Annotated in this window: 54 protein-coding genes and 2 riboswitches (1 of these 56 cut by a window edge); of the genes, 31 read left to right on the forward strand and 23 right to left on the reverse strand. The window is 67.5% G+C overall.

The features are described 5' to 3' along the window. Positions 1–120: 120 nt before the first annotated feature. The 3 genes from BLQ76_RS13495 to BLQ76_RS13505 all read right to left on the reverse strand — a co-directional run bounded on the left by BLQ76_RS13495 (position 121) and on the right by BLQ76_RS13505 (position 2,979). Positions 121–657, reverse strand: coding sequence for an ABC transporter permease (locus BLQ76_RS13495; RefSeq protein ID WP_244519621.1), 537 nt, complete (start codon positions 655–657; stop codon positions 121–123). 220 nt (positions 658–877) lie between these two features. Then, positions 878–1,816 (reverse strand): ABC transporter ATP-binding protein, encoded by a 939-nt coding sequence (locus BLQ76_RS13500; RefSeq protein WP_090674160.1) that lies wholly within the window; start codon positions 1,814–1,816, stop codon positions 878–880. Continuing rightward, positions 1,813–2,979, reverse strand: a complete 1,167-nt coding sequence (locus BLQ76_RS13505) for an ABC transporter permease (protein ID WP_090674794.1) — start codon at positions 2,977–2,979, stop codon at positions 1,813–1,815. The genes BLQ76_RS13500 and BLQ76_RS13505 overlap by 4 nt, the downstream gene beginning before the upstream one ends. A 306-nt stretch (positions 2,980–3,285) precedes the next feature. Here BLQ76_RS13505 and BLQ76_RS13510 point away from each other — a divergent pair, with 306 nt between their 5' ends. From BLQ76_RS13510 to BLQ76_RS13560, 11 genes are all read left to right on the forward strand, one after another. Beyond that, positions 3,286–4,419: an efflux RND transporter periplasmic adaptor subunit gene (locus BLQ76_RS13510; protein WP_170842591.1), complete on the forward strand. Its 1,134-nt coding sequence runs from the start codon at positions 3,286–3,288 to the stop codon at positions 4,417–4,419. 6 nt (positions 4,420–4,425) lie between these two features. Beyond that, on the forward strand, positions 4,426–7,575 hold the full coding sequence (locus BLQ76_RS13515) for an efflux RND transporter permease subunit (protein ID WP_090674164.1): 3,150 nt from the start codon (positions 4,426–4,428) through the stop codon (positions 7,573–7,575). 114 nt (positions 7,576–7,689) lie between these two features. Continuing rightward, complete coding sequence (gene choX / locus BLQ76_RS13520; RefSeq protein ID WP_090674166.1) at positions 7,690–8,628, forward strand: choline ABC transporter substrate-binding protein; 939 nt, start codon at positions 7,690–7,692, stop codon at positions 8,626–8,628. 78 nt (positions 8,629–8,706) lie between these two features. Continuing rightward, a complete protein-coding gene (betC, locus tag BLQ76_RS13525) occupies positions 8,707–10,227 on the forward strand; it encodes a choline-sulfatase (RefSeq protein WP_090674169.1) in 1,521 nt (506 codons plus the stop codon). A gap of 92 nt (positions 10,228–10,319) precedes the next feature. Continuing rightward, positions 10,320–10,409: riboswitch (glycine riboswitch) on the forward strand. Beyond that, positions 10,410–10,517, forward strand: a riboswitch (glycine riboswitch). A gap of 34 nt (positions 10,518–10,551) precedes the next feature. Then, complete coding sequence (locus tag BLQ76_RS13530; RefSeq protein ID WP_090674796.1) at positions 10,552–11,865, forward strand: D-amino acid dehydrogenase; 1,314 nt, start codon at positions 10,552–10,554, stop codon at positions 11,863–11,865. Positions 11,866–11,974: 109 nt separating this feature from the next. Then, positions 11,975–12,613: an N-acetylmuramidase domain-containing protein gene (locus BLQ76_RS13535; RefSeq protein WP_090674171.1), complete on the forward strand. Its 639-nt coding sequence runs from the start codon at positions 11,975–11,977 to the stop codon at positions 12,611–12,613. 26 nt (positions 12,614–12,639) lie between these two features. Next, positions 12,640–13,386 (forward strand): trehalose-phosphatase, encoded by a 747-nt coding sequence (gene otsB / locus BLQ76_RS13540; protein WP_244519627.1) that lies wholly within the window; start codon positions 12,640–12,642, stop codon positions 13,384–13,386. Beyond that, positions 13,386–14,825, forward strand: a complete 1,440-nt coding sequence (locus tag BLQ76_RS13545; RefSeq protein WP_090674175.1) for an alpha,alpha-trehalose-phosphate synthase (UDP-forming) — start codon at positions 13,386–13,388, stop codon at positions 14,823–14,825. Before otsB ends, BLQ76_RS13545 begins: the two co-directional genes overlap by 1 nt. Positions 14,826–14,910: 85 nt before the next feature. Next, the gene (locus BLQ76_RS13550) at positions 14,911–15,552 is read left to right on the forward strand and encodes a 2-dehydro-3-deoxy-phosphogluconate aldolase (RefSeq protein WP_090674177.1); all 642 of its coding nucleotides are present in this window, start codon (positions 14,911–14,913) and stop codon (positions 15,550–15,552) included. Positions 15,553–15,625: 73 nt separating this feature from the next. After that, a complete protein-coding gene (locus tag BLQ76_RS13555) occupies positions 15,626–16,513 on the forward strand; it encodes an alpha/beta hydrolase (protein ID WP_090674180.1) in 888 nt (295 codons plus the stop codon). After that, positions 16,510–17,172, forward strand: a complete 663-nt coding sequence (locus tag BLQ76_RS13560) for a GNAT family N-acetyltransferase (protein WP_090674182.1) — start codon at positions 16,510–16,512, stop codon at positions 17,170–17,172. The genes BLQ76_RS13555 and BLQ76_RS13560 overlap by 4 nt, the downstream gene beginning before the upstream one ends. Positions 17,173–17,176: 4 nt before the next feature. On the opposite strand, the gene BLQ76_RS13565 is transcribed toward BLQ76_RS13560, so the two are convergent. The 4 genes from BLQ76_RS13565 to BLQ76_RS13580 form a co-directional block, all read right to left on the reverse strand. Then, positions 17,177–17,617: a hypothetical protein gene (locus tag BLQ76_RS13565; RefSeq protein WP_090674184.1), complete on the reverse strand. Its 441-nt coding sequence runs from the start codon at positions 17,615–17,617 to the stop codon at positions 17,177–17,179. A gap of 56 nt (positions 17,618–17,673) precedes the next feature. Further along, on the reverse strand, positions 17,674–18,666 hold the full coding sequence (locus tag BLQ76_RS13570) for a 2-hydroxyacid dehydrogenase (RefSeq protein ID WP_090674186.1): 993 nt from the start codon (positions 18,664–18,666) through the stop codon (positions 17,674–17,676). Positions 18,667–18,690: 24 nt separating this feature from the next. Continuing rightward, on the reverse strand, positions 18,691–19,707 hold the full coding sequence (locus BLQ76_RS13575; RefSeq protein ID WP_090674188.1) for a LacI family DNA-binding transcriptional regulator: 1,017 nt from the start codon (positions 19,705–19,707) through the stop codon (positions 18,691–18,693). Between the two features lie 88 nt (positions 19,708–19,795). After that, positions 19,796–20,257 (reverse strand): MarR family winged helix-turn-helix transcriptional regulator, encoded by a 462-nt coding sequence (locus tag BLQ76_RS13580; RefSeq protein ID WP_090674191.1) that lies wholly within the window; start codon positions 20,255–20,257, stop codon positions 19,796–19,798. Between the two features lie 138 nt (positions 20,258–20,395). Here BLQ76_RS13580 and BLQ76_RS13585 point away from each other — a divergent pair, with 138 nt between their 5' ends. The 3 genes from BLQ76_RS13585 to BLQ76_RS13595 are packed head-to-tail and all read left to right on the forward strand — an operon-like array spanning position 20,396 to position 23,368. Next, entirely contained in the window at positions 20,396–21,229 is an 834-nt protein-coding gene (locus BLQ76_RS13585) for a creatininase family protein (RefSeq protein WP_090674194.1), read from the forward strand. Positions 21,230–21,242: 13 nt separating this feature from the next. Further along, positions 21,243–22,391, forward strand: coding sequence for a CobW family GTP-binding protein (locus tag BLQ76_RS13590; protein WP_090674196.1), 1,149 nt, complete (start codon positions 21,243–21,245; stop codon positions 22,389–22,391). Next, on the forward strand, positions 22,391–23,368 hold the full coding sequence (locus BLQ76_RS13595) for a WD40 repeat domain-containing protein (protein ID WP_090674799.1): 978 nt from the start codon (positions 22,391–22,393) through the stop codon (positions 23,366–23,368). Before BLQ76_RS13590 ends, BLQ76_RS13595 begins: the two co-directional genes overlap by 1 nt. Positions 23,369–23,375: 7 nt before the next feature. Here BLQ76_RS13595 and BLQ76_RS13600 read toward each other — a convergent pair whose 3' ends face one another. The 3 genes from BLQ76_RS13600 to odc2 form a co-directional block, all read right to left on the reverse strand. Next, positions 23,376–25,361 (reverse strand): PAS domain-containing protein, encoded by a 1,986-nt coding sequence (locus BLQ76_RS13600; protein WP_170842592.1) that lies wholly within the window; start codon positions 25,359–25,361, stop codon positions 23,376–23,378. Positions 25,362–25,494: 133 nt separating this feature from the next. Further along, positions 25,495–26,061 carry a GNAT family N-acetyltransferase gene (locus BLQ76_RS13605; protein WP_090674200.1) on the reverse strand — a complete coding sequence of 189 codons (567 nt, stop codon included), beginning with the start codon at positions 26,059–26,061 and terminating at the stop codon, positions 25,495–25,497. Between the two features lie 157 nt (positions 26,062–26,218). Beyond that, entirely contained in the window at positions 26,219–27,352 is a 1,134-nt protein-coding gene (odc2, locus tag BLQ76_RS13610; RefSeq protein WP_090674202.1) for an ornithine/lysine decarboxylase, read from the reverse strand. Positions 27,353–27,890: 538 nt separating this feature from the next. Between odc2 and BLQ76_RS13615 the strand changes: the two genes are divergently transcribed. The 4 genes from BLQ76_RS13615 (at position 27,891) to BLQ76_RS13630 (ending at position 31,119) form a co-directional block, all read left to right on the forward strand. Beyond that, positions 27,891–28,811: a LysR family transcriptional regulator gene (locus tag BLQ76_RS13615; RefSeq protein ID WP_170842593.1), complete on the forward strand. Its 921-nt coding sequence runs from the start codon at positions 27,891–27,893 to the stop codon at positions 28,809–28,811. Between the two features lie 41 nt (positions 28,812–28,852). Then, on the forward strand, positions 28,853–29,365 hold the full coding sequence (locus tag BLQ76_RS13620) for a L,D-transpeptidase (protein WP_090674204.1): 513 nt from the start codon (positions 28,853–28,855) through the stop codon (positions 29,363–29,365). A 75-nt stretch (positions 29,366–29,440) separates the two neighbouring features. Continuing rightward, positions 29,441–30,109: a DUF1007 family protein gene (locus tag BLQ76_RS13625; protein WP_090674206.1), complete on the forward strand. Its 669-nt coding sequence runs from the start codon at positions 29,441–29,443 to the stop codon at positions 30,107–30,109. Beyond that, positions 30,097–31,119: a nickel/cobalt transporter gene (locus tag BLQ76_RS13630; RefSeq protein WP_090674208.1), complete on the forward strand. Its 1,023-nt coding sequence runs from the start codon at positions 30,097–30,099 to the stop codon at positions 31,117–31,119. Before BLQ76_RS13625 ends, BLQ76_RS13630 begins: the two co-directional genes overlap by 13 nt. On the opposite strand, the gene BLQ76_RS13635 is transcribed toward BLQ76_RS13630, so the two are convergent. Beyond that, entirely contained in the window at positions 31,109–31,861 is a 753-nt protein-coding gene (locus BLQ76_RS13635) for a gamma-glutamyl-gamma-aminobutyrate hydrolase family protein (protein WP_090674210.1), read from the reverse strand. The genes BLQ76_RS13630 and BLQ76_RS13635 overlap by 11 nt on opposite strands. 265 nt (positions 31,862–32,126) lie before the next feature. Between BLQ76_RS13635 and BLQ76_RS13640 the strand changes: the two genes are divergently transcribed. The 7 genes from BLQ76_RS13640 to BLQ76_RS13670 all read left to right on the forward strand — a co-directional run bounded on the left by BLQ76_RS13640 (position 32,127) and on the right by BLQ76_RS13670 (position 37,639). Continuing rightward, positions 32,127–32,828: a chromosome partitioning protein ParA gene (locus BLQ76_RS13640; RefSeq protein WP_090674212.1), complete on the forward strand. Its 702-nt coding sequence runs from the start codon at positions 32,127–32,129 to the stop codon at positions 32,826–32,828. A 43-nt stretch (positions 32,829–32,871) separates the two neighbouring features. After that, on the forward strand, positions 32,872–33,429 hold the full coding sequence (locus BLQ76_RS13645) for a regulatory protein RecX (protein ID WP_090674803.1): 558 nt from the start codon (positions 32,872–32,874) through the stop codon (positions 33,427–33,429). Positions 33,430–33,531: 102 nt separating this feature from the next. Then, the gene (locus BLQ76_RS13650; protein WP_090674215.1) at positions 33,532–34,095 is read left to right on the forward strand and encodes a type 1 glutamine amidotransferase domain-containing protein; all 564 of its coding nucleotides are present in this window, start codon (positions 33,532–33,534) and stop codon (positions 34,093–34,095) included. 148 nt (positions 34,096–34,243) lie between these two features. Further along, entirely contained in the window at positions 34,244–34,495 is a 252-nt protein-coding gene (locus BLQ76_RS13655; protein ID WP_090674805.1) for an aa3-type cytochrome c oxidase subunit IV, read from the forward strand. An 82-nt stretch (positions 34,496–34,577) separates the two neighbouring features. Next, positions 34,578–35,813 (forward strand): Re/Si-specific NAD(P)(+) transhydrogenase subunit alpha, encoded by a 1,236-nt coding sequence (locus tag BLQ76_RS13660; RefSeq protein WP_090674217.1) that lies wholly within the window; start codon positions 34,578–34,580, stop codon positions 35,811–35,813. Further along, entirely contained in the window at positions 35,813–36,232 is a 420-nt protein-coding gene (locus tag BLQ76_RS13665) for an NAD(P) transhydrogenase subunit alpha part 2 (protein ID WP_170842594.1), read from the forward strand. Before BLQ76_RS13660 ends, BLQ76_RS13665 begins: the two co-directional genes overlap by 1 nt. A gap of 6 nt (positions 36,233–36,238) precedes the next feature. Then, entirely contained in the window at positions 36,239–37,639 is a 1,401-nt protein-coding gene (locus BLQ76_RS13670; RefSeq protein ID WP_090674219.1) for an NAD(P)(+) transhydrogenase (Re/Si-specific) subunit beta, read from the forward strand. A 74-nt stretch (positions 37,640–37,713) separates the two neighbouring features. Here BLQ76_RS13670 and BLQ76_RS13675 read toward each other — a convergent pair whose 3' ends face one another. The 4 genes from BLQ76_RS13675 to BLQ76_RS13690 all read right to left on the reverse strand — a co-directional run bounded on the left by BLQ76_RS13675 (position 37,714) and on the right by BLQ76_RS13690 (position 41,682). After that, positions 37,714–38,220, reverse strand: coding sequence for a DUF992 domain-containing protein (locus BLQ76_RS13675; protein WP_090674222.1), 507 nt, complete (start codon positions 38,218–38,220; stop codon positions 37,714–37,716). Between the two features lie 122 nt (positions 38,221–38,342). Next, positions 38,343–39,188, reverse strand: coding sequence for a tetratricopeptide repeat protein (locus tag BLQ76_RS13680; RefSeq protein ID WP_244519629.1), 846 nt, complete (start codon positions 39,186–39,188; stop codon positions 38,343–38,345). A gap of 168 nt (positions 39,189–39,356) precedes the next feature. Beyond that, positions 39,357–39,593 (reverse strand): 30S ribosomal protein S21, encoded by a 237-nt coding sequence (gene rpsU, locus BLQ76_RS13685; protein WP_090674227.1) that lies wholly within the window; start codon positions 39,591–39,593, stop codon positions 39,357–39,359. 40 nt (positions 39,594–39,633) lie between these two features. Next, positions 39,634–41,682 (reverse strand): FUSC family protein, encoded by a 2,049-nt coding sequence (locus tag BLQ76_RS13690; RefSeq protein WP_170842595.1) that lies wholly within the window; start codon positions 41,680–41,682, stop codon positions 39,634–39,636. Positions 41,683–41,894: 212 nt separating this feature from the next. Between BLQ76_RS13690 and BLQ76_RS13695 the strand changes: the two genes are divergently transcribed. The 4 genes from BLQ76_RS13695 to BLQ76_RS13710 all read left to right on the forward strand — a co-directional run bounded on the left by BLQ76_RS13695 (position 41,895) and on the right by BLQ76_RS13710 (position 45,768). Continuing rightward, a complete protein-coding gene (locus tag BLQ76_RS13695; protein WP_090674231.1) occupies positions 41,895–42,806 on the forward strand; it encodes a hypothetical protein in 912 nt (303 codons plus the stop codon). A gap of 238 nt (positions 42,807–43,044) precedes the next feature. Further along, positions 43,045–43,956, forward strand: coding sequence for a class I fructose-bisphosphate aldolase (locus BLQ76_RS13700; RefSeq protein ID WP_090674233.1), 912 nt, complete (start codon positions 43,045–43,047; stop codon positions 43,954–43,956). 123 nt (positions 43,957–44,079) lie between these two features. Then, on the forward strand, positions 44,080–44,529 hold the full coding sequence (locus BLQ76_RS13705; protein ID WP_090674236.1) for a Fur family transcriptional regulator: 450 nt from the start codon (positions 44,080–44,082) through the stop codon (positions 44,527–44,529). Between the two features lie 450 nt (positions 44,530–44,979). Continuing rightward, positions 44,980–45,768 carry an outer membrane protein gene (locus BLQ76_RS13710; RefSeq protein WP_090674239.1) on the forward strand — a complete coding sequence of 263 codons (789 nt, stop codon included), beginning with the start codon at positions 44,980–44,982 and terminating at the stop codon, positions 45,766–45,768. A gap of 148 nt (positions 45,769–45,916) precedes the next feature. Here BLQ76_RS13710 and BLQ76_RS13715 read toward each other — a convergent pair whose 3' ends face one another. The 3 genes from BLQ76_RS13715 to BLQ76_RS13725 form a co-directional block, all read right to left on the reverse strand. Beyond that, entirely contained in the window at positions 45,917–46,876 is a 960-nt protein-coding gene (locus BLQ76_RS13715) for a carbohydrate kinase family protein (RefSeq protein WP_090674241.1), read from the reverse strand. Between the two features lie 232 nt (positions 46,877–47,108). Then, the gene (locus tag BLQ76_RS13720; RefSeq protein ID WP_090674243.1) at positions 47,109–47,978 is read right to left on the reverse strand and encodes a DUF6492 family protein; all 870 of its coding nucleotides are present in this window, start codon (positions 47,976–47,978) and stop codon (positions 47,109–47,111) included. A 189-nt stretch (positions 47,979–48,167) separates the two neighbouring features. Then, positions 48,168–48,905, reverse strand: coding sequence for a DUF3750 domain-containing protein (locus tag BLQ76_RS13725; protein ID WP_090674809.1), 738 nt, complete (start codon positions 48,903–48,905; stop codon positions 48,168–48,170). A 91-nt stretch (positions 48,906–48,996) separates the two neighbouring features. Between BLQ76_RS13725 and BLQ76_RS13730 the strand changes: the two genes are divergently transcribed. Beyond that, positions 48,997–50,004, forward strand: coding sequence for an asparaginase (locus tag BLQ76_RS13730; protein ID WP_090674246.1), 1,008 nt, complete (start codon positions 48,997–48,999; stop codon positions 50,002–50,004). A gap of 17 nt (positions 50,005–50,021) precedes the next feature. On the opposite strand, the gene BLQ76_RS13735 is transcribed toward BLQ76_RS13730, so the two are convergent. The 5 genes from BLQ76_RS13735 to BLQ76_RS13755 form a co-directional block, all read right to left on the reverse strand. Next, positions 50,022–50,798 (reverse strand): NYN domain-containing protein, encoded by a 777-nt coding sequence (locus BLQ76_RS13735; protein ID WP_090674811.1) that lies wholly within the window; start codon positions 50,796–50,798, stop codon positions 50,022–50,024. Between the two features lie 206 nt (positions 50,799–51,004). Beyond that, the gene (locus BLQ76_RS13740; RefSeq protein ID WP_090674248.1) at positions 51,005–52,069 is read right to left on the reverse strand and encodes a magnesium transporter CorA family protein; all 1,065 of its coding nucleotides are present in this window, start codon (positions 52,067–52,069) and stop codon (positions 51,005–51,007) included. A gap of 124 nt (positions 52,070–52,193) precedes the next feature. Further along, a complete protein-coding gene (locus tag BLQ76_RS13745; RefSeq protein WP_090674250.1) occupies positions 52,194–52,547 on the reverse strand; it encodes a hypothetical protein in 354 nt (117 codons plus the stop codon). 89 nt (positions 52,548–52,636) lie between these two features. Further along, complete coding sequence (locus BLQ76_RS13750) at positions 52,637–54,214, reverse strand: FAD-dependent oxidoreductase (protein WP_090674253.1); 1,578 nt, start codon at positions 54,212–54,214, stop codon at positions 52,637–52,639. Positions 54,215–54,275: 61 nt separating this feature from the next. Continuing rightward, on the reverse strand, positions 54,276–54,998 hold the full coding sequence (locus BLQ76_RS13755; RefSeq protein WP_244519630.1) for a L,D-transpeptidase family protein: 723 nt from the start codon (positions 54,996–54,998) through the stop codon (positions 54,276–54,278). Positions 54,999–55,259: 261 nt separating this feature from the next. On the opposite strand from BLQ76_RS13755, the gene BLQ76_RS13760 reads away from it, so the two are divergent. Further along, positions 55,260–55,363, forward strand: the beginning of a protein-coding gene (locus BLQ76_RS13760) for a branched-chain amino acid aminotransferase (protein WP_090674813.1). 763 nt of this gene lie beyond the right edge of the window; 104 of the gene's 867 nt are visible here — the first part of the coding sequence; it begins with the start codon at positions 55,260–55,262; its stop codon lies off the right edge, out of view.

Here is a 55,363-nt window from a genome sequence, read left to right on the forward strand (position 1 = left end):
AGGTTCGCCCATCGCATCCTCTCTCACCTCATCACCAAAGCGCCCGCCCGGGGAAACTCGGGCGGGCGCTTTGCTGTGCGCCGGCAACCGATCGGCGCGCAACACAGCGCGCAATACCCCCTATCGTCGCCCCGCGCCCACCCATCTCCCTACTCCCTCCATCGCACCCGATACCACCAGCGCCAAAAGCCCGATCAACACCGCACCCTCCAACACAAACGCCGCATTGCCCGATAGCAAACCCGCCACAATCACCTCCCCCAGCGTCCGCGAACCCACCGTCGAACCAATCGCTCCCAGTCCCAAACCCGTCACCAGCGACAAACGTAAACCCGTCACTAAACCCGGAAGCGACAAAGCCAGCTCAACCCGCACAAGACGCTGAAACCCCGTCAGACCGCAGCCCCGCGCCGCCTCCAAAACCGAAGGTGACACGCGCGTCAGCTCCGCCAACGCCGTCTCAAAAACCGGAAGAAGGCCGTAGAGGAAAAGCGCAACCACGACAGCGCCGTCCCCAAAACCGATCACCGGAACGAGAAGCGCCAGAACCGCAACCGGAGGAAAGGTCTGCGCCGCGGACACGACCGATCGTGCCAACGCGAGACCCTGCGCATGGCCAGGGCGCGTCACCCAGATCGCCAAGAGAAGGGCGGTCACGGATGCGGCGCCGATCGATACGAGCACGAGTCGCAGGTGGAGCAACGTAAGCCACCACAGGGGCGACACGTCATAGAGAGCGGGCTTTCCTGCGCCCGCGACTGCCTGAAAGAAGGGGGCGGCGACCTGTGGGAAGGAGAGGAAGCCGACCAGCAGGGCGAAGGGGAGGAATCGCAGAAGGCTTCGCCAGATCATCGGCCTTGCCGCGCATGGGAGATCGTCAAGCGTTCGGGTTCCGCGCCAAGGCTGCCAAGCGTTCGCTTCGCACGATGCCGACGGTCCGCCCTTCGACCGTGACCGGCGCGACCGGCCGACCCGACCACAGGAGCGCTCCGAGCGCGGCTCGCGCGTCCATGTTGGCGTCCAACGGCTCGCCCTGCGCCGTACCCGGTTCAAGCGCGTCGCCGACCCGCCGAAGAGAAAGAAGGCGGAAGGAACGCTCGTCGGCGCCCACCATCGCCGCCACGAAGGCGCTGCCCGGATCGGACAGGATGTCCGCCGGGCTTCCCGCCCGCAGGATGCGTCCTTCACCCATGACGACGAGACGATCGGCCAGCCGCAGCGCTTCGCTCATGTCGTGGGTCACCATCACGACGGTCGTGCCGAGACGCGCGCGCACGGCCATCAGGTCGTCCTGCGCCTTGGCACGGATGATCGGATCCAACGCGCCGAAGGGTTCGTCCATCAGAAGGAGTTTGGGCTCGGCGGCCAGCGCCCGCGCGACGCCGACTCGTTGCTGCTCGCCCCCTGAGAGCTCGGACGGATAGCGCGGCCGATAGCGCGCAGGCGCGAGCGAAAACAGATCGAGCAGTTCGTCGACGCGCTCGCTGATACGTTGGCGCGCCCAGCCGAGCAGACCCGGAACCGTCGCGATGTTCTGAAACACCGTTCGATGCGGGAACAGTCCGTGGTTCTGGATGACGTAGCCGATACGCCGCCGCAACTCGTGGCCGACCAGCGTCCGGTTGTCGACGCCGTCGATCCGGATCGTTCCCTCGGTCGCGTCGATCATTCTGTTGATCGTGCGCAGAAGGGTGGTCTTGCCCGAGCCGGACGTTCCGACGATCGCCGTCAGGCTGCCGGTGGGTATTTCGAGATTGATGCCCTGAAGAACGGGCACGCCGTTGAATGATTTGCCGACGTTGCGGATCTCGATCATGCAGCCAAACTCCGCTCGCGGCGCGACAGGTCTATAAGGGCGTCGAGAAGCACCGCGCAGCCAAACGCAAGCGCGACTGTCGGGATCGCCCCGAGAAGCACGAGGTCCGCGGCTGTCTGCCCGATACCCTGGAACACGAAGACGCCGAGACCGCCGCCGCCGATCAATGCTGCAACCGTCGCAAGTCCGACGTTCTGGACGAGCACGATGCGCACGCCCGCCAGAATCACCGGGAAGGCCAGCGGCAGCCCGACGTGAAAGAGGCGCTGGCGCGCCGTCATCCCGGCGCCGCGCGCGGCGTCCTCGGCCTCTGCCGGGACGCCCGCGAGACCGGCCACCGTGTTCGCGGTCATCGGCAGCAGAGAGTAGAGGAAGAGCGCGACGAAGGCGGGCGCGGTCCCGATGCCGCCAAAGCCTAGTGCCGCCGCGCCGGGCATGTGTGCTGCGACGTAGGCCAGAGGCGCGATCAAAAGGCCGAACAATGCGATGGCCGGAATGGTCTGGACGACGTCGAGAACGCCGAGGATCGGTCTGCGCAGGGCGGCGACGCGATGGCAAAGAATGCCGAGTGGGATACCTGCAACGCAGGCTGCCGCCAGCGAGCCGAGCACGAGCGTGAGATGATGCCGCGCCTCACGCCAGAAGCTGTCGGCCCGCGTGTCGTATTCCCGAAAGACGGACAGCCCGTCGAGCCAGCCAGAGAGAAGAAGAAGAGCTACCAGGAGGCAAGCGCTCGCAAGCGCCGCAAGGCGCAGGGCCGGAGAGGGGCGAAGGCGTGTCAGGGCATCGGTCAGAAGAAGGGACAGGGTGCAAAAGGCGACCCAGAAGCCCGAACCCGGCGCCACGCGCGCATAACGGTTCGGGGACGTCGGGTCCAAGAGGTGACCCGGCGCCGCGCCCAGCGCGATCACCAACGCCGCAAGGCTTCCGGCCGCTGCCGCCAGTCGCAGCCAACGGTTTTGCGAGAGCGCACTGATCCCAACGCAGGCTGCAACGACAACCGCGAGCGTTCCGGCAAACCCCGGTGACAGCGCTTCGAGCATGGGTTTGCCGACGCCCGGCACGATGCGATTGGCGCGCAGAATCGCGAAGGGCAAGGCAAGGAGCGCGACCGCCGACGAGGCCGACAGCACGAGTCCCAAGAGGTCGATCCGACGCGACACCAAACTCCGACCGCAAGGCCGTCCCGCACCCTGGTGGGCGGGGATCCCATCATCCGACCGTACGCAACGCTTCGGAGCGCTGCCCGGTCGCGCCGATCGTTAAGGACCGCCGCGCAACAAATTATAGGGGCGTGAGGCCCGATGGTGAGTCCGCAAGCTTCATCGTTTCGCCTTGCACGGCTGCGAAAGCCGGAAGGCGGCCGCGACATATTCGGCCCAGCGGCACCGGTCTGGGCGTATCGGCCTTGATGCAGGCTGCAACCGCAACGATTGCGCAGAACAGCGCGGCGAACAAGAAGGATGGTAATGGCAGGCCGGATAGCCAAGGTAGGCGGCGTCGTAGCCGTGGCGGTACTGCTTGCCGCAGGCGCGCGCGTCTACAGCCAGGGCACCAAGGCATCGGACGTTGCCGCTCCGCTTGCCGCGTCCGCGCCGGCCCAACCGGTCGAGCTTGCGGCACCCGAAGTAACGAACCTGCAGCCGCAGGATCTCAGCCGCATCGTGCGCATTTCCGGGTCGACGGCGCCCGCGCGCCGGGCGGTTCTGACGGCACGCGTGTCCGGCCAGATCGCGGCTCTCCCGGCCGATGTCGGCGATGCGGTCGAGGCCGGCGCCGTGCTTGCGCGGTTCGACGAGGAGCCGCTTCGCTCCGCGCTCGATGCCAAGACGGCGACGCTCGATGCGCGTGCGGCTCAGTTACGCCTTGCCCGCTCAGTGCTGGAGCGCAACGAGCGCCTCGGCACCGCCGGCATCGCGTCCGAGGCGACCCGCCTTTCCGCCGAGGCCGATGTTCTAAACCTCGAAGCCCAGATGCGCGCACTGGAAGCCGAGGTGGCGGACGCGCGGCGCAACCTCGCCGATGCGACCCTTGCCGCGCCCTTTGCGGGAACCGTGTCGGAGCGCATGGTCGAGGTCGGTCAAAGTGTTCCGTCCAACGCCGATCTCCTGACCGTCGTCGATCTCGGTCGAATGGAGGTCGAGGCCCTCGTGCCGACCAGCCGCATCGCGGAAATCCGCTCCGGCCAGACGGCGCGCATCCGCGTCGAGGGCTACGGCGACCGGTCGTTCGAGGCGCGTGTGGATCGCGTCGCCCCGGTCGCGATCGCCGGCTCGCGCGCCGTGCGCGTGTTTCTCAGCGTCGACAATGGCGACGGCGCGCTGCGTGGCGGCATGTTCGCGATCGGCGAGATCGAGGTCGAGCGGCTGGAGGCGCGGATCGCGCTGCCGCCCGATGCGGTGCGCCACGACGAGCGGGGCACGTTCGTCCTCAAGGCGGAAGGAAACCGTCTGTCGCGCCAGGCGGTCGAGCTCGGCGAACGCTTCGAGGAGGCCGATGTCGTCGTCGTGCGCAGCGGTCTGCGCGCCGGCGACACGGTGGTCACGGCACCGCTGCCGGACCTGAAGCCCGACACCGACATCACCATTGCGGATGCGAGCTGAGCCGCTTTGTTTCTGACCCGGATCAGTGTCGCCCACCCGGTCTTCGCCACCATGATGATGGCGGCGATCCTGGTGATCGGCCTCTTCAGCTACTCGCGCCTCGGCGTCGACCAGTTTCCCGACATCGACCTGCCGGTCGTCGTCGTGGCGACGACCTACGAGGGCGCCTCGCCCGAGACCGTGGAGAGCGAGATCACGCGCCGCGTCGAGGAGGCCGTCAACACGATCGGCGGCATCGACGAGATCTCGTCGCAGAGCTTCGAGGGCAGATCGCTCGTCATCATCCAGTTCACGCTGGAAACGGACTCGCGCGTCGCCGCACAGGAGGTTCGCGACCGCGTCTCGCGTCTGGAGGCCGGTTTTGCGGACGGCGTCGACACGCCCCAGGTCACGCGCTTCAACCCGGACGATGCGCCGATCCTGTCGGTGGCCGTGTCGTCGCAGACGCGCACCTTGCCCGAGATCACGACGATCGCGGACCAGGTCATCACCAAGCGGCTGAACGTCGTCGACGGTGTCGGCCAGACCTCGATCGTCGGCGGCTCGAAGCGCCAGGTCCAGGCCCAGCTGGACCCCGACCGGCTGGAGGGTTTCGGGATCGGCGTCGGCGACGTCATCGCCGCCATCCGCCGCGAGAACCAGGATGTCGCGGCCGGATCGCTCACCAGCGGCAACGGGCAACGCAACGTCACCGTCGAGGGCCGCGTGAGCGACATCGCGGGTTTCGAGCGCATCATTGTCTCGAACGCGGGCGGCGCCCCGGTCTATCTGTCGGATGTCGCGAGCGTGCGCGAGGAGGGCGCGGAGCTGACGAGCCGCGCGCAGTTCAACGGCGTCACCGCGCTCGGCATCGACGTCGTCAAGGTGCAAGGGGCGAACACGGTCGCGGTCGCCGACGCGCTTCGGGCGGAGATCGGGCGCTTGCGCGGCGAGCTGGCCCCGCTCGGGCTCGACCTCGAAATCTCGCGCGACAATTCGAGGGCGATCACGCTGCAGGTGCGGGAGGTGCAGCGCACGCTGATCGAGGGCGCTGCGCTGACGATCGCGATCGTCTTCCTGTTCCTGAACTCCTGGCGCTCGACCGTGATCACGGGCCTGACACTGCCGATCTCGGTGATCGGCACCTTCGCGGTGATCCACTTCCTCGGCTTCACGCTCAACACGATGACGCTCCTGGCGCTGTCGCTGGCGATCGGTATCTTGATCGACGACGCGATCGTGGTGCGCGAGAACATCACGCGCCACCTCGCCATGGGGAAGGGGCACGTGCGCGCCGCACTCGACGGCACGAACGAGATCGGCCTCGCCGTCTTGGCCACCACGCTGTCGATCGTCGCGGTCTTCCTGCCGGTCGCCTTCATGGGCGGCATCATCGGCCGCTTCTTCCTTCAGTTCGGCGTCACCGTATCGGTCGCCGTCCTGATCTCGCTTTTCGTTTCCTTCACGCTCGACCCCATGCTGTCTTCGGTCTGGTACGATCCCCATTCGGAGCGGGACGCGCGCCGCGGACCCCTCGGGCGGCTCGTCGCGCGCTTCGATCGGGGCTTCGAGCGGGCGGCGGCCGGCTACGGACGCCTGATACGCTGGAGCTTCGGCCACCGCATCTGGATCCTGCTGGGGGCGGTCGCGCTCTTCGTGGGAAGCCTGATGCTGGTGCCGCGCGTCGGCGCCGAGTTCGTGCCGTCCGGCGACCAGGGCGAGTTCACGGTTTCTCTAGAGGCCCCGCAGGGCTCCTCGCTGGACTACACCGCGATGAAGGTCGGCCAAGTCGAGCGCATCCTGCGTGCCTATCCCGAGGTCGCGTCCACCTATTCGACCATCAATACGGCCGGCGCGCGCGGCTTCGAGGAGGCCAACGTCGCCGTCACGCTGGCACCGCGCGCCGAACGCACTCGATCCCTGGACGAGGTGACAACCGTTCTGCGGCCCGAGCTTGCGCGCATCGCCGGGCTGAAGCTGTCCATCAACCTTCCCTCGCTCGGAGGCGGAGGAGGCGGTGGCGCGGCTGCGAAGCCCCTCCAGCTGTCGATCTTGGGCGAAGGCGAGGGTGAGTTGCGGCGTCTGTCGGACCAGGTGACGGGTGCGCTGCGCGCCATTCCCGGCGCCGTCGAGGTGGAGTCGACGATCGAGGCCGAGACGCCGACCCTTGCCGTGCGCGTTCGCTCGGAGGCGGCGAGCGATCTCGGCATCACCCTGTCGCAGGTCGGCGACACGCTGCGCCCGCTGGTCGCTGGTGATTCGATCTCGGTGTGGAATGCACCCGACGGCCAGACCTACGACGTGACGTTGCGCCTGCCCGCGCAGGGGCGAGAGCGCGCCGAACAGCTGCGCCGCCTGACCATCGCGACCGGGCGCACGGATGCCGACGGACGCCCCGTCACCGTCGCGCTGGATCAGGTGGCGGACGTCGTCGAAAGCGTCGCGCCGGACTCGGTCAACCGCCGCGATCTGCAGCGCGAGGTGCGCATCTCGGCCAACGTCGAGGGACGACCGCTCGGCGAGGTGACGGCCGACCTTCAGCGCGTCACGCAGACCCTGCAACTGCCGCCGGGTTACCGCGTCTCGTTCGGCGGCGACGCGCAGAACATGGCGGAAAGCCTCGGCTACGCCGTGCAGGCGCTGGCTCTGGCGGTGATCTTCATCTACCTCATCCTCGCCTCGCAGTTCGGCTCCTTCCTGCAGCCTGTGGCGATCATGTCGACGCTGCCGCTGTCGCTGATCGGCGTGCTGGTCGGACTTCTCGCGATGGGCTCGACGCTCAACATCTTCTCGGTGATCGGCTTCATCATGCTGATGGGTCTGGTCACCAAGAACGCGATCCTGCTCGTCGACTACTCCAACCAGGCCCGCGCGCGCGGGCTCTCGCTGCGCGACAGCTTGGCCGAAGCCGGAGCCGTGCGCCTCCGACCGATCGTGATGACGACGCTCGCCATGATCTTCGGCATGCTGCCTCTGGCCCTGGGCCTGGGCGAGGGCGGCGAGCAACGCGCACCCATGGCGCATGCCGTCATCGGCGGGTTGATCTCCTCGACCGTGCTGACGCTCGTCTTCGTGCCGGTGGTGTTGACCTATCTCGACGGCTTCGGGCGCCGCATCCGCCCCTACCTGCCGCGCTCGGCGAGCGAGGGCGAGGCGGGCCGTGCGGCAGCCGAATAGAGCCAAGCAACGAATCGGTCGCTGCCGACCCGACCTGCGCAAGAATTTGCCTTGCGCAGAACGCGGGCATCGCATCGGATGGCGGCTGTCGATCCACCGCGCTGGGATGCCGCCATGATCCGCTCCGCCTCCGTCCTCCTCGGGCTTATCGCCAGCCTCTCGCTCGGAGGCGCCGCGCTGGCCGCCGACGCCGCGTCCTGCGCGACCGTGCGCATGTCGGACCCGGGCTGGAGCGACATCACCTCGACCAACGCACTCGCCTCGGTCGTCCTCGACGGGCTTGGCTACAAGGCCGACGTCGAGACCCTGGCCGTGCCGATCGGCTACCAGTCGCTCGCCAACAAGCAGATCGACGTCTTTCTCGGCAACTGGATGCCGGCCCAGGCGAAATTTCGCCAGGAGCTCGACGCCAACAAGTCGGCCGAGGTGCTGACGAAGAACCTGGAAGGCGCGAAGTTCACGCTGGCCGTTCCGAACTACGTGGCCGAGGCCGGCGTCAAGGACGTGAAGGATCTCGCCGCCAACGCCGACAAGTTCAAGAACGAGATCTACGGCATCGAGCCCGGCGCGCCCGCCAACACCAACATCCAGTCGATGATCGATGCCCCGGCCTACAACCTCAAGGGCTGGAAGCTGGTCGACTCGTCCGAGCAGGGCATGCTTAGCCAGGTCAGCCGCGCCGAGCGCTCCAAGGACTGGATCGTGTTTCTCGGCTGGGCGCCGCACCCGATGAACAACATGGGCCTGACCTATCTCTCGGGCGCAGACGAATTCTTCGGCCCGAACTACGGCGGTGCCGAGGTCTTCACGCTGGCACGCGCCGGGTATGCGACCGAGTGCCCGAACGTCGCCAAGCTCTTCTCTCAAGTCACCTTCACGGTCGAGATGGAGAACCAGATGATGGCCAAGCTCGCCGACGGCGAAGACGCCGAGGATGCCGCGAAGGCTTGGCTGAAGGCTAACCCCACCGTCCTCGACACGTGGCTCGCGGGTGTCACGACGCTCGACGGCCAGCCGGGCCTGGACGCGGTGAAGGCCAAGATCGGCGCCTGACCCCAAGCCCTCGAACTCGTGCTATGCCACGCCGCCGCGGTTCCATCCGCGGCGGTTGTGCGTTGGGAAGGCATCGCGATGGGCCCTCGGCCGAACATCCTCGTCATCATGGTGGATCAGCTCAACGGGACGCTGTTCCCTGATGGACCGGCGGGCTTCCTTCATGCGCCGAACCTGAAGGCGCTGGCCGCGCGCTCGGCGCGCTTCGTCAACACCTATACGGCGAGCCCGCTCTGCGCGCCGGCGCGCGCCTCGTTCATGAGCGGACAGCTGCCGTCCCGGACGCGCGTCTACGACAACGCCGCGGAGTTCGGCTCCGACATCCCGACCTTCGCGCACCACCTGCGGCGCGCGGGCTATCGCACCATTCTGTCGGGCAAGATGCACTTCGTCGGGCCCGACCAGTTGCACGGCTTCGAGGAGCGGTTGACGACCGACGTCTATCCCGCCGACTTCGGCTGGACGCCGGACTGGACCAAGCCTGGCGAGCGCATCGACTGGTGGTACCACAATCTCGGCTCGGTCACGGGGGCGGGCGTCGCCGAGATCACCAACCAGCTCGAGTACGATGACGAGGTCGCCTACCACGCGGTCTCGAAGCTCTACGATCTCAGCCGGGGCCACGACGAGCGGCCCTTCTGCCTGACGGTTTCCTTCACCCACCCGCACGACCCCTATGTCGCGCGGCGGCGCTTCTTCGACCTCTACCGCGAGGATTTCGCGGAACTGCATCCCAGCGTGCCGCGCCTGCCCTTCGGCGAACAGGATCCGCATTCGCAGCGCCTGATGATGGCCTGCAACGACCACGAATACGCGATCACCGACGAGATGGTGACCCGCTCGCGCCGCGCCTACTTCGCTAACATCTCCTATATCGACGAGAAGATCGGCGAGATCCTCCATGTCCTCGCGACCACGCGGCAACTCGCCGACACCGCGATCGTGTTCGCCTCGGACCACGGCGACATGCTCGGCGAGCGCGGCCTGTGGTTCAAGATGAACTTCTTCGAGGGCTCGGCGCGCGTGCCGCTCATGGTCTGCGCGCCGGACGTGCGTCCCGGTCCCGTCGAGGCACCGGTGTCGACGCTGGACGTTCTGCCGACGCTTCTCGACATCGCCGGGCTCGACGCTGGCGCAGGCGCACAGTGGCTGGACGGGCGCTCCCTCAAGCCGCTCGCGAACGGGACCGCAGCTCCCGAGCCCGTTCTCATGGAGTACATGGCGGAAGGCTCGGTCGCGCCGATGGTGTCGATCCGCGAGGGGCGATGGAAATTCAACCGCTGCCCGGCCGACCCGGACCAGCTCTTCGATCTCTCGGACGATCCGTCCGAGCTGCGCGACCTCGCCGCCGACCCGGCCCATGCCGGAACGCTCGCCCATTTCGATGCGCTGGCATCCCGGCAATGGGACCTTGCGCGCATCGACGCCGAGGTGCGCCAGAGCCAAGCGCGCCGCCACGTCACCTACGCGGCGCTGCGCAACGGCGCCTACTACCCCTGGGACTACCAGCCGCTGCGCCAGGCCTCGGAGCGCTACATGCGCAACCATATGGACCTCAACGTCCTGGAGGAGGCGCAGCGCTTTCCGCGCGGCGAGTGAGCGCCACCTGAGCAGATGGCGCGAAGATGGGCGGGGATTGCCTAAGCGCTGGCCTTGCCGCCCGACTGGACCGGGCGTAAGTACGAAGGACATCGCCGCTTGCGGGAGAGACCGGCCGAAAGGCCGGCGCCGAAGGAGCAACCGCCCCGGAAACTCTCAGGCAAAAGGACCGCGCGGCGCGATCGAGCATCCGGAGAGTGGCGGCCTCATGCCGCCCGCCGAAGGAGAAAGCGGAAAGGGACCTGACGTCCCCTCCGTGAAACTCTCAGGCCAGTGACGGAGGGGCACGAGCTGAGACCCGACGCGTTCGGGCGAAGGAGCATCGTGACCCAAGTCGCCGTGATCGGCGCCGGCATCACCGGCATCACCACCGCCTACAAGCTTCTGTCGCAGGGCCTGGACGTGACGGTCTTCGACCGCAACGCGTTCTCGGCCATGGAGACCTCGTTCGCGAACGGCGGACAGCTCTCGGCCTCCAATGCCGAGGTCTGGAACAATCCGGCGACCTTCCTCAAGGGCATCAAGTGGATGCTGAAGAAGGACGCGCCGCTCCTCGTGCACCCCACGCCCTCCTGGCACAAGATTTCCTGGATGGCCGAGTTCGTCATGGCCGCGCGCTCCTACGAGGAGAACACGATCGCGACCGTGAAGCTTGCGATCGCCGCGCGCCGTCACCTCATCGAGATGGCCGATGCGGAAGGCATCGACTTCGACCTGGAGAAGCGCGGCATCCTCCACGTCTACGAGACGAAGTCGGAGTTCGACCACGCGCTGCGCGTCAACGAGATGTATCGCAAGGGCGGGCTCGAGCGCCGCGTGCTCGACGACGCCGGCATCCACGAGATCGAGCCGGCGCTGAGCGGCCGCTTTCACGGCGGCTTCTTCACCGAGAGCGACTTCACCGGCGACATCCACAAGTACACGCGTCGCCTGTCGGAGGCGTGCGTGCGTCGCGGCGCGACGATCCTCTACGACCGCGACGTCGACCGGCTGGCGACGCGTGACGAGGGCGGCGTTGCGGTCTTCTCGCGCAAGGTCGGGGCGGCGGGCGAGCCCGAGCGCCAGGACTTCGACGCCGTCGTGGTCTGTGCAGGCGTCGTCTCGCGCAAGCTTGCCGCGCAACTCGGCGACCGCGTCAACGTCTACCCCGTCAAGGGCTACTCGATCACCGTGAACCTCGAGGACGAGGCGAGCCGCCAGGGCGCACCGTACGTCTCGCTACTCGACGACAAGGCCAAGATCGTCACGAGCCGGCTCGGCGAGGGTCGCCTGCGCATTGCCGGCACGGCCGAGTTTGCCGGCGAGAACCGCGACATCCGCATGGCGCGCATCAAGCCGCTGATCGAGTGGTGCCGCTATCGCTTCCCCGGCGTCGGCACCTCGTCGGTCGTGCCCTGGGCGGGCTTGCGCCCCATGATGCCCGACATGATGCCGCGCGTCGGCCGGGGCAAGGCGAAGGGTGTCTACTACAACACGGGTCACGGCCATCTCGGCTGGACGCTGTCGGCCATCACCGCCGACACGATCGCGGCCGAGGTGGCCGGCGATTACGCGGGAACACGCGTTCCCGTTCGCGGCGACCTGAAGCCTGTGGACGAGGTGCGCCACGAGGCCGAGCGCCTGACCGAAGCCGCCTGACGCAGCGCCCCGGACGATCCGTCGTCCGGGAAAATCCCCCGTTCTTTCTGTCCGCTCGCCTGTGCGGCCGCATGATCGCTTCCGGATCGATGACAGGAAGGACGGCGAGATGGGACAGATCACGCAGCGAGTGCTCGATGCGGCGCGCTCGGTCGAGAAAGGCGAGGGCGTCGCAGCCGAGGCGCTGGTCGCCGTCGCGCTGGTTGAGACGGACGGACGGTCGCTGGCGGCGGTCGGAGACCGGTTCGAACCCCTGATCCGCTTCGAGGGACACTACTTCGATCGACTTCTCAGCGGCCGGCCGCGCGAGATCGCGCGACTGGCCGGCCTCGCGCACCCGAAGGCCGGGCGCGTACGCAATCCGGCAGCCCAGGAAGCTCGTTGGCGGCTTCTGGACCGAGCCATCGCCATCCAGCGGGAAGCGGCCTTCGCATCCGTCTCGTGGGGCCTCGGCCAGGTCATGGGAGCGCACTGGCAGGCGCTCGGCTTCGCTTCCGCCGAGGCCATGGCAACGTGTGCCCGCGCTTCGATCGCAGGGCAGTTGCAGCTAGTCGCCCGCTTTCTGAAGTTGGGTCGCCTGGATGCGCTTCTCGCCAGAGGCGACACGACGAGCTTCGCCCGCCGATACAACGGGCCGAACTTTCGCCGGAACCGCTACGACACGAAGATCGCGGCCGCGTGGAGCGAGGCCAAGGCCGCGCTCGCGCATCCGTTTGCGGCTGATGTGAGTCCGAAAGGTGTTCCCTGACCGTCGATCGGCCTATGTTTCCGGCCATGACCATGCCCCCCATGCTCGACCCCGCCCGTCACGCCCTGTTTCTCGACTTCGACGGGACCTTGGTGGAGCTGCAGGACGATCCGCAGGCCGTCCGCGTCGCGACCGAGGACCTCGACCGGTTGATCGAGTTGCAGTCGCGGCTCAACAATGCCTTCGCGGTTCTCAGCGGCCGGCGCATCGCCGATCTCGACCGCTTTCTTTCGCCGCTTCGTTTTGCGGCCGCCGGCGTCCACGGTCTGGAGCGTCGCGAGGCGGCAGGGGCGGAAACCGTTCATCTGGCCGGACCTTCGATGCTCGATCCCGTGCGCGAGGCGCTCCGCATGCCGCTTGCGGCCGAGCCGGGACTGCGTCTGGAGGACAAGGGAACGGCGCTGGTCGTTCATTATCGCGGACGGCCGGAGCTGAAGGTCATGGCTGATCGCGTGGCGGACGAGGCCGTGCGCGGCGTCGCGGACCTGTCCGTGATGCGCGGTCACGATATCGTCGAGATCCACATCGCGGGCATGGACAAGGGGCGTGCCCTTGCCAGCTTCATGACGCAGGATCCGTTCCGCGAGCGTGTCCCCGTCTATCTCGGCGACGACACGACCGACGAGTTCGCGTTCGCGGAGGTCGCACGGCTCGGCGGCATCGGTGTGAAGGTGGGACCGGGCGAAAGCGTGGCCTCCCACCGACTGGCGGCGGTTGACTCCGTTCACCGCTGGCTGGCGCTCGAGCCCGACGCAGACGGGGGAGCGAACTGATGGCGGAGCGGGGCGGACGTCTCGTCGTCGTATCGAACCGCGTCGGGCCGTTGAGCGACGAGGGCAAGGCCGGCGGCCTGGCCGTCGGTCTGGCGGACGCTCTGCGTCGCCGCGGTGGCCTCTGGTTCGGCTGGAGCGGCGAGGTGTCCGAGGCGGGCACCGGTTCGCAGCTGAAGCGCGAGGAGCATGGCGACACCTCGCTCGTCACGATCGACATGACGAAGGACGAGATCGAGGGCTTCTACTTCGGCTATGCCAACCGTTCGCTTTGGCCGCTCCTGCACTACCGGCTGGATATCGCGTCCTTCGATCGGGCATCGGATCGCACCTATCGCGACGTGAACCGGCGCTTCGCCGAGCGTCTTGCGCCGCTTCTGTCTCCTGACGATCTGGTCTGGGTGCACGACTACCACTTCTTCTATCTCGGGTCCGAACTGCGCCGGGCCGGCTTCGATGGGCGTCTCGGCTACTTCCTCCACATTCCCTTCTGCCCGCCCGAGATGCTGACGGCCCTGCCGGCGAGCCACGATCTCGTGCGCGCCATGCTCGACTACGACGTGATCGGCTTCCAGACCGACGGCGACCGGCGCAACTTCGTGGCCTTCTGCGTCCAGGAGTTCGGCGCTGAAGACATCGACGGCGACCGGGTGCGCACGGCGGACGGGCGTATCGTGCGCGCCTCCGCCTTTCCGATCGGCATCGATGCGGAGGGCTTTGCCGAGTTCGCGCAATCCGACGAAGCACGTGAGCACGAGGCGATGGTGCGCGACATCTCGCACGGCCGCCACCAGATCGTCGGCGTCGACCGGATGGACTACTCCAAGGGCATCGTCGAGCGTTTCCGGGGTTTCGAGCAACTTCTCGAGGACGAGCCGGCGTTTCGGGGACAGGTCCAGTTCCTGCAGGTCGCACCCCTGTCCCGTTCGGAGCTGGAGGCCTACGCGGACCTTCGCACGGAGCTGGAAGGGCTGGCCGGAAACATCAACGGCCGCTTCGCGACGCTGGACTGGACCCCGATCCAGATCATGGTCAACGGCTTCACGCGCCGTGCGCTGGCGGGCATCTACCGGGCAGCCCGCGTGTGCATGGTGACGCCGCTGCGCGACGGCATGAATCTCGTCGCCAAGGAGTACGTCGCAGCCCAGGACCCCGCCGATCCCGGTGTCCTGATCCTATCGCGCTTTGCCGGTGCGAGAGCGGAGATGCCCGAAGCGCTGATCGTCAACCCGTACTCGACGGACGATCTCGCGCGTGCCCTCAAGAAGGCGCTGGAGATGCCGCTGGACGAGCGGCGCGAGCGGCACGAGGCCATGCGCGCCCGTGTGTTCGGCAACACGGCGCACAATTGGTGCGAAACCTTCCTCGCGGTCCTGGACGCGCCGACCGAGCGGGATCTGCAGCCGCGATCATGGTGGCACCGCTGGGGGTTCGGCGCCTAGCCGAACCGCTTTGTTTGCGCCGTCGAACCCGATAGAAGGCGCACCGACCGGCATCGGCGAACCCTAAGGCTGCGAGGACGACACCATGACCCAGAAGACCCACGCTCTCATGGAGATCCTCCAGCGCCAGCCGGTCATGCCCGTTGTCGCCGTGTCCAGCGAGCGCGAGGGCGTGGAACTGGCGCGTGCGCTGGCGGCTGGCGGCCTGGGCGCGATCGAGGTGACGCTGCGCACGCCTGCGGCTTTGGGTGCGATCCGCGCCATCCGGGCCGAGGTGCCGGAAGCGATCTGCGGCGCGGGCACGATCCTGAGCCCCCGCCAGTTCGACGAAGCGGTGGAAGCGGGCGCGCAATTCATCGTTTCGCCCGGCACGACCCACGAGGTCCTGGACGCCGCCAAGACTTCGGACGTTCCGCTCCTGCCGGGTGCCGCGACGCCGAGCGAGCTGATGGCCATGATCGAGGAGGGCTACGAGGTCCTCAAGTTCTTCCCGGCCGAGCAGCTCGGCGGCGTGCCCTACCTGAAGGCCCTGGCACCGGTCTTCCAAGGCATCCGCTTCTGTCCGACCGGCGGCGTCTCGACCGCGAACGTCCGCGACTATCTGGCCCTGCCCAACGTCGTCTGCGTCGGCGGATCCTGGGTTGCACCGAAAGAGGCCGTGGCGGCGGGGGACTGGACCCGCATCACGGATCTCGCCCGCGAGGCTGCGGCGCTCGCCAGGGGCTGAGGTCAATCGACCTCGCCGGCGCGGTCGCGCGCTCCATCTTCTACGGCCCGCCGGGACTGTCTCCGAGGTCGTCTTGCTGTCATTCCTTTTGCGCGCGGCAGCCCTTCTGGGGCTGGCCGCGCTTCTGTCCGCCTGCTCCGGGGCAGCGGTGCTCAACGCGCTCACAAGCCGCGCCGGATACGAGACGGCGCGTTCGGTCCGCTATGCGCCCGGCCCGCGCGGAACGCTTGACCTCTACGTACCGGACGATGCTGGACCGCGGACCCCGGTTGTCGTCTTCTTCTACGGTGGAAGCTGGGATTCCGGTTCGAAGAGCCTCTATCGCTTCGTTGGCCAGTCGCTCGCCAGTCAGGGTTACGCGGTCGCCGTGCCCGACTACCGCGTCTACCCGGAGGTGCGGTTCCCGGACTTCGTGGAGGACGGCGCCAAGGCGGTTGCCGCGGTGGAGAGGCTCGCGCGAGAGGGCGGCGACGGCCTGCCGGCGGGCCGGCATCCGATCGTGCTGATGGGTCATTCGGCCGGAGCCCAGATCGCGGCGCTTCTGGCGTTCGACGAGCGCTATCGACGGGCCGCAGGCGCGCGGGAGCGTCTTGCGGGCTTTGTCGGATTGGCCGGACCCTATAACTTCCTGCCGCTGCGCGAGGAGCGCTACAAGCGCATCTTCCCCTTATCGACCCGGGAAGCGAGCCAGCCGATCCGCTTCGTGGACGGTGCTCCGGGCGAGCCACCCGCCTTTCTGGCCGCCGGTCTCTCGGACACCACCGTCGATCCGAAGAACACCCGCTCCATGGCCGCGCGCATCCGTGCCGTCGGCGGCCGGGTGGAGGAGCGCCTGTATCCCGATCTCGACCATATCGGCGCCGTGTCGTCGCTTGCGACCGCGTTGCCGCTCGGTCAGCGTCAGCTGCGCGCGGACCTTCTCGATTTTCTCGGACGTATCACAGGAGCACGCCGTCCATGAACGACCTCACCGATTGGACACCGCGCCCGCTACCCGGACAGCTGCCGCTGCAGGGGCGTCACGTCCTGGTCGAGCCGATCGTCGACGAGGCGCGCTTCGCGGAACTGTGGCGTGCCTTCGGAGGGGCTGACCGGCTCTGGGATTATCTCGCGTACGGTCCCTTTCTCGGCGAGCACGAGTTCGACCGCTTCGCGCGTCAAACCTATCTCGGCTCCGATCCGTTGTTTCACGCCATCGTGCCGGTCGACACGGGCGAGGCGGCCGGCGTGGCGGCGCTCATGCGCCTCGATCCCGCCAACGGCGTCGCCGAGATCGGGCACATCTGCCTGTCGCCGGCGCTTCAGCGCACGCGCGTCGCGACGGAGGCCTTCCTGTTGCTGTTCGCCCGCGTCTTCGACGAACTCGGCTATCGCCGGCTCGAATGGAAATGCGACAACCGCAACGCCCCCTCGCGCCGGGCGGCCGAGCGGCTCGGCTTCGTGTTCGAGGGCATCTTCCGTCAGCACATGGTGGTAAAGCACCACAACCGCGATACGGCCTGGTTCTCGATCATCGATCGCGACTGGCCGCGGGTGCGCCAGGGCTTCGAGCTATGGCTCGCGGACGACAACTTCGACGACAACGGACGGCAGCGCCGCTCGCTGGCGCGCTGCCGCTGAGACGTCAGCCGCGCGCGGCGACGATCGTGATCAGGGCGTTCGTGGGGTAGATCGACTCGTAGAGAACGCCGTCGCCGGGAATGAACTCCAGGACGGTGCGCCCGCCATTGTCGGCCATCACCAGCGAGCCATCCTCGCGGGTCTGCCAGTAGGCGACGCGCGAAAGCTCGGGCGAGGCCGAGCATTCACCACCGATCGGCAGCGGCTGCAGGGCGCCGTCGCCGTCCGCAGGGCTCGGCACCTTGCAGTTCGCGCCGTTGCGCATGTCGATAAGACGCATGGCGGCCGGCGCGGCGGGCACCGCCGTTTCGGCGGCGATCAGATGGGCAGGCGGGCTCATGCGCGCCACCAGGCTCTCGGCCGACGCGACCGAGGGCGACTGGAGGTAGGAGGCGAGGATCGTGCCGACGAAGCCGACGCCGAGCGTGACAGCCGCGAATCTCATGACCGGAACTCCTGAATACGAAGCGCCAGTATGACCTTGTTAATCTTACCCGAAGGTTAACGCGCTCGGTCGGATCGTCGAACCAGGCCCGCGTTCTCGCTTTCGGGAACGGGCGAGGCGAGGGTCTCCCCCAAGAACCAGCGCGTCAGGTTCTCGGTGACGAGGTTGCCCATGGCGATGCGCGTGTCGCGCGAGGCCGAGGCGACGTGGGGCAAGAGCACGACGTTCTGCAGCGCGCGCAGTGGGTCGGGAATGCGCGGCTCGTCCGCGAAGACGTCGAGACCGGCGGCGGCAATCGTTCCGTTCTGCAGAGCCTCGATCAGCGCCGGCTCGTCCACGGTGGAGCCGCGACCGATATTGATGAAGACACCTTTTGGTCCGAGCGCGCGCAGAACCTCGGCGTTTACCGCCCGTTCGGTTCCCGCCCCTCCGGGCGCGGCGACAAGGAGGATGTCGACCGCCTCCGCCAGTTCGCGCAGGCTCGCGTGGTAGCCGTAATCGACGTCGGAGCGCCGCGTCCGGTTGTGGTACTCGATCGCGAGGCCGAAGCTTTCGGCCCGCTGGGCGATCGCGAGGCCGATGCGTCCGAGCCCCATGATGCCGAGCCGGCGACCGCGCAGCGACAGCGGGGTGAGCGGAAAGGGACCCGAGCGCTCCCACTCGCCGGAACGCGCATGGTTTTCGGCGCGAACGAGGTCGCGCACCGTCATCAGGACGAGCGCCAACGCCGTGTCGGCCACCTCGTCCGTGAGAACGTCCGGCGTGTTGGTCACGGCGATGCCGCGCGACGCCGCATGGGCCGCGTCGACGCCATCGTAGCCGACGCCGAAATGGCCGATGATCTCGAGGTTCGGCAGGAGATCCATCGCCTCGTTCGGCAGATGGCCGCCGAGCGCCAGCGCCCGGATCACGGGACGTTCGCCTTCGGGCAGAAGGGCGATGTCGCGCCGCTCCAGCTGGCGCACGTCGAACACCTCGCGAAGGCCCGCCAGCCCGTCCTCGTTGTAGGGGCCGAACACAAGGAGCGGCACGGTGCGAAGATCGGTCATGACGGGCCTTTCGGGCTGCTTCTGTCAGTTAGCGTGGATGAGGCTGGAGCGCCGCACCTTGAGCTCGGGTCGGATCAGTTCGACGCGCTCTTCCGCCCGCTCCCCGCGAAGGCGCGCGAGAAGCGCGTCGGCGGCGCGCTGCCCGACCTCGCCCTGGCCGTTCGAGACCGTGGTGAGCGGCGGCATGGCGATGGCCGCCTCGTCGATGTCGTCGTAGCCGCATACCGCGATATCGACGCCGGGCCGAAGACCCGCGCGCGACAGGCCGTACATGAGGCCGAGGGCCACGAGATCGGAGAAGCAGACGATGGCGCTCGGCCGGTCCGGCAGCGTCATGAAGGTGGCGGCGGCGTCGAAGCCCGAGTGGCGCGAGCGCGGACCCTTGATGCGCCATTCCTCGCGGTAGGCGATGCCCGCCTCGGCCAGCGCTCGGCGATAGCCTTCCTCGCGGTCGCGCCCGGTGGAGGTCAGGTCGGTTCCGCCGATCAGCGCAATGCGCTGATGCCCTTCCTCGATCAGATGGCGCGTGACGAGCCGCATGCCGTAGACGTCGTCGCCCTGGAAGGAGCGCACGCCCGCACCTGCCACGGTGCGTGCGATCAGCGTCACGGGCAGGTCGTTCTCCTCGGCGAGATGAATATCGGAGGCGGGCGTCCCGATCGCGGGCGACATGATCAGCCCGTCGGCGCCCAGCTGCAGCATCGTGTCGACGAAGGCGCGCTGCTTGGACAGGTCGTCATAGTGGTTGCAGAGAACGAAGGTCTGGCGCTGACGGTCCAGCTCGTTCTCGACCGACTTCAGGATCTCGCCGTAGAACGGGTTCATGATGTCGTGGACGCAGACACCGACGATGCCTGACTTCGAGGTACGAAGGCTCGCCGCGCGCCGGTTGTAGATGTAGCCCGAGGAGCGGGCCTCCTCCTTGATCCGCTCGCGGGTGACTTCCGCCACGAGCGGACTGTCGCGAAGGGCGAGGGACACCGTAGCGGTGGACAATCCGAGCTTCTCGGCGATCGTCGAAAGTTTGACCTTTTGCCCCACCGTTTCGTCGATCCGCGTCCTTGCCGGTTGTCAGGTCGCTCGGGTGTAGCGGATCGGGTCCGCCTCGCGCAACCGCGAGCCCGCGCGCTCAGTCCTCGACGGCGGGAGCCTGCGTGCCGCGCGCCGCAAGACTGCGCTCGACCCGGCGCAGCAACTTGCGCAGCGTCCGTCGCTGCTTGCCCGACAGGTCCGCGAAGGCCTCTCGCTCGGTTTCCTTCTGCGCGTGGCGGATCTCGCTCAGCAACGCCAAGCCGCGCTCGGTCAGCCGCACCGCGCCCTGGCGGGTCTCGCCCGTCAACTGCTCGCGGGCCAGTATCCCTTGCGCCGACAGGCGGGCGACCGTCTTGGTGACGGTCGGCGGCTTGACCTGCAGGCGCTCCGCAAGCTCCCGGAGCGGAACAAGATCCTCGGCGATCGCCAGCAGCACTGCGTCCTGACCCGAATACAGGCCATGGGCCGCCAGCTTGGTCGACAGGGCCGTGCGCACGAGGCGCGAGGAGACCATTAACTGTCCGAGCGCGCCCTGCTTCTTGCGTTTCGCCCCGTCCATCGATTCGCCGCACTCCGTTCCGGTCGCGGGGAACTTGGCGAAGCGCGGCGCGACTGTCCACCGGGACCTGCGGGTGCGTGGGTTTCGCGTGATCGGGAAGGGGACTACGAGAAGGGCGCACCGACTCGGAATGCCCCTATGCCGCTTCGCCGACACTTCGAGGACAATACCAGCGCCGAACTCGCTCGACTGCGGGACGACCTGGCTGCAGCGGTCGCGATCCTGCCGGTTGCGGCGATCGAGCAGCATGGCGCCCACCTGCCGATCGGGACCGACGCCCTGATCGGCGAGGCGATGGGCGAACGCATGATGGCGCTGCTGCCGTCGGATCTCGCCGCGACGCTCCTTCCGGTCCAGCGCATCGGCGCGTCCGACGAGCATCTGGGCTTCCCCGGCACGCTGTCGCTCGGCAGCCGTGCCATGAGTTCATTGATCGAGGCGATCGGCACCGGTCTGATCGCGAGCGGCTTTCGCCGCCTTGCGGTGATCTCGTCCCATGGAGGCAACTCGGCGGCCGTGGACATCGCCGCCCTTGCGCTGCGCCGAAGGGGGATGCTGTGCGCGACCGCCTCCTGGAACCGCTTCGGCCTGCCGGAAACCGGTTGGCCGGCCCACGAGATCAGCCACGGCGTGCACGGCGGCGCGGTGGAAACGGCGCTGATGCTGCACTTGCATCCCAGCCTCGTGCGGCTCGATCAGGTGGGGGAGTGCACGTCTCTGCAGGCGGAGCTCGAACGCGGGAACCGGCACCTTCGCGCGCATGGACGCCTCGGCTTCGGCTGGCTGGCCGGCGACCTCAACCCCATCGGTACGGTCGGCGACGCCCGTCTCGCGACCGCGGAGATCGGCGCCCGGATCGCCAATCACCAGGCCTCGCGCTGCGCCGAGTTCGTGCTTGAGATCGCGCGCTTTGACCTCTCGCGCCTCGTGCAAACCGACGCACCCACCCCTATATCGCGCTCCGAACCTTGAAGGAGGCTTCCCCATGTCCGACGCCACCACCGCCGCGCCGATCCCCGTCACCGTCCTCACCGGCTATCTCGGCGCGGGCAAGACCACGCTCCTCAACCGCATTCTCACCGAGAACCACGGCAAGCGCTATGCCGTGATCGTCAACGAGTTCGGCGAGATCGGCATCGACAACGACCTCATCGTCGAGACCGACGAAGAGATCTACGAGATGAACAACGGTTGCGTCTGCTGCACCGTGCGCGGCGACCTCGTACGCGTGGTGGAGGGGCTGACGCGCCGGCAGGGCCGCTTCGACGCGATCGTGGTGGAGACGACGGGTCTTGCCGACCCCGTTCCGGTCGCCCAGACCTTCTTCATGGACGAGGACGTGCGCGCCAAGACCCGGCTCGACGCCGTGGTCGCGCTGGTGGATGCCAAGCACCTGCCGCAGCGCCTGAAGGATTCGCGCGAGGCCGAGGACCAGATCGCCTTTGCCGACGTCGTGATCGTCAACAAGACCGATCTCGTCAGTCCGGTGGAGCTTGCGCAGATCGAGGCGACCGTACGCGCGATCAACCCGCATGCCGTGATGCATCGGGCCGAGCGGGCCGACATCGACCTGCGCCGCGTTCTCGACCAGGGTGCCTTCGATCTGACGCGCGTTCTGGACGAGGACCCCGAGTTCCTGCACGAGGCGCAGCACGCCCACGACGAGCACGTCTGCGGCCCGGACTGCGATCACGATCACCACCATCATCACCACCACGGCCACGATCATGACCATCATGGCCACGACCATGGCCACGAGGGTCACCATCACGACGTTCACACGCACCCGCATGGGGCCGTGGCACCCATCCACGACGTCACAGTCACCTCGGTCTCGCTGCGTGCCGGCGAGATGGACCAGCAGCGCTTCTTCAGCTGGATCCAGAACCTGACGCAGACCGAGGGGCCCAATATCCTGCGGCTGAAGGGCATCCTGGCGTTTGCGGGCGACAACGACCGCTATGTCGTCCAAGGCGTCCACATGATCATCGAGGGCGACCACCAGCGAGCCTGGCGCGAAGGAGAAGCACGCGAAAGCCGGCTCGTCTTCATCGGACGCCAGCTCGACGCGGCGCGACTGGAGCGAGAGTTCCTGGCGTGCGCGGCGCGCGGCGGTGCGAACGCCGCTGCCTGATGCCGCAGATCGCACCCTATAGCTTCGGCGGCCCGGTCGAGGCCGCCGTCTTTCTCGGCGACGAGCCCGTCTTTGCCCTCTCCGATGGCACGATCCGCTTCCCGGCCGGCGGCGAGCGTTCCCTCAGGGCGCATGCCGGCGGCCTTCTCGTGGCGCGTCTCGACGCGTCCGGGCGCCGCCTCCTGTCGGGCGGCGAGGACGGACGGGTCGTCGCGACAACGGCGGACGGCACGCTCAGCGAGGTCGGCTCGGCCGGACGTCGCTGGGTGTCCGCGGTGGCGGGCGGGCCGAACGGCGCGGTCGCCTGGGCGTCGGGCCGAACCGCCTATGTGCGGGAGGCCAAGGGCGAGACCAAGGAGCTGCCGCACGCCCGCACGGTCGAGGACGTTGCCTTTGCGCCGAAGGGCTTGAGGCTGGCCACCGCGCGCTACGACGGCGCCTCGCTCTTCTTTCCCGCGACCGACGCCAAGCCGCAGGAGCTGGAGTGGAAGGGCGCCCATACGGGCGTGGTCTTCTCGCCCGACAACCGTTTCCTCGTCACGATCATGCAGGAAAACGCCCTGCACGGCTGGCGTCTCGAGGACGGCAAGCACATGCGCATGACCGGCTATCCGGCCAAGATCCGGTCGTGGAGCTGGTCGGTCAAGGCCAAATACCTCGCGACGTCGGGCGCGCCGGCGGCGATCCTGTGGCCCTTCTCGGGACGCGACGGACCGATGGGCAAGTCGCCGCTGGAGCTCGGCACGCGCGGCGACACGATGGTCACCGCCGTCAGCTGCCATCCATCCGACGAGATCCTGGCGATCGGCTATGCCGACGGTATGGTGCTGGCGGTTCGGATCGCCGACGGGCGCGAAGCGCTTCTGCGCCGGGGCGGCACGGGCGCGATCCGGACCATGGGCTGGGACGGCGCGGGCCGCTTCCTGGCCTTCGGCACGGAGGGCGGCGAGGCCGGTGTGGTCGACATCTCGACCTGACGAACGATCAGGCGGACCGATGATCTTGCGCGATTCGGCCGTCCGGAACGGGCGCGCGAACCTCCGCCACAAGGCCGCCGGGCTCGAAGCGAAGGGCGACCGTTCCGCCGAAGTCGGAGGCGAGCGACTGCTCGATCAGCCGCGAGCCGAAACCCCGCCCTTCGGGCACGGCGACCGCGGGCCCATCGCTTTCGCGCCACTCGATGCGAAGAACGGGCTCCGTGTCGCCGCTCTCGATCCACCAATGCAGGTCGACCCGCCCCGTATCGGCCGATAGCGCGCCATACTTGACGGCGTTGGTGGCCAGCTCGTGCAGTGCCAGGGACAAGGCGAGGCTCTGGCGCGCGTCGAGCGCGATGTCGGGACCTCCAAAGCGGATGCGGCGTGCGTCCCCGTCGCCGGTCTCGTGGGTCGCCAGGGCGCCCGCCACCACCTCGTGCATCGCAGCGCCGGTCCAGTTCGTGGCGGTGAGCACGTCATGGGCTTGGGACAGGGCATCAAGGCGGGCGGCGAAGTTGGCAAGACCCTCCGCGGTCGAGGGCGCGCGCCGCAGAGTCTGGTTCGCCAGCGCCTTGACGATCGCAAGGGTGTTCTTCACCCGGTGCTGCAGCTCCCGCGCCAGAAGGCGCTGCCGGTTCTCGCCCTCCTTCTCCGTCGTGACGTCGCGCAGGAGCCCGACGAAGATCGGCTCTCCCCGGTCGTTTCGGTTGACCTGCGCCGTCGCGTGAACGTGACGCATCTGCCCGTCCAAGGGACGGATGATCCGGTAGACGAGGTCGAGCGGATCACTCATGTCCGTGAAGGCGCGTGCCGATGCGTCCTTCAGGGCGTCCCGATCGTCGGGATGGGCGACGGCGAGAACCGTCTCGGGATAGGTGACGATCGCCCCGTCCGCGATGCCGAACACCTCGCGGCAGCGTCGATCCCAGGTGAGGGCTCCCGTCGCGAGATTCAGCTCGAAAACGCCCAGGGCCGCCGCCTCATGGGCATTGCGCAGCCGACGCTCGGCGTCGACCAATTGCAACTGGGCCTGCCGGCGCTGGCTCGATATCCAGGTCCGGTTGAGAACGTCCCGAACAAAGGCCACATCGTCGTCCGGCCACGCACGCCGCTCGCGCGCATGCAGGAACAGGATGACCTCGACGCGATCGTCCCGCACGACCGTCAGGTTGAGGAGCGAGCGGCTTCCGATATGCTCCCACGCGTCCGCCTGCTTGCGCGTCAGGGGATCGTCCTCGACGTCCTCGATCCGCACCAGACCTCCGCGCAACGCCTCCAGGAGGTGGGCTCCGAAGCGTGCGATCGGTAGCGGTCCGGACAAGGGGACGACGCCGGGCGCGCACCATTCCGCAGCGATGGTCGCAAGGTGTTGCGCCGCGTCCACCGTGGCGTAGCCGACGCGCTGGATGTCCAGCGCTTCACCCAGAAGCGCAAGCGCCTGCGCCGTGAGATCCGCGTCGGAGCCGTCCTGCTGCACGAGATCGCCCAACCGCAGGAGAGCGTCCTGCCGTTCGGCGCGGCGCTTCTCGCGCGTCACGTCCACCACCGCACCGGGGAAGCGGACGGGCTGATTCGTCGGATCGAAGAAGACGCGACCGCGTGCAAAGACCCATCGCGTCTCACCGTCGCGGTTTCGCGTGCGGTACTGGTGGGCGAAGATATCGCCGGTCCGGATGGCCTCGTCGATAGCTTGGATCAGCGCTGGCCGATCGGCTTCGTGGACGCCTTGCGTGTAGCGTTCGATCGGAAGGCCACGCGGGCCGTCCTCCGGATCGAGACCGTAGAGCGCGGCGAACCGGGCATCGGCGAAGATGCGGTCGTGGCGCATATCCCAATCCCAGGTACCGACCAGGGCGGCGGCATCGAGCGCGAGCCGCAGATCGTCCTGGTGGGGCCGGGCGCTGAGACGCGATTCCAGTTCCGCCGTCGTCGCCTGGAGCTGCCGGATTTCCTCGCGCGCCTGCGCGAGCTGTCGCTCCAGATCAGCGGTCATCCGTCCGAGGCTCCCTTTCCCTGCGGCAGGCGCTGGAGCGGGCGCCGCACCGATATGTCCCGGTGCGACGACAAGCATGTTTCGCCATGCAAGCAAAGCGAGCGCGGCGCGCAGACACGTAGCTGGCTACACGTCAGACGACGGCCACCTGTCCGCTGGCGCGGATCAGACCCCGCGCGCCACGCAGGGCATCCGTCGCCAGCTCGAGCGCGAGCAGGCGGTGACGCTCGAAGGGGCCGGGCATGACGAGGTCGGCGGCAGGTTCCGCGCGGAAGCCGAAGCGCTCGTAATAGGGCGCATCTCCCACCAGCACGATCGCCCGGTGGCCGCGCCAGGCTGCTTCCGCAATCGCCCGGCGCATGAGCTGAGATCCGATGCCGAGGCCCTCGAAGCGACCGGCAACCGCAAGCGGTCCGAGAAGCAGGGCGTCGACCGGCGCGCCGTCCCGCTCACCCGCCGCGACGTGCCACAGGCGCACCGAACCCGCGAGGACGCCATCCGTGGTCTCGCTGACGAGCGCCAGGCCATCGGCGGGCAAGCGACCACGGCGGATCGCTTCCGACGACTTGCGGGTGCGGCCCGGGCCCATCGCGGCGTCGAGCAATGCTTCACGTGCGGCCACGTCCTCCGCGCGCTCGGTGCGGATGAGCGTGTGGAAGGGCTGGAGGGAGACGTCGAGGGGAAGGGCGAGAGCGGACATGGGCGGAACCACCGGACAGCGAAGTCGAACGACGGATCGGCCGGGCACCTTTCGGGCGCACGAGCACGGGCGAAGACCGCCCGGCACGAGGACGTGCCGGGCCTGTCGCATTTTGGAGAAAGAGCGAGGCTTGGGCGCAGGACGCGCCCGACTCGACTCAGATCACGTAGGAGCGGAGCGGCTCGAAACCGTTGAAGGCGACGGCGCTATACGTCGTCGTATAGGCTCCGGTTCCCTCGATCAGGACCTCGTCGCCCACCGTCAGCGAGATCGGGAGCGGGTAGGGGGTCTTCTCGTAGAGAACGTCGGCCGAGTCGCAGGTCGGGCCGGCGAGCACGCAGGGCTCCATCCGGTCCGCGTCGCGCGCCGTGCGGATCGGGTAACGGATCGCCTCGTCCATCGTCTCGGCGAGACCGCCGAACTTGCCGATGTCGAGATAGACCCAGCGGTTCTCGTCGGATGCCGACTTGCGCGACACCAGGACCACCTCGGCCTTGATCACGCCCGCATCGCCCACCATGCCGCGACCGGGCTCGATGATCGTCTCGGGCAGCTTGTTGCCGAAGTGGCGACGAAGCGCGTCGAAGATCGAACGGCCGTAGGCCTGCGCGCTCGGCACGTCCTTGAGGTAGCGCGTTGGAAAGCCGCCGCCCATGTTGACGAGCGTCAGCTGGATGCCGCGCTCGGCGAGCTCGCCGAAGACATGCGCGGCATCGGCCAGCGCGCCGTCCCAAGCGCCCGTGTCGCACTGCTGCGAGCCGACGTGGAACGACACGCCGGTCGGCACGAGGCCAAGGGTCGCCGCATGGGTCAGGACATCGATCGCCATGGCGGGCACGCAGCCGAACTTGCGCGACAGCGGCCACTCGGCGCCCTCGCCGGAGGTCAGGACGCGGCAGAAGACGCGAGCGCCGGGTGCGGCGCGCGAGACCTTCTCGACCTCCTCGACGCAGTCGACGGCGAAGAGCGACACGCCATGGGCGTGCGCGGCCGCGATGTCGCGCTCCTTCTTGATCGTGTTGCCGTAGCTGATGCGATCCGGGGTCGCGCCGGCGTCAAGCGCCATCTCGATCTCGGCCACCGAGGCGCAGTCGAACGAGGAGCCGAGCGAGGCGAGCAGACGCAGGATCTCGGGCGCGGGATTGGCCTTCACCGCGTAGAAGATCGCCGAGTCGGGAAGCGCGCGCCGGAAGGCGCGGAAGTTGTCTTCCACGATGTCGAGGTCCACCACGAGGCAAGGGCCGGTGGGACGTCGGGTGGCGATGAAGTCGAGGATACGCTGCGTGGCCATGTGGGGCTCCCAAGAACCAGAGGTCAAAGAGAGCGCACGCGCACGAGCCCACGAGCAGCCGGTGGAGACCCCGCTCGAAGAGTCGACGCGAAACGCGACATGCTCCATTCGAACGCCGGCGCGAACCGGACGTTCAGACAGAGAAGTGTGCCATGGCTTGGAGGGTGGAGACCCGCCGCACTTCAGGCAAGGATGGTGTGCCTCTGCAGTATTCCCGGCTATGGAGACCGGGAGAGACCAGAAAGGCCCGCACCGTCGTTGCTTCAAGGCGTCCACGATTCCGCCAGCAGCGGAACCGACCGGAGGTTCACTCCAGGTACCGTCCCGGCAACCCTCGCATTCGAGGACCGGGGGACGCCCACAGGCACGTGCGACATTGGGCAAGGACGCATATAGAAGCGAGTTTCGTCACAAACAACCGGATTTTGACAGGTCGGATGCAAAATTCGTCGTCACGCTGGACACGGCAAACCATTGTCGTCAAAGCGCAACAGCGGTCGGTCTCGCTCAAGCCATTTGTGCCCGAGGAAACAGCTTCATGGATACGCTGACCCGCATGCGCGCCTTTCTTTCCGTCGTGGACGCGGAGGGATTCTCGGCGGCGTCGCGCAAGACGGGACGCTCCAAGGCGCTCCTGTCGAAATACGTGCGCGAGCTGGAGGACGAACTCGGCGTCCTCCTGATCAATCGAACGACCCGCCAGGTCGCGCTGACGGCCGCCGGCGAGGTCTACGTCTCGCGAGCCTCGGCGATCCTGAGCGATCTCGAGGCCCTGAACGAGGAGGCGCGGGAGGCGACCGGCGAGGCCAAGGGTTCGCTGCGCGTGACCGCCGCGCGCACCTTCGGCGACGCAGAGCTCGGCCTCAGCTTGGTGGAGTTCTCCGCGGCCTATCCCGCGATCTCGCTCGATCTTCATCTCAACGACAGCTTCGTGAACCTCGTCGAGGAAGGGTTCGACGTCGCCATCCGCATGACGCGCCTGACCGATTCTGCGATGATCGCGCGGCGGCTCGGCTCACTGGAGTTCGCGATCTGCGCGACGCCGGACTTTCTCGCCCGCCACGGCACGCCCGCCCATCCGCACGACATCGCCCACATGCCGGCGGTGATCGATTCCAACGCCAAGGCCCTCTACAACTGGACCTTCCAGGATCCGCGCAGCGGATCACCCATTCCGATCAACGTGTCGGGACGCTTCTCGGCCAACTCTCCCTATACGGTGCGGGCCGCGACGCTGGCGGGCCTCGGCGTCGCGCTGATACCGGAGTTCATCGTGCGCGAGGACATCGCGCAGGGTCGCCTCGTCGCGCTGCTCGACGACTTCGTGCCCAAGGATGCGGGCATCTACGCCGTGTTCCCGCATCGCCGTCATCTGCCGGCGCGCACGCGTGTCTTTGTTGACTTTCTGGCAACCTGGTTCCGCAAGTATGAGGCGGAGCGCCTGGCGGCGGCGGCCTGATCGGGTCGTCTCGCAGGCGCCGACAAGGAATGGCCTGTCCCATGCTGCGCGCTGCCCTTTCGCTTTCCCTTCTGCTCCTTCTTCCGGGCTTGGCCGAGGCCGCGCCGGGCACCGGTTCTCGCGCCCGCGAGACGGTCTTCGTCGGCGACTACGAGCCCGGCACGATCGTCGTCATGACCGGGGCGCGGCAGCTCTTTCTCGTGACCGACAGGAACTCGGCGCTGCAGTACGACATCGCTGTCGGCAAGCCGAGCGAGCAGTGGTTCGGCACGAGCTGGGTGTCCAAGAAGCGCCTCAACCCGACCTGGGTGCCGACCGACTCGATGCGCAAGGCCAAGCCCTCGCTGCCGGCGTCGGTCGGGCCGGGCCCGAAGAATCCGCTCGGGCAGCGCGCGATGAACCTCGGCTGGGGCACCTACCGGATCCACGGGACGAACTCGCCCAACTCCATCGGCTCGGCGGCCTCGGCCGGCTGCTTCCGCATGCGCAACGCCGATGTGGTGGACCTCTTCGACCGCGTCCACGTCGGCGCCCAGGTCGTCGTGCTGCAATAGGGCCGGCGCCAGCCGGACACCGTAATTTCGCCCCGAACCCCCGCTCCAAGGAGCGGCGTCGCTCGGGGGAACCGCATGCCGATATCCAAGAACCTTGCCGCGCGGGGCGCCGCGCTGGCCCTCGGACTGGCGCCCACCGTGGCGCTGGCCCATCCGCACGTCTTCGTCGACGCCCGGATGGAGATCGTCGGCGGCACCGGAGCGGAGCTCGCCTCGATTCGCAACATCTGGCGCTTCGACGAGCTGTTCTCGTCGTCCGTGGTGGTGGACTTCGACAAGAACGGCAACGGCACGCTCGATCCCGACGAGCTGGAGGCGGTGGGCGAGACGGTGCGTGGCTCGATCGCGGAATGGAGCTACTACACGTTTCTCACCACCGGTGGGCGGGACGTGAAGCTTGCGCCGCCGGCCACGATCCGCGGCCTCTACGACCATGGGCAGATCACGCTGTTCTTCGAGATGAAGCCCGCGGAGCCGGTGGATCTCGCCCGGGACAAGGTGACGTTCTCGGTCTTCGACGAGAGCTACTTCGTCGCCTTCGACTTCCCGGACGCCCAGCACTTCCAGCTTCTGGACCTGCCGGCATCCTGCCGGCAGGACTTTTCGCGGCCCGATCCCGATGCCGATGCGGAAGACTGGATGGCCCAGGTCTCGATGCTGAAGCCCAACCAGCAGCTGCCAAGCGACGGCGTGAACTTCGCGGAAGCCCTGGCGACCAAGGTCGACGTCACATGCGCGCCCTGACCGGGCTCGGCGCGCTCGCCCTTTTCCTGGCGGGGGCGGGGCTTGCCCACGCCAACTCGTCGCTCGGCATCGGCAATGCCGAGGTGACGGCGGCGCCGAGCGGTATCCTCGCCGGGCCGTTCATGGAGATCATGCGCATCCAGCGCCTGTTCTTCGTGGACCTGCGCGAGGCGCTGGTGGCGATCCGGGACGGCGGAAGCGGCGGCCTGGGCTGGCTGGTCGGGTTGTCCTTCGTCTACGGCATCTTCCATGCCGCCGGCCCGGGGCACGGTAAGGCGGTGATCGCCTCCTACCTGATGGCCGACGGGCGGGCCTTGCGCCGGGGCGTCGCGCTTTCCTTCGCCTCCGCCGCCGTTCAGGGCCTGTCGGCTGTCGCCATCACGGCGGCCGGCTGGTGGTGGCTGCGTGGCAGCGCGGTCACGATGACCGAAGCGGCGAACGTTTTGGAGCTCGGATCCTACGCCATGATCGCGGCGCTCGGCGCCTGGCTTCTCCTGCGCAAGGGCGCGGCGCTCGCCGGCCGGTTGCCGCTGATGCTCGTGTCGTCGCGCACGACCGGCGGGCTCGCCTTCAGCGCGCCCGGTTCCACGCCGGGCGGCGGCGGCGGCCGGTTTGCCGCCTCCGGCTTCCTCGGCGCGGGGGATTGTCGGGGCGAGGCGGCGTGCGACTGCGCCGTGCCTCACATGCCGCCCCCGTCTTCTAGCGGGCCGGGGTGGCGCGGCGACGCGGCGACGGTTCTGGCGATCGGCCTGCGTCCATGCTCGGGCGCGATCGTGGTGCTGACCTTCGCGCTTCTGAACGGGCTCTGGCTCGGCGGCGGGCTGGCCGTTGCCGCCATGGCGCTCGGCACGGCGATCACGGTCTCGCTGCTGGCGGCGATCGCGGTCGGCTCGAAGGGAATGATGCTGCGCGCCGGCCGCGGCAGCGCGGTGCTGCGTCTCGTTCTGGAGACCGGCGGAGCGGTGGTGCTTCTGGCGCTCGGCGCGGGGTTGTTATGGGCTACGCTTTGAGATCGCGGTAGGCGCGACAGGCGTCCGCAAAGGCCTCGAACAGACGCTTCGACGGACCATCGCTCCCGGACCAGTATTCCGGATGCCACTGCACGCCGAATGCGAAGCCCGGCGCGTCGCGCACCGACACCGCCTCCACCGTTCCGTCCGGCGCGCTGGCCTCGACCGAAAGGCGGGGCGCCAGATCCCGCACCGCCTGTCGATGAAGCGAGTTCACCTCGACCTCGTCCGTGCCGAGAAGGGTGGCAAGACGCCCGCCGTTCGTCAGACGGACCGGATGGCGCAGCGCGAAGCGCTGGTCCTGCTCGGGATGCACGGGAGCGCGATGGTCCATGCGACCCTCGATCTCTTGGATCTCGGTGCCGAGCGAGCCGCCGAGCGCGACGTTGAGCTCCTGATGCCCCCGGCAGATGGCGAGCAGCGGCAACCCCCGCGAGAGCGCTCCTTCGATCAGGCGGGCGGTCAGGGCGTCACGCCGCGTGTCGTAGGGCTCGTGACCGGGGGTGGGCGCTTCGCCGTAGCGTTCCGGGTGAACGTTCGAGGCCGATCCGGTCAAGAGAACGCCGTCGACCCGATCAAGCGCCGGGTCGAGATCCACGCCATCGAGCGCCGGAACGATCACGGGAAGTGCGCCGATCCGGGCCAGGGCGTCGAGATAGGTGCTGGGCGCCGCGTGCCAGAGATAGGATTCGAACTGGCGCGTATCCGCCGGAACCGCGATCAGAAGGCCGTTCGTCGTCATGCTCGTCTCGGGAAGGGGTGGCGTCCGGCGCGATCCATGCGCCGCACCGCGCGCAGGCGCAAGCCCGGCGAAAGCGGCGCGGTGTTGCAGTGCGCGTGTCGCATTCCACGCGGCCCCAGCCTCGCTCGGCACTCTCTTGCCGCGGCGGTTAGGGGCCGCAGGTTCCAACATCGGGCGATGCGATCGCCCCCCGCGCGACAGGCCGGTTCTTGGCCGCGCGCGTCAACGGCGGCGCTCCTTCGGGGCGCCGGAAAGGTTCGCATCCATGATGCCAGTGATCTCGGTTGGCTCCCTCAAGACCTCCGGCTGTTCGACCCTCGCCCTGTCGCTCGCAGGCGTCGCGGCGGCGGCCGATATTCCCGTGGTCCTGATCGACGGCGCTCGCGACAAGGATCTGGTGGAGTGGGCCGAGAAGCCCGGTCGGCCGGACTGCCTGATGGTGGAGACCGCGGACGACGAGATCACGCTGGAGCGCCTGGTTCGGGCCGCCCGTCGCCGCGGCGACCTTTGCATCGTGGATGCCGGCGACAATGCCGAGCTGATCCGCGCGGGCGCCCGCTTGGCCGACCGCGCGCTGATCCCGGTTCGCTTCTCGCCGCTCTCGGCCTACGCGGCGTTGGCGACCGACCGGTTGATCGCCGCCGAAAGCATGAAGGGCCGCCGGGGTCGCGACTGGGCCTTTGTCGCGAGCGCCGTCACCACGATTCCCAGCCGCGTCGCGCGCACGATCGAAACCATGATCGAGCGCACGGCGACGCCGCGCCTTGAGATCGGCCTCGTGCAGCGCGCCGCCTACGAGGCTCCGTTCCTGAACGGGGGCACGCTCTTCACGATCGACGACGCGATCGCGCCGGGCCTTGATCGGGCGCGCGCCGAGGCCGCGATGATGGCCTATGAGGTCGGCATTCTCGGCGAGGCCGTGGAAACGCCCCGCGCGCGGCAGGCCGCTCGCGCGATCGCCGCCTGACGCCCTCCCGTTCGGCCCCCGCGCAACCTATATGGCGGGGGCGATGAGCGAGTTTGTTTCCGCTACCCAGCCGCCGCGAAAGCCGCCGCGCCCCGTGTCGCGCGAGTGGCTCTTTCGCGCGGCAGCCTACTACCTCGAGCGCTACAGTTCCTCGTCCGGAAACCTGCGCCGCGTCCTGCAGCGCAAGGTGCTGAAGCGGACGCGCGAGCGCGGCGAGGAGGCCGGCGACTTCCAGGGTCTGATCGACGAGACGGTCGCGCATTTCGTGGAACTGCGCCTTCTCGACGATAAGGCCTACGCGGAGTCCCGTGTCGCCACGCTTCGCCGCAAGGGCACGTCGCTGAGCCGCACCCGCATGAAGCTGATCGAGAAGGGTGTCGACGCCGAGACCGCGCAGGCCGCGCTCGGCCGGGACGAGACGCCCGAAGCCGAGGCCGCCCAGCGCCTCGTGCGCCGCCGCCGGCTGGGCCCGTATCGTACCCGTGAGCGTGCCGAGCGTCGCGACCGCGACATCGCCGCCGTGATGCGGGCCGGCTTTTCCTTTCGGGATGCGGTGGCCGCTGTCGACGGCGAGGCCGAGGAGGGGGTGCTGGGAACCTGAGGCTCGAACAGGGCGTTGGTGCGACGAACACTCAACTTTCGCGCCTGCATTCGCGCCCCATCGTGGGCGGTTGCAGGCATGCGCCAAGAGGACGTCACCGACATGCCCAACATCAACCAGGCCCGCATCGCCATCCTCGCCACCGACGGCTACGAGCAGCTCGAACTGACCGAACCCTTGAAGAAGCTGCGCGAGGCTGGCGCGACCGTGCATGTCGTGTCGCTGGAAAAAGGCGAGATCAAGGGATGGGACAAGGATCACTGGGGCGACAGCGTCACCGTCGACAAGACCCTCGGCGAGGTATCGGTCTCCGACTATGACGCGCTCGTCCTGCCGGGCGGCCAGATCAACCCAGACAAGCTGCGCGCCGAGGAGAAGGCGGTCGGCTTTGTGCGTGACTTCTACAACAGCAAGAAGACGCTGGCCGCGATCTGCCACGCGCCTTGGCTCCTGATCGAGGCGGGCGTCATCAAGGACCGCGACGTCACATCCTTCAACTCGATCAAGACCGATGTCGTGAATGCGGGCGGTCGCTGGCACGACGAGGAGGTCGTGACCGACCAGGCGCTGATCACCTCGCGCAACCCGAACGATCTGCCGGCCTTCATCGCCAAGATCATCGAGGAGGTCGAGGAAGGCCGTCACGAGAAGCGTCAGGCCGCCTGAGACCGGACATCATCGACATTCCACGCGAAAGGGCGCCCCGGCGGCGCCCTTTTTCGCGTCCGGTCGCAAGCGGACGGTGGCTGATTGCTCCGCGCCGGGGCTTTGTATATCAGCGAAGCACTATCCCACTCGAATGAGGCGATCGATCATGGCCGAGGATGCAGGCTTCGAACCCGGCGCGCGGGGCGTCATGGACTATCCCGAGCACGAGCGCACCTATGGCCGCTTCCTGGGGCTGGTGAAGTACGGAACGATCGTCGTGGTCGCGATCCTCGTCTTCATGCTGATGTATTTCATCGCCGCGGCCGGCGTCATCACGAGCTTCCTGTCGGCGCTGGTCTTCGGCGGCGTCGCGAGCTTCCTGATGGCGACCGGCGACCAGAAGTCGATGAAGCACTGACGGAGGCGGGCGGTCGGGCCGGACGGGAGGAAACGTTCCGGCCATCGGTCGCCCCAGCCCGGTCGGGCGCGGGAGGAATGGAATGGTCAGACTGTTCGTGCCGCGCGAGCACGAGATGGGCGAGCCGCGTGTCGCGGCGTCGCCCGACACGGTTCGTCGATTGATCGGCCTCGGTACCGAGGTCTGGGTGGAGCGCGGCGCGGGCGAGGGCTCGCGGATTCCCGACCGGGACTTCGAGGCGGTCGGCGCCCATCTGGCGGACCAGGAAGGCGGACGCGATGCGGACATCGTCCTCAAGGTGCGGCGGCCGTCGGCGGACGAGATCCCGAACTACAGGCGCGGCGCCGTGGTCGTCGCGATCCAGGATCCCTATGGCCACGACGACGCGCTGCGCGCGATGGCCGAGGCAGGCCTGACGAGCTTCGCCATGGAACTCATGCCGCGCATCACCCGTGCGCAGGTGATGGACGTCCTGTCGAGCCAGGCGAACCTGGCGGGCTATCAGGCGGTCATGGATGCCGCCGCGATCTACGACCGCGCCTTTCCGATGATGATGACCGCCGCCGGCACCGTGCCGGCTGCCCGCGTCTTCGTGATGGGCGCGGGGGTCGCCGGGCTCCAGGCGATCGCGACCGCTCGCCGCCTCGGTGCGGTGGTCACCGCGACCGACGTGCGACCCGCCGCCAAGGAGCAGGTCGAATCGCTCGGGGCGAAGTTCATCGCGGTCGAAGACGACGAGTTCCGCGCGGCCGAGACCGCCGGCGGCTACGCCAAGGAGATGTCGGAGAGCTACCGCCGACGGCAGGCCGAACTCACCGCGTCCCATATCGCCAAGCAGGACATCGTCATCACGACGGCGTTGATTCCAGGCCGCCCGGCGCCCCGTCTCGTGACGCGGGCGATGGTGGAATCCATGAAGCCCGGCTCGGTTCTCGTGGACTTGGCTGTCGAGCGCGGCGGCAATGTCGAGGGTGCCGTGCCGGGTGAGGTCGCCGAGGTCGGACCGGCGCGCGTCGTCGGCTATCTCAACATGCCGGGTCGCATCGCGGCGACCGCCTCGCTTCTCTATGCGCGCAACCTTGCGGCCTTTGTCGAGACGCTGGTCGACAAGGAAACGAAGACGCTCCGCCTCGACCCGACCGACGAACTCCAGCGCGCCACCATGCTGACGCACGAGGGCCGCGTGGTTCATCCCAACTTCGCGCCGCCCGCTCCGGACGCGCCGACGGGCGATCCGAACCCGGCCGAAAGCGCGACACCTGCCATGGACGCCGCCGCTGCCGGAGCCGTGACCGAACCCGAGAAGGGGACCCACTGATGGACGAGCCGATCCATACCTTCACCCGTCAGGTTCTCGACAACGCGGAGGCCGCGATCCGAGCCGCGAGGGCCGGCGTCGACCAGATGGCGGCCCATCCGACCGTGGTACAGGTCGTCGAGCACGGCAGCGCCCAGGATCCCTTCGTCTTTCACCTAGCGATCTTCGTGCTGGCGATCTTCGTCGGCTACTACGTCGTCTGGTCCGTCACCCCGGCTCTGCATACGCCGCTGATGAGCGTGACCAACGCCATCTCGTCGGTGATCGTGGTCGGGGCGCTCCTGTCCGTTGGCCTAGCGGCATCCGGGGCCGCCACCTTCTTCGGCTTCGTCGCGCTGGTGCTGGCCGCGGTCAACATCGTCGGCGGCTTCCTGGTCACACAGCGCATGCTTGCGATGTACAAGCGCAAGGACCGGTAGACCCCGATGTCGGCCTCCTTCGCATCCTTCCTGTATCTCGTCTCCGGCGTTCTCTTCATCCTCGCGCTGCGCGGCCTGTCGCACCCGTCCACCAGCCGGCAGGGCAATCTGTACGGCATGGTCGGCATGGCGCTCGCCATCGTCACGACGCTGTTCCTGGCGCGGCCCAGCTTCGGCGGTCTCGTCCTGATCGCGCTGGGTCTGGGCCTCGGCGGCGGCGCCGGAGCCGTCATCGCGCGTCGCATTGCGATGACGGCCATGCCGCAGTTGGTCGCGGCCTTCCACTCGCTGGTGGGCCTTGCTGCCGTCATGGTGGCGGCCGCGGCTCTTTATGCGCCGGAGTCGATCGGGATCGGCGCGGTCGGTTCGATCCACACGCAGGCCCTGGTCGAGATGTCGATCGGCGTGGCGATCGGCGCCATCACCTTCACCGGCTCGGTGATCGCCTTCCTGAAGCTCGACGGCCGCATGAGCGGCAAGCCTATCCTCCTGCCGAACCGGCACCTCATCAACATCGCGCTGGCCGCGCTCCTGGTCATCCTCGTGATCGCCTTCGCGTCCACGGAAAGCCACACGCTGTTCTGGCTGGTCGTGCTGGTGGCCCTTGCGCTGGGCGGACTCCTGATCGTGCCGATCGGCGGCGCGGACATGCCGGTCGTCGTGTCGATGCTGAACAGTTATTCGGGCTGGGCGGCGGCGGGCATCGGCTTCACGCTGCAAAACCTTGCGCTGATCATCACCGGCGCGCTGGTTGGATCGAGCGGCGCGATCCTGTCCTACATCATGTGCAAGGGCATGAACCGCTCGTTCGTGTCCGTGATTCTGGGCGGCTTCGGCGGGGAGGCGGCGGGAGCTTCCGGACCGGACGGTGCCGAGCGTACCGTCAAGCAGGGCTCGGCCGATGACGCCGCCTACCTGATGAAGAACGCCAGCCGCGTCATCATCGTGCCGGGCTACGGCATGGCCGTCGCACAGGCTCAGCACGCGCTGCGCGAGATGGCCGACACGTTGAAGCGCGAGGGCGTCGAGGTGAAGTACGCGATCCATCCGGTCGCGGGTCGCATGCCCGGCCACATGAACGTGCTGCTGGCCGAGGCGAACGTGCCCTATGACGAGGTCTTCGAACTGGAGGACATCAACTCCGAATTCGCCCAGACCGACGTCGCCTTCGTGATCGGCGCGAACGACGTGACCAACCCGGCGGCGCGGGATGACAAGGCCTCGCCGATCTACGGCATGCCGATCCTGAACGTGGACCAGGCGCAGACCTGCCTCTTCATCAAGCGCTCGCTCGGCTCCGGCTATGCCGGCATCGACAACACGCTGTTCTACAAGGACAACACGATGATGCTCTTTGCCGACGCCAAGAAGATGGTCGAGGACATCGTCAAGGCGCTGGCGCACTAGCGCACGATGGGTTCGGGCAAACGAAGAGGCCCGCGACCGGCGTCGCGGGCCTCTTCACAAGTACGGTCGAGAGATCAGGGCTTGTAGACGACGGCGACCGGCTCGGCTTCCTGCAGCGTCAGCCGCGCGACGCCGACCGTCGCGTTCACGCCCTCGCCGATCTGAAGGCTCGTCGGCTGCAAGGTGAAGCCGCGATCGGGCCCCCCGATCAGCGCCTTGGCGCCCACGCTCACCGCATAACCGGCGTCGACGCTGGCTCCGTAGTAACGGCCCGCGAGCGACATCGGCTCGCCGCGCTGGAAGCTGGCCGCCAGGACAGACCACGTGCTGATCGTCTTGCCCGTAATGCCGAGGTCGACGCCATAGGTGTCGAGCGTGCCGACATAGGTCTCGGTCGCGTTGAGGCGCCCGAACGGCGTGTAGCGGCACAGCACCGTTTCGGACGACGTGATGATCTGATTGACGGTGCCCTGGCTGCGGCACACGAGGGTTCCGACCTTGGCACCGGCCTGGGCGGAGACGGGGGCGAGGGCGGCCGCACCGGCAGCAAGAAGGGCGGCGAGAGCGAGTTTGGTCTTCATGGGGTGACTCGATGTTAACGGATACTCTGGTCCGTCAACCGCGCGTGGCCCCGATGGGTTTCATGCTCGGGCGTCCGGATCATCACATTGCGTGACGATCCGAAACGCCGCTTGGCCACCGCTCAGGCCGAGGGGGCCGAGCCGCGCGTCCGCGAGACTCCGTCCTTCGCCGGTTGGTAGCTCGGGTCGAGCTGCGAGGCGTGCGCGAAGGAACGATAGGCCTTGCCCTTGTCGCCACGCGCTTCCAGCACGAGACCCTGCGTCGCCCAGAACTCGGCGCGATTCCCGTCGAGCTGGATCGCGCGGTTGATGTCGTCCGACGCGTCCTCGACGTTGTTGAGAGCGAGATAGGACACGGCGCGACCGGCATAGGGCTCCGGCGCGTTGGCATCCATCGAGATCGCCGTCGCGAAATCCTCGATCGCCTGACGGTGCTGGCCGTCGATCTGATAGAGAAGGCCCCGGTTGTGGTAGGCGCGGGGATCCGTCGTGTTCAGATCGATCGCGCGCTGGAAGTCGCCCAGCGCCTCGCGGTTGCGTCCGGCCACGCGGTAGATGTTGCCGCGACCGATATAGGCCGAGTCGTAGTTCGGATTGATCTTCAGGGCGCGATTGTAGTCCGCGACCGCCTGGGCGTTGTCGTTGGTCTGCCGCAGCACCAGCGCCCGGTTGGCATAGGCCTGGTAGAAGTTCGGGTCGAGCTGGATGGCGGTCGTGAAGTCCTGGATCGCCCGGTCGTTCTCGCCCGACCGCCCGTAGGCGATGCCGCGCACGTTGTAGGCTTCCGGATTGCGCGGGTCTGCGTTGACCGCCGCCGTGAGCGACTGGATGTTCTGGGCCGATCCTTGCGCCTGGTCGATGCTGATGGACTGCAGCGTCGGGCCGCTCTGGCAGCCGGCGACGACTAGAAGGACGGACAGGATCGCCGATCGGCGAAGGGCGGTCAGGGCAACGGGGCTTCGGAACACGATGCTTCAGCTTCCTTTCGCGGGGCGACGATCTGGACTGCCGCCACCGGACGACGCGGGCTTCGTGCCCGAACCGCAGAAACTATCGTGACTGGCTTGCGCGAAACCGCAACGCTCGTAACATGGCCTTTTTGGGGTCGCGCAGAGCGACCCCGGGACTGGTACGGCTCAGCGCGCGGCTGTGCGCGGCTTCGAGGCCGGAAGCAGACCCTCGCGCTGGGCCTGCTTGCGGGCCTGCTTGCGGGCGCGGCGGACGGCCTCCGCCTTCTCGCGCACGCGGCGCTCCGAAGGCTTCTCGAAGGCGGTGCGCATCTTCATCTCGCGGAAGACCCCTTCGCGCTGCAGCTTCTTCTTGAGCGCGCGAAGGGCCTGATCGACGTTGTTGTCGCGAACGAGTACCTGCAAGGGAGGTGTTTCCGTTGGTTCGGTGCGGTGAGTCGGTTGCCTAGGTCGTGGCCGGCCCAGGATCGGCGGGCTCCTTATCAGATGCCCCATGACCTGTCGAGACGCGCTTGCCGTCCGTTTCGCGGGTCTGCGCGACCTGCGCGAGAACATGTCGGATCGCATGCAGCGCGATCACCGGATCACCCTCCTTCGTTTGACGAGGCGACTGGGGAGGTGGACGCAAGCTGACCGCTTGCCCACGCTCGAAGAACCGGTCCGGCACCGTGCGCACAACGCCGATCTCGTCGCGGCAGGCGGCCAGGGCATCGTTCAGGCTGGCGGGTCCGGGCCCCTGCGAACCCGCCAGAAGATGCGCCCAATAGCTGAGCACGGTGAAACGCAGCAGGCCGACCTCGAAGTCCCGCCGGCGTCCACCCGCCAGCCAGCCGCTTTCCAGCGGGCGCAGGGCAGCCGCGATCTCGGCATGGCGGCGGTCGAGACTGCGCGTCACCGCCACGAGGCGCCAATCCGACGCGTTGCCACCGCGCCGATCGCCAAAGGCCTCGATCAAGCGGTCGAGTTCCGACAGGAAGCCGTCCACCGCCTTGCGGACCGCATCCAGCGTCGGGCGTGGCAGAACGAAAAACGAGACGAACATGCCCGAGGCCGCACCGATCAGCGTTTCCTCGAGACGCAGCAGAAGGAGCTCGGGCGAGAAATTCCCGAGAAGCCCGTAGATCAGCGAGAGCGCGACCGTCACGAAGAAGCTGAGGGCCCCGTAGCTCAGCTGAAGCAGATAGAAGCCCAGAAAGACGCAGGCCGCGATCAAGCCGAGCGAAAGCGCAAACGACCCATGCAGGAGGGTCGCCAGGCCGATGCCGAGCACGACGCCCGCGGCCGTTCCGAGCGAACGATCGAGACCTCGCAGGAGCGCGTCGCCACGCGATTGCGTGTTCACGAAGACCAGGAAAGCCGTCAGGACCGCCCAGAACCAGCGTTGTTCCGATAGGGCGTAGCCGCCGGCCATGGCGATCGCGCAGGCCAAGGTGACCTGGAACGCGGTGCGCGTGAAAGGGTCGGCAGACAAGCCCTGCAGCGTCAGCGCGCTGGTTGGTCCGGGCGGGGCGGCGATCGGATCGAGCATCCCGTCGGTGAGGGCCGCAACGGTTCTGCGCACGTCCGAGCGCAGCCGCGCGAGCCGCTCCAGCGTCGATCGAAACGCCGGGTCGTTCTCATGCTCCGCCGCAAACGCGGCTCCGATCGCCGTTTCCAAAGCGAGGTGCAGGTCGAACAGCTGGATCGACGCCTGCATCGACGCTGAGGGCGGTGAGGCGCCGGCACCGTCCGTTGCCGGAAGCAGGCCTTCCGCGATGATCAGGCCATCGCGTACCCGTTGCTCGGCATACAGAACGCGGTCTCGCGAGCCGGCGGGCCATTCCTCCCTGATGCCGGCTCGCAACTGCGAGGCGACAAGGCCGATCCGGCCATCCACGACCCGCATCGTGCGACGCAAGTCATCCGCCGGATGATCCGGCAGGAGACGGTCCCGAACCCAGTGCGCGACGAGCACGCACAACAGCAGCGCGAGCGCGATCGCCGGAAGATCCTTCACTCCCGGCGCAAAGTAGGCCGCCATGAAGTAGGCATTGAAGCCGAACATGCCGGCGGCGTTCCAGCGAGGTCCCCAGCGCCGGGCCAGAACCGCCGCGAAGGCGACGGCAAGAAACAGGCCATCCCGTACGGGCGGAACGCCGGACAGGGCGGCGGCCGCGCACAAGGCCGCAAAGCCGACGGCAGCGCTCCACAACCGGCTGCGCACACGCTGAGAGACCGTCGTGTCCTTGATCGCGACCGCACCCTGCAGCGCAAGCGCGAGCGCAACGGCGTAGGCAACCTGCGGAAGCGCGATGAAGCGATGCGACGCGAGAAGCGCCAGTGTCACCAACGCCAGCGTCAGCGTCACGCGCAGGCCGAGCCGCAGCCGGATCAGCGCAGGATCACCGTCTTCCAGCCAGCGCAGGAACGGCGTGATCGAGACGGTTCCCCGCTGTGCGGGACCGGGCGGCGGACGGCCGAGCGGGGAAGGGTGGGCCGGTCTGGGATCGGTCATCGAAGATGAAGCCATGCTCGGTCAGGTTGGCCGGCTCGTAGCAAGCCATCAGCCAAGAAGAAAATCCCGGTGGCTGGTGTACAAAAATCTTTTGCACGCACTGGATATGGCAAAACTGCGGCCATCTATCTCACCGTAGAACAAGACATGTGCCTTTCGGGGCGATGTCTTGCGTCAAACCTTCATGTCGCCTTGCCAGTTTGGAGTGTCTCATGGCCGACTATACCGATCGCCCCGTCGCCGTCGCTGGTGGCGGGCTGCGCCGCATCTCTTGGGGTGCGATCATCGCCGGAACGATTCTGATCCTCGTCTTCCAGATCCTGCTCGCTCTCCTGGGCCTGGGCATCGGCCTGGCGACGGTCGATCCGGCCAGCAGCGACACGCCTTCGCTCGCGACCTTCGGCTCGGCCAGCGGCATCTGGGCGCTGATCACGGTTCTTCTGGCCACGTTCGCCGGTGCCTACGCTGCGGCCCGCTTCGCCGGCACGCCGTCGCGCCGCGACGGTGCGCTTCACGGCATCACGACCTGGGCGACGGCGACCCTCGTCGCGGTCTACGTGCTCAGCACCAGCGCGACCGGTCTCGTGTCCACCGCCTTCGGCGCTCTCGGCTCGACGGTTTCGTCGCTCGGCTCGACGGTGACCTCGCTTGTGCCCGGCTCGCTCGACGCCCTGCCGCCGCAGCTCCGCACCCAAGCCGAGCAGCTCCTTCAGCGCGGCCAGAACGAGGCCCAGCAGGCTGCCAACACGGTTCAGAACGAGGCCCAGCAGGCCGCCAACAACGTTCGTCAGGCCGCCGGCACACAGGATCTCGGCGCTGCGCTGGGCGAGGTCGTGAAGGGTCTCGGCCAGAACGCCACTCCGGAAGAGCGCCAGGCGGCGGTCCAGGCCATCTCCAGCCAAGCCGGCATCAGCCAGCAGGAAGCCGAGCAGCGCCTGACGCAGTTCCAGGGTCAGTACGACCAGGCGGTCGAACAGGCCCGCCAGGCCGCGGATCAGGCTGCCAAGGTCGCCAGCACGACCGCCTTCGTCGCCTTTGTCGGCCTCGTGCTTGGCATGATCGTCGCAGCGCTCGGTGGCATGGTCGGCCGTCCGGCCCGCACGGTCGGCTACTACCGCGACTGATCTTCAGACGCGCAAACCATCGAATCGGTTGGGAAAAGCCGGCGCATCGCGCCGGCTTTTTCGCGTGATCTGGCCGGGCGAGGAGGCATCGAGCGATCCGCGGTCAGGACGGATGTCATCTAACCGATTTTAATATGGGCTCCGGTGTCTCGGCCTCTTTACCCCCATTCCGCGCCTGCCCAGAAAGGCGCCGAGGCCGGCGCGAGCGGCCGATCCGATACGCTTTTGGGGGAAACCGATGCTGAGAACCGAGACCGTTCGAGAAATCCTGCGCTGGTACGAGGGCGAGACCCCGGGCCTCAAGTCCAACCTGTCGCGCCTGTTGATGCACGGTCGCCTGGCGGGAACGGGCCGGGTCGTGATCCTTCCGGTCGACCAGGGCTTCGAGCATGGTCCCGCCCGCTCGTTCGCTCCCAACCCGGCCGCCTACGACCCGCACTACCTCTATGAACTGGCGATCGAGTCGGGCGTATCCGGCTATGCCGCGCCGCTGGGCCTGCTGGAGCAGGGGGCCGATACGTTCGCCGGCGAGGTCCCGCTGATCCTGAAGCTGAACTCCGGCAACTCGCTGGCGGCAGGAGCCGGCGACCAAGCCTTGACCGGCACGGTCGAGGATGCGCTCCGGCTCGGCTGCGTCGGTGTCGGCTTCACGATCTACCCCGGCTCCGACCATGCCTACGCCATGCTCGAGGAACTGCGGGAGATCACCCTTCAGGCCAAGTCGCGCGGGTTGATGACGGTCGTCTGGTCCTATCCGCGCGGCGGCAAGGTGACCAAGCAGGGCGAGACCGGCCTCGACATCATCGCCTATGCCGCGCACATGGCCGCCTTGTCGGGCGCGACGATCATCAAGGTGAAGCTGCCGACGGACTATATCGACCTCGCGGACGCGCGCTCGACCTACGACAAATACCCGGTCGGCCCGAGCCAGGCCGAACGCGTGCGCCACATCATGCAGGCGTCGTTCGCCGGCAAGCGCATCGTCGTGTTCTCAGGGGGCGCCGCGAAGAACACCACGGAACTGCTGGACGAGGTCCGCGCCATCCGCGACGGCGGCGGCAACGGCTCGATCATCGGCCGCAACTCGTTCCAGCGCTCGCGCGAAGATGCCTTGAAGCTCCTGTCGGAGGTCATGGACATCTACGCCTGACAGCGGCGAGAGGGGCTGGTCGGTCTTGTTCCGTACCAGCCCGCTCGCTACCTAGCGGATGGGCTGTCCGCCGCCGAGCGGCAGCCGGTTGCCGCGACCCTCGCGGTCAGCTTCGAGGCAAGGGTGACCGCAACGGCTTCCGACGACCGTCCCGTGACGCGAAACGAGGAACTCGTCCTGGCCGCGCTCAAGCGTGCCGACGCACCCCAAACGGCCTATCAGCTTCTGGACGCCCTTCGGGACGACGGCTTGAAGGCGCCCCCGCAGATCTACCGAGCGCTACGCTCGCTGGGTGCCCGCCACCTGGTGCACCGCCTCGACAGCCTGAATGCCTTCGTCGCCTGCGCCCACCACCATGAGCACGATGCCAAGACGCTCGTCTTCATGATCTGCACGAACTGCGGACGCGTCAGCGAGTTCACGGACCAGGGGCTGGATCGGCTTCTACGGGAAGCCGCCGTCCAGCGTGGCTTTCTCGCGCAGGACGCGGCTGTCGAAGTGCGAGGGCTTTGCGACCTTTGCCACGCGGCCGCGGACACTACGAATTGTGGCGCGCAGAAGGCAATGCCCTGACCTGAGATTTCCGCAGCCGGGCGAATCGTTGAGACGCCATAAAGCCGAGCTGGCGATCGTCCGGTTCGACCGGTCGCCTGAAAAAGGGGTCGTCGGGCTGCTCACGGAGCACCGCGGCGATCAACTGTTGCGTCCAAGTGCCAGATTGCGTGAGATCCTCTCGCGGAACTCCTGCATCGCAACGAAAACAATGGCTTAGCTGGTCGGTCCGGCCCGGTATCGTTAAGTCGCGATTAAGCTTGCGCGGGTATCCCTTGGTTCGAACGCGGTGGGTGCCGGACGGCCTTGTTGCCCCTCAGCCACACAGCGGTCGGGAACGCATTTCGGGCCATTGCTCGGACCGGGGTGCCGACCCTAAATCGACCTAACCCCGAGCCAATCGGGTCCCCGCTTTCGGTCTCGCAAGGGGCCGACAGAACAACGTCGCAGAAGCGACACTGGAGTATCACCATGAAGCGTTTCGCCCTCCTGCTGGCTTCGGCCGCTTTCGTCACCCCGGCTCTCGCCGCTGACGTCGTGTACGAGGAGCCTGCGGCTCCGGTCGTCGCTCTGCCCCCGGCCTACAGCTGGACCGGCTTCTACGTCGGTGGCCAGGCTGGCGCCGCGTTCAACCGCGACTCGGGTGCGTTCTCGTCGGACAACACCTCGTTCATCGGCGGTTCGGACAACAGCGATGACGCGGCCTTCATCGGCGGCGTGCACGTCGGCTACGACTACCAGATCAACAACCTGATCGTCGGTGCGATCGCCGACATCAACTACATCGACGCTTCGTCGGCCACGAGCTACACGATCCCGAGCTTCGGCGGCGGCTTCGACTCGTTCGGCGTCGTGAACGACATCAACTTCGTCGGCACCGTTCGCGGTAAGGTCGGCTTCGCTGCCGATCGCTTCGCGATCTACGCCACGGGCGGTCTCGCCTACGCCGACTTCGACAACGAGTACAACGGCGCGTCGAGCTTCCGTTCGCGCTCGGGCACCATCTACACGGTCGCTGCCAACCAGGACTCGGACGACATCGGCTACGCCGTTGGCGGTGGTGTCGACTACCTCGTGACGCCGAACCTCTCGCTCGGCCTCGAGTACCTCTACACCGACCTTGGCTCGTCGGACGCCAACATCACCTACACGGCTGTCGGCACCGCTCTCCAGACGGACCAGCAGTCCTTCACGTCGAACTCCAACTCGGACCTCGACTTCCACACGGTGTGGGCCAAGGCTTCGTTCCGCTTCAACTAAGCGGACCGGTTTCCGGGTTCCGGCAACGGGACCCGGACGCCACACTTCGAACCCGTCGCGACGATTGTCGCGGCGGGTTTTTTGTTGTTCGGTCCCCATGCGAAAAGGAGCGACGCAGCGCTCCCCGGACGCTCGTGAACGACCGCGCCTAGCGCGATAGCGGTGGTAGGCCGAGATCGGCCCGACGGGGCAGATCGGCACCGCGACGAGTGCAGGTGACGGCTGCCGCCCGAACCGCGAAGTCCAGAAGTTCGCCGAGATCCTGCGCTGACATCCCGTCCAACGCCGCGCGCGACAGTCGGTTTGTCTCGGCCAGCCGGCTGAGCGTTGCCGCCTGAAACGTATCTCCGGCGCCCACCGTGTCGGCCACCACGACCGAACGGCCGGGAACGCGGGCGGTCGCGCCGCCGCTGCTCATCGCCAGGGCTCCCTTCTCCCCGAGCGTGATGATCGCCATCCCCACGCCGGCCGCGATCCAGTCCGCCAGGACGGTCTCATGATTGCGGCCGGGAAAGACCTGTTCGACGTCCTCGTCGCTCGCCTTGACGAGGGTCGCGAAGGGAACCGTCGCGCCGATGCGGGAGCGCCAGATATCCAGGTCTGGTTGAACCGAGGACCGGATGTTGGGATCGTAGGATATGAAGCGGCTCTGATGTTCCTGCGCCACGAGCTTGGCAAGGGCCGACGCCGTCGGTTCGCTGACGGTGGAGTAGGAACCGGCCAGATGAATGGCGGCGAGATCGGCCGGAAGATGCGACGGGACCTCGTTTGGCTCGACGGATCGATCTGCCGTGCCCTCGATGTAGAAGTCGTAGCGCGGCGTTCCCTGCGGCGACAGCGAGACCATCGCGAGAGTCGTGTTGCGCGTGGTGTCGATCAGGAAGCGGTCGTCGATGGCTTCCTGCTGCATGAAGGCGCGGATGCGCCGTCCGAACAGATCGCCCGACATCTTGGTGAAGAACGCGGAACGATGTTCCAGCCGTGCCAGGCCCAACGCCACGTTCAAGGCCGAACCGCCGATACGACCTGCCAGCGAGATGCTGGAGACGTCCGCCTCGTTTCCGCCGGCGAACATATCGAACAGGGCGTCGCCGCAACTCATGAACATGCCGAATGTCTCCCCTGATGACCGGTCGATGGGGGATGGTCGCTGCGCCTTCGCGCCAACGACCATGCCCGTTCCATCCCGTGTATCAGGAGCCATCGCGGGAACAAGGTACGGGCTGCCGTAAACCCGTCATGCAAGGCGCTGTATCGCGCGAGATCCGCGCGCGATCGTAATCGACTGCATGGACCTGTTCAGTCGCGAGAAATCGACGTGCGCCGGCAGGCGGTCGTCGTCAGGCGAGACCGGTCAACTGCCGGATCAGTGCGACGTCGGTCCCGATAAAGGACTGGATGCCGACCATGGGTTGCTGCGGGCTCGCGGTCTGAATGAAGCTGCGAAGGTGCTGCGCATCGAGCGCGGACCCCATCCAGTAGCTGTGGCAGACCGAGGTCTCCACCTTGAGGTGGCGATCGGGCCGGTTCTCGACTTCGTCCACGAAGCGACCGTAGATCAAGCACTCCGAGAAGCGACGGCGCGCGGCGACGGCCGAAACCCAGGAGCGGCCCATCGTGTCCTCGATCCGGCCCACCATCTCGCGTGCCGTATCGCTGCGCCAGGAGACCGACTGAGCGATGTAGTCGGTATCCGATACCTGCTGGGGGTCGATCCCGAGAAGCGCTCCGGCACGCGATGCCCAGATGCGATGCTCGGCCATGTCGAGCGAGATGCCGCGCGGCTTGCGATAGAAAGCCAGGCGACCCTCAGTGTCCCATTGTTCGCTGACGTCAGTCTCGCGCACAAGAACGGTATCGGAGTCGCAGAACAGCGCGCCATCCTCTTCCATCCGGGCCGCGAAGGCGATCTTGCGAAGCTGCTGGACATGCCAACCGCGCAACGGAAGTCCTCGTGTCGAGATCCACAGCCGTCGCCGTCCCAGACGTGTCGGATCGGGGACGACGCGCAGCCACGAGGGAAGGAGCTCGCGCTCGTCGAGAATGACGCGCTTGGGGCCTGCCAGCTGCCGGAACAGCTCGACGTCGGCTGGCTCGACGAGAATGTAGTGGAACGTGTAGCCGCTGACGCGACGGTCGATGCTCTCGCACAGGAGGCGGCATCGCTCGAAGTCGCCGCTGTAGCTCGCAGTCACGATAGCGGTTTTCATCGGTTCTTCCGAATCAGAGTTGCTGATGCGGAGATTAACGTTTCGTTAGGACATTCGTTGGCGTAGGATCGATCTATGCTTAATGGTTAAAATTCTATGAACAACAAAACGTTGCTGTCTGTCGAATGCTGAATGCGGGCCGATCGACTGTTTGTTCGTTCGAGGTGCCAAAGAAGACACCGGACCATCTCAGTTAGCGAACGAGAACGAGCCGAGTGCCGGTATCTTGATCGTCCAACGGAAGGGGTCGATCCCGGCCACCAGTCCGAGAATGTTGATCTCGAGACCTGCGGATGTGCCGAGTGCCACGCCCGCATAGCCGAAGAACGAAGCCCGGAAACCGTCCCGACCCAGATGAACGAGGCGCCCGTCGACCGGAAAGTCGCGACCGACGGCGGCGGGCGGCAGCACGGCGCCGAACTCGGGAACCGCTCGCATGACATGGGCCGTGAAGCTGTTGGAATTGGGCCCGGGGAAGATGCGGTAGCCGCCGCGCGCCGCGAACGGATAGTCGGCGATCGCAGCACGTATGCGCGGGATCGCCACTTCCGCGGCCTCCCCGGTGAGGGCTGCAACGACGCGCGGTTCATTGGAGTACCAGCGCCCGTCGGCTGCATATCCATCGCGCCGGATCGGCGAGCCCCAGCCGACCTTGTCGAAACGCTCGTAGCGGCGTGCGTTCCGCTCCTTGATCACCACCCAGGAATGTTCGGAGACCGCGCCCTTGAGGCCGCCCGTGCGCGCGGACAGGATCAAGGCGGCAGCCTCCGGACTGCCGGCCGCCGCAGGAAGGATCCGCGCGCTGGTCCAGTCGGCGTCGCGCCAGGAGGCGGGGTGGCGCCCTGCGATCCATAGACCAGCCGCCAACACGAGAGGCAGAAGGTAGACGACGGTAAAGAGAAGGGCGAGCAGGCGCACGACGGCTATCGATCTCCGAAGGGGAGCGGTGGAGCGGAAAGGCATTTTCGCGATCCCCTCGGTGCTGTAGGGCGGCACGACCGATCCATCCGGAAGGCCCATGCTCGTGTCCCATATCGTTATCGAAGCGACCCGCGGCAACGCCGTGGAAAGTGTTCATCTCGTCAGCGCCGCCGTTGTCGACGGCAGCGGCCGGGCGCTCGCCACGCACGGCGACGTGGCAACGCCGATCTATCCGCGCTCGGCCATCAAGGTCATGCAGGCGTTGCCGCTGGTGGAGAGCGGCGCTGCCGATCGCTTCGGGTTCGGCGCGAAGGAACTGGCGCTCGCCTGCGCTTCGCACTCCGGCGAGTCATCGCATGTCGGCCTGGCCGCCGACATCCTTCAGCGCGCAGGGCTGGGCGAGGCCGATCTCGAGTGCGGTTGCCACTGGCCCTTCGACCAGAAGGTCGCCATCGCATTGGCGCAAAGTGGGGAAACGCCGACCCAGCTTCATAACAACTGCTCGGGCAAGCATGCGGGCTTCCTGTGCACCGCGGTCCATCTTGGTGAGGAGACGCGCGGCTACGTCGCCGGAGATCACCCGGTGCAGCGCCGGGCGCGGCAGGCGATCGCCGATCTGACGAATACCGCAGTCGGGGACGCGACCCCGAGCGGTATCGACGGCTGCTCGATCCCGACCTATGCCGCGCCCCTTCAGGCCTTCGCACTGGGTTTCGCGCGTCTGGCAAGCGGGACCGCCCTTCCGGATACGCGGGCGCGAGCGGGCCAGCGCCTCATGGCTGCCTGTATGGCGGAGCCCTTCTTCATGGCCGGAACGGACCGGGCCTGCGTCGCTCTGATGGAGGCGGCACCGGGCCGTGTCTTTGCCAAGACCGGTGCCGAAGGCGTCTTCTGCGGTGCCGTGCCAGAACTCGGCTTCGGCTTCGCGCTGAAGGCTCACGACGGCGGCACGCGCGCGGCCGAAAGCGCCGTTGCCCGATTGATCGCCGACATCTTGCGCGGCGCCGACCGCGCGATCGCGGAACGCTACGACGAACTGTCCCGCCACAGCCTTCGAAACTGGGAAGGCACGAAGGTCGGCGAGGTTCGTCCGCGTCAAAGCTGACGCAGACGACGTGCGCGTCAGCTCTTCGGCTTGGCCGGTGTCCGGCGACGGGAAGGCGGCTTGGCGGCGGGCTGTGCCGAGGCCGGAGGAGGCGTCGGCTGGAGGCGGATACGCAGCATGCCGCCGGGCGTCTTCTCGACGTCGAAGATGCCGACCGCACGCACGAAGTCGCTCAGCTTCTTGTGGCCGTAGGTGCGCGGATCGAAGTCGGAAAACCGGTTGAGGAGTTGCTGGCCAAAGGCGCCAAGCGGCACCCAGCCATCATCGCTCTCCATCTGCTCCATGACCTGGCGCACCATGGGCAGAGGGTCGGGCGTCGCCGCCGCCTCGGCCTTGGCCCGCTCGCCGAGGTCGTGCAGGAGGTTCTCGGTGTAGATGAAGCGTCGGCAGGCCTGACGGAAGCTTTCCGGCGTCTTTTGTTCGCCGAAGCCGTAGACGTCGACGCCGTGCTCGCGGATCCGCGAGGCGAGGCGCGTGAAGTCGGAATCCGACGAGACCAGGCAGAAGCCGTCGAAGCGGCCGGAATGCATGAGGTCCATCGCGTCGATCACCAGCGCGATGTCGGAGGCGTTCTTGCCGGTGACATAGGCGAACTGCTGCTGAGGCAGGATCGCGTGCCGCGACAGGACGTCGGCCCATCCCTTGGAGCGCGGGGACGAGAAGTCCCCGTAGATGCGTCGCACGCTCGCCTCGCCGATCGTCGCAATCTCCTGAAACAGGCCGTCGGCGATGCGGGCGGATGCGTTGTCGGCGTCGATCAGGACGGCGAGGCGAGGGGATCGGACGTCGCTCATGGCGGCCTCGGGTCTGCGGGAAAAGGAGTAGCTGGCGGGCGACGCCGCGACCGCGACGGGGCTCGGCGTTGGAGGTGCTTGCGGCGACTTGGGCGCTTCGCGACGATGCTGCGGCTGGCGCACCTCGGGCGCGGAGGGCGCCGATTCCGCAGCGGCGGGAAGGACGCGCAGGAAGGCAGGCATGCCTTCCTCGCCCCAGGGATCGTTCACAGCCATTTCTTATGCCGGAAGAACATGAGCGGTAGGACAGCCGACAGAACCATGAGTCCAAGGGCCATGGGATAGCCCAGAGGCCAGTTGAGTTCAGGCATATGAACGAAGTTCATGCCGTAGATCGAAGCGACCAGCGTCGGCGGCATGAACCCCACCGCCGCGACCGAGAAGATCTTGATGATGGCATTCTGCTCGATCGAGATCATGCCGACCGTCGTGTCGAGCAGGAAGGTCGTCTTGTTGGACAGGAACGAGACGAAGTCGTTGAGCGAGTGGATGTCCCGGGCCATGGCCTTCACCCGCAGTTTGAGTTCCTTCTGCGGCTTACGCCGATCGAGCACGAACTGGAGGAAGGGAAGAAGGCGGTCGATGGTGGCGAGGCTCTCGCGCGTTCGCGACGACAGATCGCCTGCCGCGCCGATGCGGCGCAGAAGCTGTTTGAAGTCGCTGGTCGGCGTCGGGGTGTTGTCGGCCGAGGAGCGAAAGATGTCCGTACCGATCCGGTCGAGATCCGCCGCGATGGCTTCCAGAAGGTCGGCGACGCGATCGATCACGGTTTCCAGGAGACCGACCGCGATGGAGTCCGCGGTCGGACCCTTGGCGCGCGAGGGTTTGGGCGGCGCGGCGGGCGGGCCGTAGAGGTCGAAGCCGGGGAGCTGGAGTGCCCGCTCGCCGTCGCCGTTCGCCTCGCCGCGACACAGCTTGTTGGCGTAGATCGCGAACGATCGCGGCTCGGTGTAGCGAAGCGTGATCAGGCGGTTCTCGACGAGAATGAACGTCACGGGACCGAAGTCGGGTCGGCCCTCGTCGAGCCCGTAGACGATCGACGTCGTCATGAAGTCTCCGCCGTCTTCCGAATACAGGCGGCTCGAGACCTCGATCTCGCGCATCTCTTCGCGGGTCGGAACCTCGAGGCCGCACAATCGCTCGACCGCCTTCTCCTCCTCGCGCGTCGGGTTGCGCAGGTCGATCCAAATGGCTTCCGGCGGGAGTTCGTCCGGACGGATCGCGGTCTGCCTGCGGACCTGACCCCCGAACGCGATATAGGCATCGATCATGCTGTCGCCGTTCCGGCGCGGCAGGTCTGCCGCACCTTTCTCTCGACGGGCGCTGTGCCCATCCTACCGCGCGCAGAGGGGAACACCTTTCGCGCGCGCGAAGGCAAGCGGAATCTGTGCGCCTTCAGACGAACTGGGCGAGACCCGGCACAGAGGAGATGGCGCGATCCACCGTCTCCTCGCCGACCGCGGCCTTGGCCTCGGCCACCATCTCGACGGCGATCGTCCGCATCTGACCCATATCGAGGCCAAGACCCATCAGCTTGCCGCCAAGCGCCATGATGCCGCCGCCGTTGAAGCTTGGATCGCCGGCCGCCGCGATGCTGTCCTGCGCGCCCGGCGTCTTGCTGATCATCTCGCCCACGGCCTGATTGTCGCCTTCCTCGCGCATGAAGGCCAGGATATGGCCGATCGCCTGGTTCGCGGTATCGGGCGAGATGTCTGCGGCGGCCGCGACGCGGTCGGTGAGCTGGCTCATGGCGGGCTTCGTCCTTCGAGGGCGAGGATGCGGATTGCATCGCGAAGATTGGTGCGGCCCCGCCTATGGCAAGGGCCGCTCGCCGGGTTTCAGACCGGGAGACCGGCCCGCAAAAGTCGGGACGGGTCCCAGCCGACCGACGCGAGCCTTTCGCGCGACGGCGTCGGATCTTCGAGCATCACGGCATGAAGGGCAGGGGTCCGGTCCCCCTTGCCCAGGCCGAGAGCCGCCAGGATGCGCCCATCCTTGACGTAGAAGGCCGTGAAGGAGTTGCCCTTGAGGTCGCCCTCGATATGCACCTCGTCGAAGGCGTCCGCGTGCCCGAGATAGCTAAGGCGACCATGCTGCGCCGACCAGAAATAGGGGATCGCGTCGAACCGCCCGGCTTGGCCGAGGAACACGCGGGCCGCATGTCGACCTTGCTGCTCCGCGATGCGCCAATGCTCGATACGCATGGGCTCGCGGTTCTCCAGCGTGAACTGCGCAATGTCGCCCGCAGCGAAAACCTGGCCGGCCGCTCTGAGGTCCGCGCCGACCTTCACACCCTTGCCGGAGCGTTCCGCGCCGTCGACCAGATGCGACCTGGGCTGGGCGCCGGTCGCTGCGATCACAACATCGGCCGGGACCACCGATCCGTCGCCAAGGCGCACGCCGTTGACGCGACCGTCCTGCCTGTCCAGAGCGGCCACCTCGACACCCGTGCGCACGTCGATGCCCTTCTCGCGATGCGTCGCCAGAAGCTGGGTCGCAACCTCCTCGCCGAACTGCTTGGCGAAGGGGAGTTCAGAGCGCGACAGAACGCAGACGGCCTTGCCGAGCGATACGAGGCTGGCGGCGGCTTCCATGCCGATGAAGCCGGAGCCGACGATCACGATGCGTTGGGCGGATTGGACGTGCGCCAGCAGCGTCTTCGCATCGCCATGGCTGCGAAGCGTCAGAACGTTCGGGGCGTCGGCACCGTCCAGGTCGAGAGACGACGCGTCGCTGCCGGGCGCTGCCAGGCAACCATCGAAGGTAACGCGCTCGCCGCCGTCCAAGACGAGTTGAGATGCGGTGCTGTCGATCCTTTCGACGCGCACGGGCCGCAATTCGATCCCTAGCGCCTCGATCTCGTCAGCGTCCATGAGCGGCAGCGCATCATCCTGCTTCTTTCCCTGCAGGTAGGTCTTGGACAAGTCGGTGCGGTCGTAGGGCGGCTCGCCCTCGGGCGCAAAGAGAACGATGCGACCGTCGAACCCGCCTCGCACCAACTCCTTGGCGCAAGCCAGACCTGCCGCACCCGCCCCGACGATCGCAAATATCCGCTGGCTGCCGGATCGCCGATCCGCCGGTGTCACCGAGGGGCGATGCGGCTTGGCGCCCTCGGGTACCTCGACACGGACGCGCCCACTCTCGACCGACACGGTGAACCGCGCGAGGCAACCTTGCCCCGGCGGCTCCCTGTGATCACCCGTCTCGAGGTCGAAGATCGCGTGGTGCCAGGGGCAGATTACCCGATTGCCGACGCGTTGCCCGTTTTTCAGCGGTGCACCCTTGTGGGTACAGGTGGCCCCGGTCGCGAAGACGCGATCGCCGTCCCTCGCTACGAGGATCTTGAGGTCGCCGACGGCGACCTCATTCAGCCCGTTCGGCGGCAGGTCGGAAAGGGCGCAGAGGTCGTGGCGCATATTGGAAGGGCTCCAAAGAGGTCGGCCCTTCCCAACTTTCGTAGACGCGACCCGTTCCCGGTCAGACCGTCGCGCCGGCGGGTTGGTTGACGATCACCGTGGCACCCGACTGGGCGCGGTTGTAGAGATCGATGATGTCGTGGTTCATGAAGCGCACGCAGCCCGACGACACCGCCTTGCCGATGGTCCACCACTCCGGCGTGCCGTGCAGACGGTACAGCGTGTCCTGCCCGTTCTGGAACAGATAGAGCGCACGCGCGCCGAGCGGGTTCTTGAGGCCCGGATCCATGCCGACGCCGCGCAGGTATTCCAGCTCCGGCTGGCGGTCGATCATCTCGTTGGGCGGTGTCCAACGGGGCCATTCGCGCTTGTACTGGATATTGGCGCGACCCTCCCAGGCAAAACCCTCGCGGCCGATGCCGACGCCGTAGCGCATGGCCGTGCCGTTCGCCTGGATCAGATAGGCGTAGCGCGTTGGCGTATCGATGATCACGGTGCCGGGTTCTTCCGGGCCGCGATACTCGACCTCGCGACGCAGGTAGCGCCGGTCCATACGGTTCAGGTCGATCGGGGGAATCTGGAAGCCGCCGTCATAGATGGGTCCGTAGGCAGTGGCATAGTCGACATCGAGGCCCGGGGGCAAACCGTTGCCCGAAAAGGCCGTCAGGTTGGCGATCGGGCGCGAGACGCTCGCGCAGCCCGAAAGAAGGGCGGCCGCACCGACGCCGCCGATGCCAAGAAGAAGCGAGCGGCGCGAAAGGCCGCGAGTGTTGGGGTCGTTCATCGTCATCCAGCCATGGGAAAGCGCGATCCGATGGCGGGCGGCATCCTGCCGTGCCGCCTTCTAACCATCGGTCGCGACCGATCATTGGGGCCACAACACTTGGACGGCCCTTACGTTCCCACGCAACCCCGGTTCGGGCGTGAATGTACCGTCAAGACTCGGTGACAGCGCGCCGGCAGGCGCCTATACGCGCAGCCAGAACAGGGGGCGTGGCACCGTTCGCGAGCGCCGCCGACCGGCATGTGGGAAGGCATCACGTTCATGGCATCCGAACTCTCGCGCACGCTGACCTTCGTCGACGGAGAATGGCTGGAAGGCAATCCGGGTCTCGTGGGGCCGCGCTCGCATGTTCTTTGGCTCGGCTC

The sequence above is a fragment of the Aureimonas jatrophae genome (assembly GCF_900104035.1).
In the GTDB taxonomy this organism is placed as follows: domain Bacteria; phylum Pseudomonadota; class Alphaproteobacteria; order Rhizobiales; family Rhizobiaceae; genus Aureimonas; species Aureimonas jatrophae.

What these genes read in the sequence shown, in the direction of transcription:
- BLQ76_RS13750 (WP_090674253.1), bottom strand. Translation starts at nt 54,214, where the DNA reads ATGCGCCACGACCTCTGCGCCCTTTCCGACCTGCCGCCGAACGGGCTG.
- BLQ76_RS13600 (WP_170842592.1), bottom strand. Translation starts at nt 25,361, where the DNA reads ATGACCGCTGATCTGGAGCGACAGCTCGCGCAGGCGCGCGAGGAAATC.
- BLQ76_RS13585 (WP_090674194.1), top strand. Translation starts at nt 20,396, where the DNA reads ATGCCGCTTCGCCGACACTTCGAGGACAATACCAGCGCCGAACTCGCT.
- BLQ76_RS13595 (WP_090674799.1), top strand. Translation starts at nt 22,391, where the DNA reads ATGCCGCAGATCGCACCCTATAGCTTCGGCGGCCCGGTCGAGGCCGCC.
- BLQ76_RS13655 (WP_090674805.1), top strand. Translation starts at nt 34,244, where the DNA reads ATGGCCGAGGATGCAGGCTTCGAACCCGGCGCGCGGGGCGTCATGGAC.
- BLQ76_RS13565 (WP_090674184.1), bottom strand. Translation starts at nt 17,617, where the DNA reads ATGAGATTCGCGGCTGTCACGCTCGGCGTCGGCTTCGTCGGCACGATC.
- BLQ76_RS13535 (WP_090674171.1), top strand. Translation starts at nt 11,975, where the DNA reads ATGGGACAGATCACGCAGCGAGTGCTCGATGCGGCGCGCTCGGTCGAG.
- BLQ76_RS13590 (WP_090674196.1), top strand. Translation starts at nt 21,243, where the DNA reads ATGTCCGACGCCACCACCGCCGCGCCGATCCCCGTCACCGTCCTCACC.
- BLQ76_RS13560 (WP_090674182.1), top strand. Translation starts at nt 16,510, where the DNA reads ATGAACGACCTCACCGATTGGACACCGCGCCCGCTACCCGGACAGCTG.
- BLQ76_RS13740 (WP_090674248.1), bottom strand. Translation starts at nt 52,069, where the DNA reads ATGATCGATGCCTATATCGCGTTCGGGGGTCAGGTCCGCAGGCAGACC.
- odc2 (WP_090674202.1), bottom strand. Translation starts at nt 27,352, where the DNA reads ATGGCCACGCAGCGTATCCTCGACTTCATCGCCACCCGACGTCCCACC.
- BLQ76_RS13640 (WP_090674212.1), top strand. Translation starts at nt 32,127, where the DNA reads ATGATGCCAGTGATCTCGGTTGGCTCCCTCAAGACCTCCGGCTGTTCG.
- BLQ76_RS13710 (WP_090674239.1), top strand. Translation starts at nt 44,980, where the DNA reads ATGAAGCGTTTCGCCCTCCTGCTGGCTTCGGCCGCTTTCGTCACCCCG.
- BLQ76_RS13665 (WP_170842594.1), top strand. Translation starts at nt 35,813, where the DNA reads ATGGACGAGCCGATCCATACCTTCACCCGTCAGGTTCTCGACAACGCG.
- BLQ76_RS13730 (WP_090674246.1), top strand. Translation starts at nt 48,997, where the DNA reads ATGCTCGTGTCCCATATCGTTATCGAAGCGACCCGCGGCAACGCCGTG.
- BLQ76_RS13620 (WP_090674204.1), top strand. Translation starts at nt 28,853, where the DNA reads ATGCTGCGCGCTGCCCTTTCGCTTTCCCTTCTGCTCCTTCTTCCGGGC.
- BLQ76_RS13745 (WP_090674250.1), bottom strand. Translation starts at nt 52,547, where the DNA reads ATGAGCCAGCTCACCGACCGCGTCGCGGCCGCCGCAGACATCTCGCCC.
- betC (WP_090674169.1), top strand. Translation starts at nt 8,707, where the DNA reads ATGGGCCCTCGGCCGAACATCCTCGTCATCATGGTGGATCAGCTCAAC.
- BLQ76_RS13670 (WP_090674219.1), top strand. Translation starts at nt 36,239, where the DNA reads ATGTCGGCCTCCTTCGCATCCTTCCTGTATCTCGTCTCCGGCGTTCTC.
- BLQ76_RS13615 (WP_170842593.1), top strand. Translation starts at nt 27,891, where the DNA reads ATGGATACGCTGACCCGCATGCGCGCCTTTCTTTCCGTCGTGGACGCG.
- BLQ76_RS13510 (WP_170842591.1), top strand. Translation starts at nt 3,286, where the DNA reads ATGGCAGGCCGGATAGCCAAGGTAGGCGGCGTCGTAGCCGTGGCGGTA.
- BLQ76_RS13500 (WP_090674160.1), bottom strand. Translation starts at nt 1,816, where the DNA reads ATGATCGAGATCCGCAACGTCGGCAAATCATTCAACGGCGTGCCCGTT.
- BLQ76_RS13660 (WP_090674217.1), top strand. Translation starts at nt 34,578, where the DNA reads ATGGTCAGACTGTTCGTGCCGCGCGAGCACGAGATGGGCGAGCCGCGT.
- BLQ76_RS13545 (WP_090674175.1), top strand. Translation starts at nt 13,386, where the DNA reads ATGGCGGAGCGGGGCGGACGTCTCGTCGTCGTATCGAACCGCGTCGGG.
- otsB (WP_244519627.1), top strand. Translation starts at nt 12,640, where the DNA reads ATGACCATGCCCCCCATGCTCGACCCCGCCCGTCACGCCCTGTTTCTC.
- BLQ76_RS13755 (WP_244519630.1), bottom strand. Translation starts at nt 54,998, where the DNA reads ATGAACGACCCCAACACTCGCGGCCTTTCGCGCCGCTCGCTTCTTCTT.
- BLQ76_RS13625 (WP_090674206.1), top strand. Translation starts at nt 29,441, where the DNA reads ATGCCGATATCCAAGAACCTTGCCGCGCGGGGCGCCGCGCTGGCCCTC.
- BLQ76_RS13650 (WP_090674215.1), top strand. Translation starts at nt 33,532, where the DNA reads ATGCCCAACATCAACCAGGCCCGCATCGCCATCCTCGCCACCGACGGC.
- choX (WP_090674166.1), top strand. Translation starts at nt 7,690, where the DNA reads ATGATCCGCTCCGCCTCCGTCCTCCTCGGGCTTATCGCCAGCCTCTCG.
- BLQ76_RS13645 (WP_090674803.1), top strand. Translation starts at nt 32,872, where the DNA reads ATGAGCGAGTTTGTTTCCGCTACCCAGCCGCCGCGAAAGCCGCCGCGC.
- BLQ76_RS13605 (WP_090674200.1), bottom strand. Translation starts at nt 26,061, where the DNA reads ATGTCCGCTCTCGCCCTTCCCCTCGACGTCTCCCTCCAGCCCTTCCAC.
- BLQ76_RS13700 (WP_090674233.1), top strand. Translation starts at nt 43,045, where the DNA reads ATGCTGAGAACCGAGACCGTTCGAGAAATCCTGCGCTGGTACGAGGGC.
- BLQ76_RS13690 (WP_170842595.1), bottom strand. Translation starts at nt 41,682, where the DNA reads ATGACCGATCCCAGACCGGCCCACCCTTCCCCGCTCGGCCGTCCGCCG.
- BLQ76_RS13635 (WP_090674210.1), bottom strand. Translation starts at nt 31,861, where the DNA reads ATGACGACGAACGGCCTTCTGATCGCGGTTCCGGCGGATACGCGCCAG.
- BLQ76_RS13735 (WP_090674811.1), bottom strand. Translation starts at nt 50,798, where the DNA reads ATGAGCGACGTCCGATCCCCTCGCCTCGCCGTCCTGATCGACGCCGAC.
- BLQ76_RS13675 (WP_090674222.1), bottom strand. Translation starts at nt 38,220, where the DNA reads ATGAAGACCAAACTCGCTCTCGCCGCCCTTCTTGCTGCCGGTGCGGCC.
- BLQ76_RS13695 (WP_090674231.1), top strand. Translation starts at nt 41,895, where the DNA reads ATGGCCGACTATACCGATCGCCCCGTCGCCGTCGCTGGTGGCGGGCTG.
- BLQ76_RS13580 (WP_090674191.1), bottom strand. Translation starts at nt 20,257, where the DNA reads ATGGACGGGGCGAAACGCAAGAAGCAGGGCGCGCTCGGACAGTTAATG.
- BLQ76_RS13715 (WP_090674241.1), bottom strand. Translation starts at nt 46,876, where the DNA reads ATGTTCATGAGTTGCGGCGACGCCCTGTTCGATATGTTCGCCGGCGGA.
- BLQ76_RS13570 (WP_090674186.1), bottom strand. Translation starts at nt 18,666, where the DNA reads ATGACCGATCTTCGCACCGTGCCGCTCCTTGTGTTCGGCCCCTACAAC.
- BLQ76_RS13630 (WP_090674208.1), top strand. Translation starts at nt 30,097, where the DNA reads ATGCGCGCCCTGACCGGGCTCGGCGCGCTCGCCCTTTTCCTGGCGGGG.
- BLQ76_RS13550 (WP_090674177.1), top strand. Translation starts at nt 14,911, where the DNA reads ATGACCCAGAAGACCCACGCTCTCATGGAGATCCTCCAGCGCCAGCCG.
- BLQ76_RS13720 (WP_090674243.1), bottom strand. Translation starts at nt 47,978, where the DNA reads ATGAAAACCGCTATCGTGACTGCGAGCTACAGCGGCGACTTCGAGCGA.